Origin of the sequence: Gordonia sp. 852002-51296_SCH5728562-b (assembly GCF_001665475.1) — a bacterium.
Lineage (GTDB): Bacteria > Actinomycetota > Actinomycetes > Mycobacteriales > Mycobacteriaceae > Gordonia > Gordonia sputi.
Map to the genome: position 1 here is coordinate 57,672 of NZ_LZMI01000061.1, position 47,670 is coordinate 105,341.

The following is a 47,670-nucleotide window of genomic DNA, read 5'->3' on the forward strand; positions in this document are numbered from 1 at the left end:
CTCGATCCGCTTGTCCTGCATGGATTCGACGATCTGTGCGCGCAGTTCCTCCCACACGGTGGGGTCGTCGGCGAATCGGGGGGCGACCACGGTGTCGTGGAGTCGCTGCAGGAACTCCGCGAGTGTCTGCGCCATCGCCAATTGGAGGTCGGCGTGCATGTCCGCGGTGAACTTCTGTTCGCTGCGGCGCAGCACCTGCATGCCGTGCTTGTTGACGTACAGCGTCCACTTGTCGCGTACGTCGTCGAGGCGTCGTTCGAGACCGTCGACCGCCTGCTGTCGCAGCAACGTGAGGTCACGGGCGAGGTACTGCTCCCACTCCCGCGCCTGCTCCTCCAGATCGGTGAGTCTGTCGCGCTCAGCGGTGAGGTCGGGTAGCGCCTTGGCGCCGGCCTGCACGGCGTCGAGTTCGCGAGAAATCTTGGCGCGCAACACTTTCAAACCTTCGAGGCAGGTGCGCACGGCGTCGACCTCCGGCAGGTCGGCTGCGGTGTCGAGTCGTCGGGTGAGTTCGGAGCGCAACGTCGCGATGCCACTCTCGTACTCCAGCCGCTCCCGCTCTGTGGGGTCGACGAGCTCGGTCGACAGCGACGCGAGAAGGCTCGACACCCCGAAAACCGGGAACGGACGGCCGATCTCGCGGGTCAGGAGGCGCTCATTCTCGCTGACGATCTCTCGCCAGCGTCGAAGATTCTTGTCGGTTTTCGTCACCACCACGACGACCGAGTCGACCGTCGACGACGCCTCGCGGACGAACTCCATCTCCGGGGCCGTCAGCGGCGACGACGCGTCGCACACCAGCACCAGCACACACGCCTGCTGGGCCGACTGCGTAGCCAGTTTGGCCAACCCGACGTCGAGTCCACCGACTCATGGCCGACGCGTCGCCGGTAGCGGACTTCCGCTCCGTCGCGCTCCGCGCCTGTGTAGGCATTCCCTCGTCCCCGTAACCCGATCCGTGTACGCGCCGCACACATTCGCCACGGCGCCGCATTGTCGGTACACCACTGCCGATCAAAACCAATCTGCGGCCCGACAGGGCGTGAGTCTAACGTCCCGTCGGCGACGCTGTGCCATCTAGACGACGTGAATGACGCGGACATGCTTCATATGAACGTCGTGTAATAGCCTGCTGAGCGAACTGAATGAACGGTCGCGGCCACGCTGGCCCGAGTGCGCACCACCTGAGAGGGCGAGTAACACGATGAGAGGTAATCGGCGAGGACCCAAGACGCTGCTGGCGAGCGGATTCGCTACGGTTGTTCTGCTGAGCGGATGTTCCGTCGACGGCAACGCCGTCAGCGACTCCGACCCCGCAGCGAACGCGGTCATCGACGTCAAGTCTCTCGACACCGGCAAGTACCCGACCGAACCTCGGAAACCATTCGGTGAGGCCACCGGAGACCAGGTCGTCACCTACGACGCGCAGCGTATGGCGCAGTACATCGTCGCGCCGTTCGAGATCGACGCCGACCTCACCGACATGGGTTTGCCTACCCAGGTTCTCTACAGCACCACCAATCTGCGAGTGGTTGTCGGAGACGACGTCGCAAATGTGAAAGCCAACGACGCGATCCTCTACGGTTACGTCGTTTCGGCCTCTACCCCCGACGAGACCATCCGGGCCGGAACGAAACGTGAACTGAACAACTTCGTCACCCGCTATCTGACCGCCGCCGATGCCACTGCTGCGGCGAATCAGATGGCCGACGCCTACCTCAAGCGCCCGAAGGCCACCACGGTTCGTCCGGACGGAATGTCGGGGAGTCGCGTCATCTCCCTTCCCGGAAACACCGACGGCACCGACGCGTTGGTCTCCATCACCGCGCACAACACCTACGTGCTCTACACCTACTACCAGACGACAGACGCGCAGAAGGACAAGCTGGAGCCGGCCATCAAGAAGGCCGTCGACCTTCAAAGCGCGCTGATCGACCAGTTCCCGGCCACCCCGACCAAGGCTGAACGGGAGGCGCGCAATCAGCCGAAGAAGGTGCTGATGATGGACCAGAACCACATTCTGATCTATGCGTTGCCCTACACCGACCAGGAGATCAAGGACGCAAAGGTCAAGACGCCCAATCCGGGTAACGTCCGGGCCGTGTACGGACCGCGATCGATGTCGTTCTTCTCCTCGGATCCAGCGACCGACTTCCGCCTGCTGAACGAGGTCGGATCGACTGCCAACGCGATGGATAGGGGCACCGTCTACCGGGCGAAGACCCCCGAAGGCGCGAAGAAGATCATGGACACCTTCGAGAATTCCAATCGCGCGCGCGGAATGAAGACTGTGCCCGCACCACCCAACCTGCCTGCAGCACGGTGCATGAGTGAGGTCACCCAGAACATCACTGGCTACTGGTGTGAGGTCAGCTACGGCCGGTACGTGGCCGAACTCGTCGGCACCGATCCCAAGGACGTGTACCAACAGACGGCTGCACAGTACGTGATCCTGACGAAGGCCGACCAGAAGGCGAACTGACCGGTCAGCGGATCGTCACCTGGCGGGTGCGCAGGCCATCTCGTGAGCTGCGCTCGTCGATGGTCAGATCACTTGTGTCAGTGAGTGCTTCGGAGAGCCAGGCGTCGAACTGATCGAGACCGGGGTACCACTCTTCGTGGTGCATCTCGTTGTCGAGGTCGAAGACGGGCACCAACAGGCCGTGTGTACGGAACGAGCCGGCGAACCGCGAGCCCTCACCGAGCGTGAGGTGCCCGGCCGCGTGTAGGCGTGCCAGCGCGTTCATCAGTACGTCCTCGGCTTCTGGTCGCACCCACCGCAGATGTGCGCGATCGCCCGCGTCGACCCACCACGGAGCGCCGACGCCGCTCTTGGGGTGCAGCCTTGCCGTCGGCAGCACTGTGTCGCTGGCGCGTTCGACCATCGGGGCGATCTCTGCGGGCACCTCCGCGCCATCGGGGAACCACCAGGAGAAGTCGTCGTAGACGATGATGTCCAGCGGCGCATCGGCTTTCAGGACGTCGGCGAGTGTGCCGTCGAACTCGGGAGCCGGACCCTCGTACTCGTCGCCGAGCTGCGCGTGTGCGGCCCACGAAATAGACTGGGCGAGAGCTGAGTTCACGTCAGCCGGATCGGGATCGGTCTGTGTTGCCGCGACTCCCTGTGGCGCGGTGCGGAATTCGCGAACCACCGCGGGGATGGCACCGGGCAGGATTGTTGCCAGCAGTACTTCGTTGCGCTCGCCCGGTTGGGGGGCGGGACGGGGCGCGTCGTCGGGCATCACCGACGTGGGTTCGGGCCATGTCGGCCCTGGCTCGATGAGGTCGAGTACCGCTGTCGCGGAACTGACGAACGACCGCAGTGCCACCAGATCGCATTCGGCCGCGAGGCCCGCGAACGGACGGGGTGAGGGCTCGAGTGTCGCTGCGGCGCGGGCCTTTCGCGCGGCAACGCGCTCTGCTCGGTTACTCCCGGGACGCGGACCGGATCCTCGTTTGCTCTTCTTGGCCATGAGTCCACCCTCTCACGTCGGGGGTCAGTCGACGGTCACCAGCCAGTCACGGACCTTGGCCGGCCGGTTGGTGGCGACCCAACGCACACCGAGGTCTGCGCAGAGTTGCACGTCGGCCTGCTCGTCGACCGTCCAGCAGTACGTGACGCGGCCCGCGGCTGCGGCCTTGTCGACGATGTCGGGGTGCATGCGCAGCGTCTCGACCGACGGACCGATTCCGGTCGCACCGACCGCGGTCGCCGCAGAACCGCCCAGGACCCGGGCCGTATCGCCAAGCAGGATCGTCGGCAGCATGGGCGCGTGACGTCGAATCCGCCACACGCCCGCCGACGAGAACGAGATGACGACGGCGCGACTGTGATCGGCCGACGGCGGTGTCGCAACACTGAATTCGTGCAGCATCTCGAGGAGCTTCTGCTCAACGAGGCTCCCGAAACGGACAGGGTGCTTGGTCTCGATGAACAACCGCACGGGACGTCGCCAATCGAGGGTCAACGTGAGCAACTCGCGCAGCGTGAGTACCGACGCGGGCGCGTCGGCGTCGTGCCAGCTGCCGAAGTCGAGCTCACGAAGCTCCGCGAGCGTCATCTCGCTGACCACTCCGGAGCCGTTCGACGTGCGGTCGACGGTCCGGTCGTGGATGCAGACGAGTTGATGGTCGGCGGTGAGCCGGACGTCGCATTCGAGACCGTCGGCGCCCTGGTCGAGCGCCAGCTCATATGCGGCGAGGGTGTGCTCGGGCGCCTGCGACGACGCGCCCCGATGTGCGACGACGGCGGGTTTACCCGACCGCGACACCTTCTCGACGGTGCTCACGCGACCGCCACCCACCGCTTCTTGACGACGGGCTCAACGGCGACGAGGACGTTCGGCAGGTGCCGCGACGCCCAGAACGCGAACGCCGCCGAGACCGCTGCACTGATGGTGATCAACGCGAGGGCGTCGGCGCCGGTCTGGATCGAGCCGGAAGCCAGCGAGACCGTCCAGGTGATCGCCGCCCAGATCGCCAGGGCGTTGACGATCGCCCACGCGACCCAGAGGCGGTCGAGCGCCGCGCGTGTGATGCCGGCGACTCCCCGTTCGCGCCAATTGTCGGCCGCCGCGTTCGCGGCCTCGTGCAGCAGCAGCGGAGCCCCGACCACGTTGACGACCGGGATACCGGCCAAGACGATGATCTGCCAGAGCGGGCGCGGATCGCGGCGTCCGCGGTGTCGGTAGGCGTGTTCGCGCACCGCGATCAGCCACCGCACAGCGGCGACGAGGGCGCCGATGACGGAGATCAGCGCGACGAGTCCGCCGAGGATGACCAGCGCGGCGCTCGCGACGATCAACCACGACGGCAGCGGGGTGCCCCGGTTGATCACCAGCAGGATGTAGCGGAGGAGGTGGACGACGGCCGACGCCGCGAGGGCTCCGGCGCACATCACGAGCGCACTTCGCAGTGTCTCGGACGCGCGCTCGGCAGGAGCGTCGAGCCGATGCTCGTCGATGGGATCGTCGCGTAGTCCCCAGCGCGGCAGGTAGGTGTAGCGAGGGATCAGCCGCGGGCCGCGATATACCTGCTGTCGACGCTGCGGAAACGATTCGGGTGGTCGCCGTGCCACCCAGCGCACGTTGCGGCTGCGGTACATACGAGGCGCCTGCGTCTGTTGTGGACGCGGCAGCGGGGCGGGGCGCGGTGCCACGCGGCGGATGACAGGTGGCCCGGTGGGAGGCCCGGCGGCAGGAGTGGGAGGCCTCTGTGGGCGCGGGACCCGCGCGGCCGCCTGCGTGGACTCGACCACGACGAGGTTGCCGCCGCAGCGCGGGCAGTGTTCACGCCCGTCCCGGTGCGGTGCCTGAATCCGGCACCGCGGACACATGTCGTACATCGTGGCGCCGCTACTTCGCGTCCTGAGGGGGAGCCGTGCCGCCGTCTCCGGAGTCACCCGGTCCCGTCTGCACCGGCTTGCTGTTCTCGATCCACGCGAGCATCCCGCCGCGCACGCACGAGCCGTCGATTCCCGCCTGCTCGAGGTACTGCAGGACACGCATCGAGCGTCCACTGGAATGGCAGATGACGAGGAGTTCAGAGTCCAGGTCGATCTCGTCCAATCGGCCGGGGATCTCGCCAAGCGGAATGTGCAGTGCACCCCGGACATGGCCCGCGTTCCATTCGTCGTCCTCGCGCACGTCGAGGAGGACACGGCCGGGCTGATCGGTGAAATCGTCCGGCAACTCGGTCACCGGTACCTGTGGAATGTCGCCCATGCTCACGTTCCCATGTTGGCACATCACGCGGACGCGGAACTGCCACCTCGCGTGAACTCGATGACCCCGCGTCGTGAGGACTCGATGCTCTTCTCGACATGGTCGATCAGGTAATGGACGCGCGATTTGACAGTGCCGGGCCTCGCGGACGTCATCCACACCTGATTATGTATGTCTACATAACGCTATCCACATGGGGGTTTGACAAGCGTCGCTTGAGGCAACTCGCGTGAGTATCAACCTGTGAATGAGGCTGTGAAAATGTGGACAACTTGAGCGCGAGCGCCCACAACGTGTGATCCCGGTCACTGATACGCAGGTCAGCCAGCATATTCTGTTCACGACAGTGAAGTTGTCGCCGTTGTCGCGAAGGACTCAGTCGAAATCACAAGGACTGTGGATAACGTGGGGACAACTGTGGACGAGTTGCTCAGCGAAAGTCGATCCGCTGGGTTTTCTCCACAGCGGACAGAACTCCCGAGACGACGGCATCGGTGAGCGCCGCAGCGCCCGACGGCCCGTTGAGCAATCGAGCGAGGATCGGCTTCGGAGCGGAAATCACCGTGATCTCGACGTCGGGGTAGCGTTCGGCAACCACCGACCGCATCACTCCGATGCCGTCGACGAGTCCGACATCGCGGGCCTTCGCGCCGATCCAGATGTCGCCGTTGAACAACTCCTCGTCGGTGCCGGCGAGTTTCTTTCCACGGCGCTGCTTGACCCACGCGATGAACGCCTGGTGCAGTTCGGACTGCATTCCCTTGAGCCATTCGACGTCGTCGGCGTTCTCGGGTGAGAAGGCGTCGAGGCGGGCTTTGTTGTCGCCCGCGGTGTAGAGCCGACGCTGCACCCCGAGCCGGTCGAGTACCTCGTTGAAGCCGAAGCCCGATGAGACGACACCGATCGAACCGACGAGCGAGGTGTGCGCAGCGAAGATCTCGTCGGCCGCGCACGCGATCCAGTAGCCACCCGACGCCGCGATGTCCTCGCAGAACGCCAGAACCGGTACGCCCTTCTCCGACGAGAGCTGCCTGATGCGCTCGGCGATGTACTCCGACTGCGCGGGTGACCCGCCCGGTGAATTGATGACGACCACGACCGCCTTGACGTGCTCTGTCTCGAAGGCGCGCTTCAGCATCGGCTCGACCGAGTCGATGGTCATCCCGCGACCCGCCCCGACGTGCCCGATGACGCCATCGAGGCGCACCACCGCAACCTTGTCTGCGCGGGATTTCTGGAACTTCTTGACGATCTCGCCGAGGGGCCCGTTCATTGGATCGAGTCTAGTGCGCTAGTCCGACACGTCCCGACGCGACGCTGGTCTCGACCGTAGACTCGGGAGCCGTGGACATCCGGTGGCTCACGGCGTTTCTGGATTTTCCAGCCGACCAGTTCGGCGACGAGGTCACGTTCTGGCGTGCGATCGCAGGCAGTACGGTGTCACCGCCACGCGGTGATCACCGCGAATTCGCAACCCTCGAACCGTTCAGCGGCCACCCGCACCTCCGTGTGCAACGGGTCGGGTCGGGTCCGGGCGGCGTACACCTCGACCTCCACGTCGACGATCCGAGGCTGTCGGCGCTCGAGGCCGTCGAACTCGGCGCACACATCCGCGACGATCTGGGCGAATTCCTCGTCCTCGAATCGCCCGCCGGATTCGTCTTCTGCCTCGTCGATTGGACGGGCGAGTCGTCGAGGTCGCGACCGATCCGATGGCCCGACGACACGATCAGCATCATCGACCAGGTGAGCATCGACGTGCCCGCGAGCCTGTTCGACCGCGAACTCACGTTCTGGGCACAGCTCACCGGCAGGCCGACGCAGGCCACCTCGCGGCCCGAACTCGTTCGCCTACAACGTGATCCGCGCCTGGCCGTCGGAATCCTGCTGCAGCGAATCGACTCCGCCGGTCCGACATCGGCCACCGGGCACGTCGATCTGGCAGCGAACTCGGTGCAGCAGGAGGTGGCTCGCCACGAGGACTGGGGTGCGCGCGTCGTCGAACGTCTCGACAACTGGACCGTGATGGCCGATCCCGTCGGGCGGCCGTACTGCATCACGTCACGCAATCCGCGTACCGGCGACTGAACTGCGCGGCGGGACTGATAGCGAGCCAGGTGGGTCAGGGGCCCGGGTGGGTCAGCGGCTCGGGTGGGTCAGCGGCTCGGGTGGGTCAGCGGCTCGCCCGGAACTCCCGGAGGCGCTCGATCTCGGAGTCGAGTTCTGCGCGCTGCACCCGGGTCGGTTCGGAAAACAACTCGACGTCGACGTCGGGTCCGTCGCCAGGGCGCCACATCCCGGCGAGCCAGCCGTCGACGAGCACGAACCCCGGCGAGCGACCGTTGGGTGTGACAGTGCGTCGGTACGCGGCGTCGTCGGCGATCCGGTAGCGGTCGGCCTGCGCGACGAGGATGTGGTCGAAGGGTGCGATCAGCCGCACCGGCGCAGGCTCGTCGGGGTCGGCGAGTGGGAGGCCGTCGAGGTCGAAGAGGACCTCACCCGACGGCCCCTCCAACTCCACAAGTTCCCAATCGGCGGCCATCTCGTCGAGCAGTGGGCGTAGGCGCGTGAGCCCCGACCACGTCGCGATCGCCTTGGGCGAGGCCGGACCGAAGCCGCGAAGGTACAGGCGTATCAACTCTTTTCGAGCGTCGTCGCCGACGAGGGCCGGCTCACCGGGGCCGATCCAGTCGTCGAGGAGTTGGTAGGTGGGTGCGCCGCTGCCCTTCCACAGTCCGCGCGGGGGCACCTGGACGAGCGGCAGTCCACACCGCGCGTGGGCGGCGAGCGCAGCTGAGTCTTCGTCCGGATGCCGTTGCGCCAGTGCGCTTTTCAACTCGGCGCCGCTGAGTGCTCGCCCGCGAAGTAGTTCTGCTGCGTCGGCGTGGACCGCCTCGGGCGTCGACGAGACGAGCGCATGGCTTCGGTTCGCCCGCACCCCGGCGTCGATCGTCTCCTGCGCCAGAGCACGAATCCACCGCGCGTCGAGGCCGTCGAGTAGGAAGACGGTGCTGCGCAGGAGCGCGATCCTGACCACTTCGCGGTCGGTGAGCAGAGCGTCGAGCTCATCGGGACGAAAATCGTCGATCCGCGACGCGAGCGCATAGAAGGCGCTCGACGGATCCTGCGACTGGATCCCGACGATGCGGTCGATGACCTCGATGGCATCCTCGTCGACTCGGGTCAACAGATGCTGACGCGAGAGCAGTGTCCGATTGGCCCGCCTCGGCGTGATTTGAGTCATAGCGTGAAGTGTGTCTATTATTCTGGCTAATCGCACATCGCTGTGATGCCAGTCACTATTCTTGGTCCTGGTAGCACGCAGCCGGCAACACGCAGTCAACAACGAGTACCGACAACTCGGGACGAGGTTTTCATGGCCGTCAACGCTTCGGGACAACCACGAGTGGCGCCGACGCGTCGCGGCGTTCCGAACGCGGTCTACAACGTCCGGCAGTCGTGCGTCACCATTGGACTCAGCGTCGTCGCGTTGCTGGTACTTCTCTTCGCACTGATTCTCTACTGACCCAAACTCATTGGGGTGCAACACTTCTCGCTTCCGTCCGGCCTGCACGCGCCTGTCGCTACTTCAACTCGACTTGAGGTTTGTTGGTTCGTGTTTGTTGCATTCCCCCACTGTCTGGGGAAGGCTGGAACTACCCGCGCGAGCGTCCACAACACTCAGTAATGGCCCCGCGCGAGACCAAGAGCAGTAGCCGAAGCAGTGCCCGACGGTATGAGTGCTCGCAGGTTGAGCACAGACTCGACGGTTTGAGCAGAGAGAGGAAACCCGTGGCTGAATACACCTTGCCGGATCTTCCATACGACTACGCGGCACTCGAGCCGCACATCTCCGGCAGGATCATGGAGCTCCACCACGACAAGCACCACGCGACCTATGTGAAGGGCGCCAACGACACCCTCGCCAAGCTGGCGGAGGCTCGTGAGGACGGCAGCATCGCCGGAAAGGTCTACGGACTCTCGGCGACCCTCGCCTTCCACCTCGGTGGTCACACCAACCACTCCATCTTCTGGAAGAACCTGTCGCCCAACGGTGGCGACAAGCCGGAAGGCGACCTTGCCGCCGCGATCGACCAGCAGTTCGGCAGCTTCGACAAGTTCCAGGCGCACTTCACCGCCGCTGCCACCACGCTGCAGGGTTCGGGCTGGGCGATCCTGGGTTACGACACCATCGCAGGCAACCTGGTGATCCTGCAGCTCACCGATCAGAGCGGCAACATCCCCGCCGCGATCATCCCGATCGTGCTGCTCGACATGTGGGAGCACGCCTTCTACCTCGACTACCAGAACGTCAAGCCTGACTACGTCAAGGCTTGGTGGAACGTCGTGAACTGGGCCGACGCCGCTGAGCGTTTCGCCACCGCGACGAAGCAGGGCCCCGGCCTGGTCGTCCCGGCCTGATTTAGCGGGTACACACGCGCGAACCACACGCGGCGGCCACCTTCGGGCGGCCGCCGCGTCGCGTTGCGGGTGGGCCGCCGGACGCGCTGGTCGAGCGCGCCCTTCCGTTGGTCGAGCTTCCCTCGCTGGTCGAGCGCGCCCTTCCGCTGGTCGAGCTCGTCGAGACCACCCCGCTGGGCGAGCGCGCCCTTCCGCTGGTCGAGCTTCCCTCGCTGGTCGAGCTTCCCTCGCTGGTCGAGCTTCCCTCGCTGGTCGAGCTTGTCGAGACCACCACACCGGTCGAGCGCGCCCTCCCGCTGGTCGAGCTCGTCGAGACCACCACAGTCGAGCCGCCCCCACGAGAGTGGTTTCGACTCGGGTGCTCGCTGCGCTCGCGCCCGCTCAACCAGCGAAAACTGAGGGCCGCTCGAGCGCGCACTCCTGCTGGTCGAGCTTGTCGAGACCACCCGCCTGTCGAGCGCACTCTTCCGCTGGTCGAGCTTCCCTCGCTGGTCGAGCTCGTCGAGACCACCGCAGTCGAGCCTCCCCCACGAGAGTGGTTTCGACTCGGGTGCTCGCTGCGCTCGCGCCCGCTCAACCAGCGAAAACTGAGGGCCGGTCGAGCGCCCCCCCCCCGCTGGTCGAGCTTGTCGAGACCACCGCCGTCGAACTGGCCCCGCGACAGTGGTTTCGACTCGGGTGCTCGCTGCGCTCGCGCCCGCTCAACCAGCGGGGGGCTCGACCAGCGGAAACCCGCCTACAGCACGGCTGAGAGCGTGATCGCGGCGGCGCAGACCAGGGCCAGCAGCACGAGAGCGATCACGTCCCGACGGTGCGGGCCGGCGGTCGTCGCGGTGAGTCGGCCGGTGCCGCCGCGGGCGGTGATCGCCTCCGACATCTCCGAACTTCGACGCAGCGCCGACGACATCGCCGCTGTGACCATGTCCATGATCCCCATCTCGGCGGACGGGTGATCCGACCGCCCCGACGTCGGCCGCAGGCGGTGGACGGCGACGAGTAATCGGATCTCCTCGATCAGCAGCGGCAGGCCGCGAAGGCACAGGGCGATGCACACGGCCCACTCGTCGACCGGCATCCTCAGCTTCCGCAACGGCCACATCAGTCGCGAGAGTGCAGGCGCGACCTCGGCCATCGGGGTTGTCCAGATGACCAGGATGGAACTCGCGACCAGCACCAGACCCAGCGCGGTGGCACGAAGGAACAGGATGATCGCCTCGAGGCCGAACGACGCGTTGACCGCAGCGCCGATGGCGATCAGTCCCCAGAACCACCAGGGCGGACGGGGAAGCGCTCCGACCGGAATTCCGGCGATGATGGCGGTGACGAGCATGACCCCCGCGACGAGCCCCAACGACGGCCAGGTCGGCAGCACCACGGTCATCAGACCCAGCACGAACACACCGATCAGCTTGGTGCCCGCCCACAATCGGTGAATCGGAGAGTCGCCGGGCACCTGCCGCAGCGGGACGGTCCGCATGCTCATGGCATCCCCCGTTGTGTCGTGTCTGGCCCTGTCGAGCTGTATCCGGGCGCCGCGTCGGGCACCAGCGTTCCGTCGGCCAGGCGCACGCGTCGGGTACACAGTTGGCCCAGCGAGGCGAAATCGTGGGAGATGATCACGATGGTCATACCCTCGGCGCGCAGTTTCGCCAGCAGTGCCACCACGTCGTCGCGCGCCACCGGATCGAGGCCTGCGAGCGGTTCGTCGAGGATCATCACCTGCGGTGCCCGCGCGATCAATCCGGCCAGCACGACGCGTCGCATCTGCCCACCGCTGAGTGCGTCGACCCGACGAATCGCCATCGTCCGCGGGAGTCCGACCGATTCGAGCGTGTGCGCGACCTCGGTCGTGCCGATCTTGAGACCGCCGACCGCCATGATGTCGTCGCCGACGTTCTGCTTCTGCAACTGCAGGCGCGCATGTTGGAAGGCCAACCCGACCTCGCCGACGTGTTTGCTCACCGGCTCACCCTGCCCCGGCCGTTCCGGGAGGTAGAGCAGGCAACTACCCTCGGTCGGCTCGATGAGTCCGGCCATGATCCACGCGAGAGTTGTTTTGCCGGAACCGTTTCCGCCGACGATCAACAACCCCTCGCCCCGATGCACCGTCAGGTTCACATCGTGGAGTGCATCCACCTCCCACGGCGATCCGCGCAAATACGTGTATCCGACGCCGTTCAGCGAGAGCACCGGTTCGCTCGTCGGCTCCGGTCCCGAGCCCACCTCACCGCTCGACACCTCATGCCACGACGCGTCGAGTTCGAACTTCGTGGCGGCCCCCGCCTCGGCCTCGTGCAGCTCCGACAACCAGTCCGGGCGGTACGGCACGATACGACCGGCGACGAGGTGCACGACCCGATCCGCCGCGACGGCCTCCAGCGCCCTGTGCGTGATCATCACGACGGCGATGCCGCGAGTGCGCGGAAGGTCGCGGAGTACCTCGAGGAGTTCGGCGCGACCGGCAGGGTCGACCATCGACGTCACCTCGTCGGCGATGAGCAGCGCGGGATCTCGAGCGAGAGCAGCCGCGATCGACAGCCGCTGCTGCTGACCACCGGAGAGGTCGGACGTCTCGCGGTTGCCAAGGCCTGCCAGGCCCACCTCGGCCAGCAAGCCGTCGACGTCGACCTCGGTTCCTTCCGGGAGCCCCCAGACGACATCGTCGGCGACGCGCGCGCCGAGCATCTGTGTCTCGGGTCGCTGCAGCACCATGGCTGTGCCGCCGTGCCTGCCCAGTCCCGCGGCGCCGGGTCGGTGCACCGCTCCGCTCGTCGGACGCCTGCCCGCCAGGATCTTCGACAGTGTCGACTTTCCCGAGCCGTTTGCTCCGACGACGGCGATGAACTCGCCCGGTTCGATCCGGAGGTCGATGTCGGAGAGGATCTCGGGTCCGCCCGGCTGGTAGGAGAATCCCACGTGATCGAGCTCGAGGGGCAGCGGCGCCACCGGCCGATCGTCGTCACCGGCGTCGTCGAGCGTGTCTTCGCTGGGGATGTCGGCGAGCCGATCGATCACCGCACCCAGAATCCACCAGGCCACCACCATCGTGATGAAGGTTCCCGCGGCGCCCATCACCCAGATCCACACCCACCAGTACTGCTCGATGCTGTCGCGTAGCCCGTTGATGCCGTCGGCCAACGACTGCGCCGACGGCACCTTCTCAATCCAGTTGGCGAGTCCACCGATGGTGTTCGTCGTCGCTTTGATCACCAGCTCGCGCAGCGGCACCAGGATGAGCAGCACCACAACCGACACCCCACCGATCAGAGGAGCCGCGATCGCCGACACCCCCAATAGCGTCGGCCATCCACGACCACGACGTTTGATCTCGCCGACGACACCTCCGACGACCGCAGCGGCCAGCAGTGACGTGGCGGCCCTGGTCCCGGCCATCGCGAAGCTCACGGCCGCGGTCGAAACGGTCGCCGCAACCATCGCACGGGGCCGCGTACGCGCCCCGATCAGCGCGAGCGGAACAGGCGCGAGCACACGAACAGCACTGGCCAGCGGGATGACCGATCCGATGACGACCGCGGCGACAGCGAGTCCACCGAAGATCGCGATCCAGGCGATCTCGAGCGGACGCAATGCGCCGCGAGTCTTCACGCCGGGCATTTCGGACGGTGAGTGCACGTATCCATAGTGCCTGGTGACCCCGACCACGCCAGGGCCGCACCTGTCGTTACACCGTGTAAACGAAGCGTCACAACACGGCGCTTCGACTGGACGACGACCCGCAACGGGTGGATTCTCATCTCACGAACAGGGAGGTCAGAACATGCAGTCCTCTGTCCCGATCGGGCTCACACCGGTTCAACAACACGGGCATCTCAACGGAATCCTCATCTCCGGACGCTGGCCGGAATCGACACTCGAGTGGACCCAGACCCTCGTCGCCTCGGTGCGGATCGCGTGCCGCCCCGGCTTCCTACCGACTACGACGATCTTCTGCGTCGTCGAAGAACATCCCAATGACCTCGACGAACCCGCCGTCGGCATGATGGTGGCGATCGGGAACGTCGTCGACGACAGCTTCGTCGAAGCCGGCCGCTTCGACAGCAATCCACCCGCATTGGTGATGCTTCATCCACCGTCGCGCACCCGTCCGTCGCTTCCCGAATGCGCCGACGTCGCGTCCGGGTGTGTGTTGCTTCCCGGATTGCCGGAACTCGGTCTCGAGCACCGCGCCGGGTGGGCAGAAGCAGAAGCCGACGGCACGGTGGTCAACCTGCGCAACAAGGTCGGAATCGACCCCAACGCCGACCCCGACACCGCCGTCCTGGCCATGCTCCTCGTCGCCTGAGAGTGTCCGAAGCCTCGTTTCACGGGTGCCCGAACTTCGATTTTTGTGCCCCCTACCTGCACGAATATGGGTTTGCGATCTGTTGCAATCGCGTGTGAGGTCTGGCTAACCTCGACATCGTGATTGCTGCCCTCCTGTTGAGCTTCGGCGTGATCTTTGTCGCCGAGCTCGGCGACAAGTCGCAGCTGATGGCCATGACCTACGCGTTGCGTTACAAGTGGTGGATCGTTCTGCTCGCGATCACCGTGGCCACGACCGCGGTCCACGCTGTTTCCGTCTTCTTCGGCCATTTCCTCGGTTTGTCGATCCCGTCGAATGTCATGTCCATCGTCGCGGGCATCGCGATGTTGATCTTCGGCCTATGGACGCTTCGCGGCGACAGCCTCGACGACGCCGAGCAGGGCAAGGCCGACCGCGTCGGCAAGTCGGTGTTCTTCGCGGTGATGTCGTCGTTCTTCCTCGCCGAGCTCGGCGACAAGACGATGCTCGCCACCATCACGCTCTCAGCGCACAGCAACTGGCTCGGCGTGTGGATCGGTTCGACGATCGGCATGGTCGCCGCCGACGCCCTGGCCATCGCCATCGGCGCTCTCCTCGGCAAGCACCTACCCGAGCGGACCATCGCGATCGGCGCGTCCGTGCTCTTCTTCGCGTTCGCAGCGTGGTTGCTGTTCGAGGGTCTGCGCGACTCGTCGTCGGTCACGGTCATCGCGACACTGTCGGCGGTGGTGGTCCTCGCCGGTGTCGGGTCGTACTACATCCATCGGGTCCACCGCGCGGCAGCACTGGCCGCAACGGCACCCGCCGCCGAGCCCGCTCATAGCGGACATGCGTCTGACCAGCAGTGATCCCGCAGAGCCGGTAGTTTACCGAGCGATCGGTCGGTTTTGGTAGGGATTCCTACTTTCTGTGCTGAGTCCACCATTTATGGTGAGGCAGACCAGCTACCGAACGAAAGGCTCTCCCGATGGACATCTCCGGCTCTTCTGTACTCGTCACCGGCGCCGCATCCGGACTCGGAGCCGCGACCGCCGCGCGGTTCGCCGCCGCGGGTGTGCAGGTCTTCGACCTTGATCTACAGCCGTCGATCGACAAGGCCGAGCCGACCGATGGCATCACCCTCATCCCCACCGACGTCACCGACGAAGCACAGGTGCAGGCGGCCATTGACACCATCGCCGAGGCCGGCGCGCCACTACGTGTTGCGGTCAACTGCGCGGGAGTCGGTTGGGCGTCGCGCATCCTGACCAAGGAGGGTCCGCACGATCTGGATCTCTTCCGCAAGATCATCGATATCAACCTCGTCGGCACGTTCAATGTCATGCGGCTCGCTGCCAATCAGATGAAGGACGAATCGACCGTTGACGACGACGGAACGCGCGGCGTCATCGTGAACACCGCGTCGGTGGCAGCATTCGAAGGCCAGATCGGTCAGATCGCCTATGCGGCGTCGAAGGGTGGCGTTCACGCAATGACGATCTCGGCCGCGCGCGACCTCGCACGCGTCGGGATTCGCGTCTGCACGATCGCTCCGGGAACGATCAGCACGCCGATGCTCGCGGGCATCACCCCCGAGTTCCAGAAGACGCTGGCCGAGGCCATTCCGTTCCCGCACCGCCTCGGCGAACCAGCGGAGTACGCACAGCTCGCGGAGTTCATCGTCGAGCACAACTACCTCAACGGCGAGACCATCAGGATGGACGGCGCACTGCGCATGGCGCCCCGCTGAGCTAGATGGCCGCCCTGCGCGGGGTCAGTCGCGAGCCTGGACCCCGCGCATGGTCGTCGGCACCTCGTGGCCGGGATCGACGTACGCGTCAACGTCCTCGGCCGCATCGGGATCCTCGCGCGCAGAATCCTCGACCACGAACCGTGACAGTCGGATGAGGGGTGCGGCCTCGGCGTCGAGTCCCGTGCCGTCTGCGGGGACCATCGGGCGCACCGGCCCCGACGCTCCGCCTTCGTCGCGGTAGGCCTCGACGGCGTCGCGCAGCATCGCGACCTTCACCTCGTCGTCGACGTCGTCGAACTCCTCGGGGACCAGCGGGCTCAACTGTGTCAGTGAGTCCCTGATCTCGACGACCTCACGGTGCAGGCGTTGTGTCGGCGATCTGCCCGCCTCCGGGAGCACCACCTCGGGGATTGCGCTCGTCAGGAGGCTCCACAACGGTTCGAGGGCGGCGGCGGCACGCCGATGGCGACGTCGTGCGGCCAGCTCGGTCCACCGCGAGTGCAGCATCGGAAAGCTGATGCCCACGAGAAATGCGACGATGCCGACGATGTCGAGGGTTCGCACCGCGATCAGCGAATTGACCGCGCCGATGAGGCCGCTCGCACTTCCGAGCACCGCGAGGACCTGCAGGACCGACGCAAAAGCGAGCAAGCCGAAGCCCGCGAGGAGCAGGCCGAGCGAGAACCGCAGGTACCCCTCCGACACGCGATAGAACTTGAACACACTGCGCACGCACGCACCGAATCCGTACGCGAGATACGCGCTGGCGATGATGTAGAAGAGCGCAAATCCCCAGTTCTTGAAGCTCCACTCGCTGACCGACGACGTCCGCAGCGAGTCCGGGGTGAACACCAGCGCAACCTGCAGACCGATCAATGCGACGACCAGCGGGAAGGCCTCGTGACCGGCACGCCGCTCGCGAGTGGCACGAGCGGTGGGAAAGAAGAACACGATGACCAACGCCGCCACGCCGAGTGCGAGCAACGCGTAGTACAGCCAGCGCGAACTGCCCACATAGACGTGCTCGTCGAGGTAGTGCGCGCTCGTTCTGGTGCTGACCACGAAGGCCAACGTCAGCGCGGAGATCGCCACCGTCATCGCGATGGCCTGAAGGCCCCCGCTACCGCGCCTGATCTTGTCCAGACGCCAACACAGCGCAAGCACGAAGGCGACGAGCGCGCCCAGATTGATGATGTCGGTCATCTGAAGTCACCTCACAGCCAGCCTTTATGACCCCCGAGGAGCCGCTGTAGGCCCCGCACTTCTTTGTTGTCGGCCGTTGTCCCGACGCTGTTGCCCGCCGACTGTGCCCACGTCAGAATCATAGAAGCCAGCGTCTCGGCTTCCCACTCGCGGTCGTCGGAGTAGCACGTTCGACGCAGCGCGGCGTCGGATTCGTCTCCGGAAGCCGCCGGTGGGCCTGTCAGCGATGCCTCGCCGAGCATCTGGTGACCTGCGATGAGATGACCGAACTCGTGCACGATGATCTGATCTCTGTGCAACTGCGACGTGTTCTCCTGATAGAAGAAGTAGTCGGCATCTTTGGCCGCCAACCAGACACCATTGGGCATCCCCGCGGGCAGCGCGTACGGCAGTGGCCGGATCGGACGTCCACGCCGCTCGCCGTACCGCTCGCAGAGCTGGACGACGTCGAGCGGTAGGTCGAGGTCGAGGCCGTCGAGTGACCGACGAACAAGCGCCCACAGCGACCGCTGGCTGCGGCGCGAACCCTCATCGACCGACTTGTTCGACGTCACGGTGTCGCGGGGCCTGCAGTATCAGTCGTCGTTGGACAAACCGACGACGCGCAGGCGCGCCTCGATGGCGTCGACCTCGTCTTCAGTGAGACCGGCAGCTACGACGTCGGGCGGGTCCTTGGGCAGCCCCTGCTGCTCGCGCAGCACCTTGATCAGCTCGTTGACCACGGTCACCGAATCGCTCGACAGTCCGGCCAACCGGAATGCTGCAAGCTGGACGTCGGTGTCGGCCTGCAGCCGCATCAGATCAATCTCGTCGCGCGTACGCTGCGCTGCGCGATCTTCCAGGAAGTAGTGGACATCTACCCCGAAAGCCGCAGCGATTCCCTCGACCGTCCTGAACGACGGCGACTTGGCCTTACCCGAGCGAAGCTGACTGAGGTAGGACTCACCCAGCCTGAATCCGCGCTCCGTACTGCGAGCCGCGATCGCTTTGGCGCTGTACGCGCGTCCGTTTGGTCCTGGGACCGTACGAAACAGCTCTTCGAGCCGTCGAGCAAACAAACCCGGATCGACGGACGTGGAGCGTTCGTCGGACCCACCCCTACCGGCGTCACCCATGGGGTTATCCGTCCCTTGTGAAGTCATTCAACTCTCCGAAAGCCGACATTTGAACTTGCAAACATTAAAGCCCGACACGCATCCCCAATGCAACGATGGGCATGCTAGACGCACAGCGTTCCCCCACGTGCGAGCTGGCAACCAGCCATAACGCCAACACCTTACGGCCTTGTGGCATTATTCATAGTTTGATCACGAACACCTCCCCGCGGGTGAACATTTCATCTCGATCTGATTACAGGATCAAGGGTAATGCGGACCAGGGTACCGTTTACTCGGCCGTTCACGACAGAAAACGGACAGGAGCGCAGTATGGCGCATCGCGTCAGCAGCAACCGCCGCCCGAAGCGGTCGCGCATCCCTGCAGTGATTCTCGCACTGTCTGCCGTCCTTCTCTTGTCCATCGGCAGCGGCATCGGTTGGGCCGACGAACCCGACGACTCGGGGTCCGGAAACGGCGGTTCCGACCACTCCAGCTCGCACCACGGCGGTGACTACGGCGGCGGGGGGCACGGCGGCGGTGATCACAGCGGCGGGGGGCACGGTTCGGGCCACCATCACACCCACACCCCGACTTCACCGACGCCACCGACCCCGGTCGACCCTTCGGGCGGTGAGACCTCGACCGGCGAGAATCCGTCGACGACCGAGCGCGGGCCCACAACGCCGTCAACCCCCGGCTCCACGACTGACACCGGCACCACGACTGACACCGGCACCACGACGACCCCGGGCACCACAACCGAGCCCGGTACCACACCCTCGACAACCACCACGACCCACGCCGGCGCAGGTCAGGGGGGCAATCCACCGCCCAACCCACCCGCGGGCCCTGGACAGTCGAATCCGGGACCGTCGAATCTCGGTCCCAACCACAGCGCGCCCGGGCCGGCCGCGCAACCGCCCGCGGCCGCGTTCGCGGTCCCACTGGTCGCGCCGCCTGCCGCAGCACCACCGGCAGCGCCCGCGCAGCCCCAGAGTCCCTCGACCGGCGGCGGATCGTCGTCGAACAGTTCGCAGGCGGGCAGCAGCTCGGGCACACAGCAGGGCGGTGCGCCGTCGAACAATGGCAGCGGCTCCGCCGCGGCCGCCGCGCAGGCACCACCGGCCGCTGCGCCCGCGAAGTCGGGTGGCGTCAGCCTGAGCAGCTTCACGGGGTTCGTCGCCGACATCGCGCCGGGTGCACTGCTACTTCTCGGCGCCGTCGCGCTACTCGGAAGCGGTTCGTTCCTCGACGCTCTCCGCTCGACTCGCGCCTGAGCGTCGGAAAGCGAGAAGGTCGTCGGCAAACGGGAGCTCACCGACGGCCGAGCCGTCTCCTTCACCGACCGCCGAGCCGTCCATCCACTCGCGTAGGACCTTGGTGGCGAGCACGTCGTCTTCGTTGTATTCGAGCAGTCGGTCACGCTGACTCAGGTCGACGTCGACGCCACCGATCCCGACCGCCCGCCGGTACCAGTCCATCGAGGCCTCTCCCCCGGCTTCCGCATCGCGCCACCCGAAACCAGCAACGGGCGCAACACGTTTGAGCCCCTTGCCGTTCGGTGCGACAAAGTTGCGTCCCACCGCCTCGAAGATGTCGACCCACTCGTCCGACGCGATGAACTGCTCGACCTCGGCCCGCGTCGGCATGCCGGGCTCATCGCCGAACCGATCGGCAGACGCGCGTAACCACCTGTTCTCGGCCTGCTGCGAGTAGCAGTACGCGGCGAAGGTCTTGCCCGCTGCGTGGGCGTCGGCGCGCTCGGCCATCAGCCACGTCCAGAACTCGGCAAACGCCCGTCCCTCGTCGGCCGTCGGCAGCGGCGTCCAGGTGGCGAAGCCGCGATAGACGACGTCTCGAGCGGGATCGGTGTTGTCCGTGAGCAGGGTGCCCCACAGATACGCGCCGTCCTCTCCGAAGCTCTCCATGTCGACGTCCACCTCGACGTCGGCTCGGGCCACGGTCGGCTCCTCGACTCGACGGACGAGTGGAATGTCGGCGAGCCACGCAATCGCGCAGATGACCGCGTCGTCGAAGCTCTGGTTGGCGGGCCAGTCTGCGGGCGGGTCGCCGTCGTAGCGGGCGAGTTGATCGATCGTCGTGATCCCTACCGCGCGCAATGCGTCGCCCTGGTTGCCGTTGGCGACGAGGCTGACATCTCGACGTTCCTCCAGCTCAGGGCCGCAGCGCCCCCACCACGGACACCCGCGACACTCACCGATCCGACGCGGCGTCGTCGCGATATCTCCCGCCGCGACGTGCTGCCTGCGATCGAAGACCTCGCGATATTCGGGAAGCGACGTCCCGACCCTGTGCACGACGATGCAGTCGGCGTCGAGTCCGATGACCCCTGCGCGCAACTCGTCTTCTTCGACGTCGGGCGAGAGCCCCTCGTCGAGGAGCATCTGCGTCAGGTGTGCCAGTCGTAGCTGGTCGCGGCGGTTGCTTCGGGGCGAGCGGAACGGGTCGGGCGCCGGAATCCACCCCCACAGCGGACTGGTGACGAGGGTCGGTACCTCGCCGGTGTGCAGACGCGGGTTCTTCGCCGGATACGTCACGCGATGGTTCACCACAATGATCGGGATGTAGCCCGACGCCGCGTCGTCGGGCTCGCCGACGCGCAGCAGGAGCTCTGAATGCCCTCGTCTGCCGTGTACACGGTCGGTCGGCAGCGTGGCATTCCAGATCCACCGCGCACCCGACGAGCATGCCTCTCGGGTGGCGGCAACGCGCTGCGCGTGCGGGCCGTCGTCGACGACGACAAACGTGTTCGACGGTTCGCCGCTGTGGAGTCCTAGCAGGAAGTCGCGGATGCGTTCACGTCGCAGCTGCGCAGACTCTTTGCGACGGGCCGCCTCAGGGGTGTCTGCCCGGTCGCGGACGAGGTCGGGATGGCTGAAATCCAGGGCGACCCGATGCTCGCATCCCGCCAGGTCGCGTGGATGCAACACGGCCGCGGCCACACCCCACCTCGATTCTCACCGGCTCATCAGACATCTGGGCTGTCGATCGCACCGCCGGTGTGAAGGATGTGATCGGTCTGTATCGAGCCTATGCAATGCTTGTAGCAAACTGGCGCAGGGAAAGGTGCCCGCATGGGATTGTTCTCGTCCGACGGTAAGACTCGTGCTCAACGACGCGCAGAAGCCAAGGCCCTCAAAGCCAAGGCGAAGCTCGACGCGAAGCTGGCTGCGAAGGACAGGCGCAGGGCGTCCAAGGAGTTACACAAGTCGCGCACGAAGATCGTCGAGAAAGAACTCAAGGCGCAGCGCAAGACCTTGAAGGCCGAGGCAAAGGCGGCTCAGAAGGTCGCGAAGGCCGAGGCGAAAACCGTTGCCGCGAAAGCTAAAGCCACTGCCGACGCCAAGCCGTTCAGCCCCGCAAGCGTCAAGCGATTCCTCACCGTCGCACGCCTGGTCGCGCCCATCGCAGTGCCCGTGATCTACCGCGTCGCAGTCGCAGGTCGCGGCAAGATCACCGAACTCCAGGCCAAGCGCATCGGCGTGTCGCCGGCGCAGTTGGTCAAGTACTCGGGCAGCGGCGCACCCCTGCTGGCTCGTATCGACTCGCTCCGCACGTCGCTGCAGAAGGTGTCGGCGCAGGACACGTCGTCGGATACCAAGCAGTTCGTCGAAGCCATGACCGCTCGCCTCGACAATCTCGCCATCGCCGTCGAGGCCGCCGAATCGATGCCGCCGCAGCAGCGCAAGACCGCACACAGGGCGGTCGAGAACGAGTTGAGCGCGATCGACGCCGACATCATGGCCCGACTCGGCGTCCGCACGTAGCGACACCGCACTTTGACCCTACGATGAGGACCATCCAGACCGACCCCAGGGGCGTCCCGACATGACAGACCCGACTTCCGGCGAGACACCGTCCGACGACGCGTCGCGCAAGCCCGCCGCCGAGACGAACGACGCCGCCAAGAAGGCTGTGCCCCCACACACGTCTGCCGCTGCGAAGTCGCCTGCTGAAAAGTCTCCCGCTGAGGCGTCTTCAACGCAGGAGTCCCCGACCGAGAAGTCCCCCGCGGCGAAGAAGTCCCCGCCCGCCAAGAAGGCACCTGCCGCGAAGAAGAGCGCGCCTGCCAAGAAGACTGCCGCGGCGAAGAAGACCACCGCAGCGAAGAAGACCACCGCAGCAAAGAAGAGCGCTCCGACGAAGAGTGCCACGACGCCGTCGGCGGCAAAGAACGCCGCGAAGAAGGCTCCTCCGACCAAGGCCGCGGAGAAGAAGGCTCCCCCGAAGAGCACTCCCCCGACCACTCCTCCCGCTGCAGACGAACCGACATTGTTCGAGGCAGAGGCGCCATCGGCCCCGGTTTCAGAGCCGACGGGCCTTCAGGAGGCTGCGACGACAACCACGTCTGCGCCAACCACACCCCCGCCAACCGCTGCACCGGCACCTGCGCCGACGACCCCAGCACCCGCGGCACCGACAGCCACCGACCCCGTCGCCGAATCCGACGCCGCGAGAGCAGGTTTCGCGCGCATCAGATCGGGACGGACCGAGGTTCCCGCGGCCAATCCGGCGATGCCCATCGCGTTCGGCGCGATCACCGGTGCCCTTGCGGCACTCGCCGTCGCGTTGCTGATCGTGCTGCGTTGGCGACGGCACCACCAGTAGCTCTTCAGCCCGCCGGTAGCCTCTCGGCCCGGCAGCCATTCCTCAGTCCGGCAGCTTCTCAGTCAGTCAGCTTCTCAGTCCGACAACGACTCCGCCCGCGCGGTGATCGCATCGGCGATCGCCTCGGGCGCGCGCTGCGGCATCCAATGGTCGACGCCCTGCAAGACCACGAATTCGTATGGGGCGTCGATGAATTCAGAGCACGCGCGCGCACCCGCCTTACTCAAGAAGTGGTCCTTGTCGCCGTAGAGGTAGGTGGTGGGCACCCGCACCTTGTCGTTCGCGAGCGAACCGATCGACGAGAACCGCATGGCGCGATACCAGTTGATCCCTCCGGTGAGCGCACCGTAGTCGACGATCTCGCGTGAGAGTCGTTCGGAGAAGCCGGGATACATCTCGAGTCGCCCACCGCCGTGCTTCGCGCCATACGCAATGACCCGCTCGGGCACCTTCGGCAGTTGGAAGAACCCCATGTACCACGATTTCAGCGCCTGTCCGCGGGGCATCGAGCGCAAGAAGGCACCGGTGTGCGGAACGGCCAACGTCGTCAACGTGGCAACCCGATCGGGGTGACGGGCCGCAACCGAATACGACACTGCCGCGCCCCAGTCGTGTCCGACGAGGTGGAAGCGCGGCGCGTCGAGCGCGTCCGCCAAGGCAATGACGTCGTCGACGAGTTCGCTGATTCGATAGTCGCGCACCGACTGTGGTCGCGCGGCGGGCGAATAGCCACGCTGATCGGGTGCAACGGTACGCAGTCCGCGCTCATTGAGTAGCGGTGTCACGTCCTCCCAACACGATGCGCGTTCCGGAAAGCCGTGCAGCAGGATCACCGGAATGTCCGACGCCGCACCGGGTATCGGACCGGAATCGACGACGTCGAAGGTCCATCCGTCTCGGCTGAACTCGGTGATCTTCTCGATCATGGCTCTCCAGATGCTCGGTCGGATACTGTGCGGTCGGATACGGCCTGGTGCGCGTGCGTACCGTCTGACGACGTCGGCGACCCACCCCCGCGCTCGGCGCGAAAGGTGGGCCGCCGATGGTGCTCTGACCCTACGTCAACTAGTGGTGCGTCACGTCAGCTTGTAGACCGTGGTGCCTCCGACCGTGGTGGCAGTGAAGTTCTGGGCCACCCAGGTGGAGATCGCAGAGTTGCCTCCGGGACCACCCTGACCGCCGCCGATGTAGTACGCGATCTTGCCTTCCTTCACGTACTGCTTGAACTCGTCGAGCGTCGGTGCGGGATCGCCACTCCATCCGCCGATCGCCATGACCGACTTACCCGTCGCAATCTCGATGTTCGCCGCCGACTGCGAGCCGTTGGTCGCCGCCGCCCAGGTGCTGTTGGTGCTCTGCAGCAGCTTCACCAGTTCGGCATTGGTCGACGACTCGCCGCCCGGACCGCCCATACCCATGCCGCCACCGAACGAGCGCGTGCTCTGGGTTCCGCTGCGCGACTGAGTTCCGCCGTTCGACTGGGTTCCGCCGTTCGACTGGGTTCCGCCGTTCGACTGGGTTCCGTTGGGAGGCTGACCCATTCCCGGCTGTCCCGAACTCGACTGCGCGGTGCCGTTCTGTGCGGCGCCGTTCTGTGCGGCGCCGTTCTGTGCGCTGCCGCCTCGCGAGCCGCTCGGACCGCCCCCGCCCGGTCCGCCCATGCCGCCCTGGACGCCGTTCGTCTGCACGGCCGTCGGGATCGACCCGTGGTGTGCCGTCGCGGCAGTGGCGATCGAGAATGCCGCTGCCCCTGCGAATCCCGCGATCGCTCCCGCGATGACGGAGGCCACGAACAGCTTCTTCAGTCCGAGCGCACCTCCCACGAGCACACCGATCACGGCGAGCACGGCCACGACGCCGATGATCCACCGGCACCAGACCGGACCCCACTCGTTGCGGTTGAGCAGGACGATCGACCACCCTGCGGCGAGACCGATCATGGCGCTCAACGCAATTCGTCCGTCCCAGTTGGCGCGACGTCGCCACGCGAACACCCCACCGAGCGCAACCATCGCGGCAACAGCAGGCGCCAGAGCCACCGTGTAGTAGGGGTGGATGATGCCGCTCATGTAGCTGAAGATCATCGCGGTGACCAGGAGCCAGCCACCCCAGGCGACAACCGCGCCCGCCTCAGTGCGATGAATACCGTTGCGATAGTTGAAGATCGGGAAGCTGCGGATCATCAGGTACACGCAGAAGGCGATGGCGAAGAGCGCGACAGGGAGCAACCATGAGATCTCGTTGCCCATCTCCGAGCTGAAGAGTCGACTCAGGCCCGTCGATCCGCCGAAGGAACCTCCTGCGCCGCCGCCACCGCCGCCAGGGCCTCCGCCCGAACCGCCGCTGATGCGTCCGACGCCGTTATAGCCCCAGACGAGGTCCATGAACGTGTTGTTCGTCGAGCCGCCGATGTAGGGACGTGAGCTGGCGGACGTCAGAATCGTCGCCACCACGAACCATCCGGCCGACACAACGAGAGCCACAGCCGCGACGATGAGTTGCCCAATTCGCTTGAGCCAACCGTTGTTTGCGAACAGCAGGTAGGCGAGCCCGAATGCAGGCAGCACCAACAGGCCCTGCAGCATCTTCGTCAGGAAGGCGAAGCCGAGCGCGACACCCACCAGCGCCAGCCACCGGCCGGAGTTCGTCGCGATCGCCCGTGCCAGGCAGTACCCCGCGGCAACCATCAAGAGCACCAGCAGTGCGTCGGGGTTGTTGAAGCGGAACATCAACGCGGCCGCAGGGGTGAAGGCGAGCACCGCGCCAGCGATCAGTCCCGCGGCGGTCCCCTGCCTCGGATCGGTGATCACTCGACGCATCGTCGCGTACATCAGCGCCACCGCCGCGACGCCCATCAGCGCCTGCGGCACCAACACGGCCCAACTGTTCATGCCGAAGATGCGCACCGAGAGTCCGGTCACCCACAGCGACGCCGGGGGCTTGTCGACGGTGATGAAATTCGACGGGTCGAGTGCTCCGAAGAACCACGCCTTCCAGCTCTGCGAGCCCGCCCACGCGGCCGCCGCGTAGAAGGTGTTGCCGTATCCGCTGGCGGAGAGATTCCACAGGTAGAGCACCGCGGTCGCCACGAGGAGTCCTGCAAGCGCGAACGGACTCCACCACACCGGACGCCCGGCCAATCGGCGACGCCTGGGCGTCGGTGGTGAATCGTCGGCGGGCGGCGATACGTCGCGCCGCTCCAGAACTGCGGTCATCATTCCTCCAGAATCTCGGTGTGAGGCAGAAGTCTCGGTTGGGTTCGTCTACCAGAATCCGAGACCCCGCTACCGCGACCCTGGACCCTCGCTGGGAGAAGTCTGTGAACGCGGGCGTCCGTCAGTCGACGAGTGCGAGCACCCTCGCCGGACCACCCGTTCCGCCCGCGAACCGAGGCGCTCCCACGACGACGCGCGCACCCGCGGGCGGAACGTCCGTCAGGTTGGCCAACGCCTCCACCGCGTACCGCCCGGCACCGAGAATCGCTGTGTGCGCGCCGACGCCGCCCTTGATGTCGACGCTCAAGGTGTCGGTCCCCAGCGCCGACACCCCCCGTTCGGTCACCAACATCTGCGCCGCGGCGGGATCAAACCCTGGCGCGTCGGCTCCGCCTGTCGCGGGTTGCCACCCGGAATGCAGCGCCACCAAGGCACGCGCCGGAATGCGACCGTGAACGCGTTCGTACCCTTCGACGTCGCGTTCTGTCAGGACCGCCCGCCGATTTCCGCGCGCAGCGGCCGCGATACTGATCACCACCAGCGGCACCACGAGGTCGCGCGCCGGTATCGCGTCGACCGTTCGCCCGCCTGCGATCTTGTGCGCCGGGGCGTCGACGTGGGTCCCCGAGTGCTCGGCGAACGACATCCACCTGGTGGCGAAGCCCGAGTTGCCGGGCCCGACTCGGGACGTCTGCACGCTGACCACCGGCGGGTTACCGGGCCACATCGGGAAGCCCGGTCCCAGTCGATGGGTGAGGTCGACGACTCGCGTCGCACCGGGCTGAGCCGAGGCGCGCGCAGGTCGCGACGCAATACCGACCCCGACCGCCGCGGCGCCGGCCGCAGCGGTCATCTGCAACGCGGTCCGACGACTGAACCGCCTGGCTTCCTCGTGCGCATGCCGCACCACGTCGTCGTCACACATAGCTGCCGTCACACATAGCTGCCGTCACTCATCGCTGTCGTCACACATCACCGGGTCACACATGAATCAGGCTCCTGGTCGGATTCGTAGGATCTGATCGGTTCCGGTGTCCGTTCCGACGAGAAGCGAGCCGTCCCTGTCGACCGCCAGGGCACGCAGTCGCCCATACCGATCCGACAAAGCCTCGTCGACGTGGACGACCCGCGTTCCGCTGTCGTCGAGCTTCACCACAACCAACTTCTCGGCCTTCTGCGCCGCGATGACGACTGCCCCGTTCCAGTCGCCCCAGCCGCTGCTCGGCAAGAACTGCAGTGCGGGCGTTGCGATCGTCGGGTTACCCGACTTCCAGATCGGACCGACCGCACCCGGTACCCGCGTGGGGTCGGTCATCGGCACCGATTCGTCGTAGATCACTGGTGCGCGGTCGGGCCGGTAACCGTAGTTGGCGCCGGGCCGGATGAGGTTGAGCTCGTCGTCGACGCTGGTGCCCTGCTCGATCGAGTAGACCCGTCCGCTGCCCGGTTGCACCGCGATGCCCTGCACGTTGCGGTGGCCGAGCGTCGCGATCGGGCTCGCGGGGTCGGGGTTGCCGGCAGCGGGCCTGCCTGTTGCGGCTTTGACGTGTAAGACCTTGCCGCCCAACGACTGTCGACTCTGCGGGTACCCAGCCGTCGCGTTGTCGCCGGTGCCGATCCACAGAGTCCCGTCCGACGCCGCGGCCAACCCGCATCCCGCGTGTCTGCCGCCCGCGTTCAACGGGATACCTGCCAGCACCGTTCGCTCCCGCTGCATGCTCGACCAGTCCTGCGACACCCGCCACGAGGCGACCGTGACCTGCTGCCCGGTGTTCGGCCACGGCAGCGGCACGCTTCCGACACCTTGCGGAATCTTGGCGCCCTGCGCGACCGACGATTCGGTGCCTGCCTTCTCGGCCTGACATGAATAGATTCGACGATTCTGCGCGAATCCCGGATCAACCGCGAGACCCATGAGTCCGGCTTCGCGGTGCACCCAGAGCGCGCTCAAATCGGCCCGGACAGCCTTCGGCGCCTGTCCCGGCCTGATGGCCACGAAACGGCCGGCACGCTCGGTCACGAGAGCCGTGCCGTCTGGTGCGGTGACGATATCCCAGGGGTGGCTCAGCCCGGTCGCGATCGAACTGACCGCAAGGCCGGGCGTGGCCTTCGCTGACGGGGCACCTGCCACGGTTCCCGCGATACCGGCTGCGACGACACACGAGATCACACCGGTTTTGAGTACGCTGCGCTGCGGCGACATGGGCCAACCGTAACGGCTCACACGCGTCCGGGGATCGAGAACCCGACGAATCGCCCTTGGCGGGAGATCCCGACCTCTACCGTCCCGGCAGGAACTTCAGCGACCGCACCGCGAGCGGGGTGACCGCGCGGTAGACACTCTTCGGAACTCCGGGTGCCTTGTCGATGCCGATGAAGCGCTGCTCGGCGATCGTCTGCGGCTCGGTGTACTTGAGCAGCCCCTCTTCGCCGTGGCGTCGGCCGACACCTGAGATGCCCATGCCGCCCATCGGCGCTGCGGTCGACGCCCACGCTGCCGCGTAGCCCTCGTTGATGTTGACGGTGCCGGCGCGCAACTGCTCCGCGATCGCCTGCGCCTCGTCGCTGCTGCCAGCGAAGACGCTCGCGTTGAGACCGTAGTCGGTGTCGTTGGCCAGCTTGATCGCTTCGTCTGTGGAGTCGACCGGATACACCGACACGACCGGGCCGAATGTCTCGTTGCGGAAGCAGGTCATCTCGTCGGTCACGCCCGACAACACGGTCGGCTCGAAGAAGAAGGGGCCGAGGTCGGCGCGACGCTTGCCGCCGGCGACCACCGTTGCCCCCTTCGACACGGCGTCGTCGACGTGCGCTTCGGCCGTCTCGACCTGTGCGGCCGAAGCCAGCGACCCCATGTCGACGTTGAAGTCGTAGTTGGCCCCGAGCTTCATGTTGCGGACAAACGTGCCGAACTTCTCGGTGAACTCCTCGGCGATAGCCTTGTCGACGTACAGCCGCTCGATCGAGATGCACAACTGGCCGGAGTTCGAATAGCACGCTCGCGCAGCACCTTCGACGGCGTGGTCGATCTTGGCGTTGGCGGTCACGATCATCGGGTTCTTGCCGCCGAGTTCCGCGGAGAAACCGATGAGTCGACGCCCCGCCTGCTCGGCGAGCGAGGCTCCGGTCTCCGACGATCCGGTGAACATCACGTAGTCGCAGGTGGCCATGATGGCCTGTCCCACAACACTTCCCGGACCCGGGACCACCGCGAAGAGCGCGGGCGGCAGACCGGCCTCGTACAACAGCTCAGCCAGCGCGAGCGAACAGTAGGGGGTTTGGCTGTCGGGCTTGATCACCACGCCGTTGCCCGCGAGCAGGGCGGCGACCGCATCCGAAACCGCAAGTGTGAGTGGGTAATTCCACGGGCTGATCACTCCGACGACGCCCTTGGGCTGATACCGCACCCGCACCTTGGTGGCACCGGGCAGCATGCCCTGCACCTTGCGCTCGGCGAGCATCTTGGGGCCGTGCGTCGCGTAGTACCGCGCAGTCAGCGCGACGTCGACAACCTCTTCCTGCGCGTACGAACGAGCCTTGCCCGTCTCGGCCTGCGCGATATCCATCAACGACGCCGCGTTGGCGAACACCAACTCGGAGAACTTCTTGAGCACCTTCGCGCGCTCTGCGGGCGACTGCTTGGCCCACCCCTGCTGAGCGGCACGCGCCCGCGACACCGCGGTCTCGAGATCCTCGGCGGTGGCAACCGGGATGGTCGCCATCTCGACGCCGCTGAACGCTTCGAGGATGGATCGGGTCGGGCGTGCGGCAGCGTTGTCGATCGCTACCAATGCGCCGAGTCGTTCGAAGTAGTCGGGGGTTGGCTTGGGCATCGGAGCCTCCTGCTGCGTGGGAAGTGGTCGAGAGTCGAGAAGTCGGAAGGTCAGGGTGCGACGAGGACGATGCCGTCGTCGTCGGAGTACACGGTGTCGCCCGGCGTGAAGGTGACTCCACCCAGCGTCAGCGGTACGTCGCGCTCACCTGCTCCGGTCTTGGTGGATTTGCGGGGATTGGTGCCGAGCGCCTTCACGCCGATCTCCATTCCACCGATGGTCTTGGCGTCGCGAATCGCGCCGTTCGCGATGATCCCGACCCAGCCGTTCGACCGGCCCAGCTCCGCGATGATGTCGCCGACCAACGCCGTGTGCACCGAGGCATCACCGTCGATCACCAGCACACCGCCGGGGTTCGACTCCCCGAGGATCGACTTGAGCAGGGCGTTGTCCTGAAAGCAGCGGACCGTCGTCACGGTTCCGACGAACTCACGGACCCCGCCGTACTGGGTGAACTGGAGATCGCAACTACGGACGTCTGCACCGATCTCGTCGACGAGGTCGGCCGTGGGAGTGAAAGTCAGCTCTGCCATGACGTACAGCATAGGTGTGACGCGCGGTCATGGGTACCTCAGGTTACCGGGCGGTAAGAAGCGCGCTCTCGATCAGCGCAACTGATCGATCGCGTCCGCGATCTCGTCGGGAACCTCCAACACGACGAAATGGCGCGAGACGATCGGCACCAGCCGACCACCGAGCATGCGCGCGTAGCGGGCCTGCTTCCACAGCCAGAAGCTCTGCCACGCCTTCGGCCCGGAAAGCGCGGCGACCACGATCACCGGAACCCGGGGCATCGGATGGCTCTTGCGCATGCGACGCAGCGACGCGTTGATCGCCGGGAAGGCCGCGTTCTCCACCATCGTGGCGAGCAGCATCGGCCAGTTACCGAAGACCCTCGCTGCCCAGTAGTGCTCGTGATCGTAGAACCCCTCCGGGGGCCTGGGTAGCACCACAGTCCGTACTCGCGAGAATCCGCGCCGCGGAAGGCGAAACCGCTCCGTGACTCCTCTCGCCGTGTCGATCATCTTGTGCGCGTTGTCGATTCGCACACCGAGCGGTACCACCCGCCACGGCAGGAGTACATACGAGCCGTCGAGCATCGCAACCGCCGCAGTGCGCGACGGATGGACTCGCGCGAAAGCCTCGACATACAGCGAGGCAACCGAATGTCCGACGATCGTCACAGGCTCCGCGATCCGCAGCGCATCGAGGACGCCCGTCATCCACGAGACCTCGAGCGCCAGGGTCAGCACACGACCTCGCGGAAGTTGTTCGGACAGGCCATATCCAGGGCGATCGAATCGAATCACCCGCCAACCACGCTCGACGAGTCGTGCGGCGAGATGGTCGAGATCGAACCAGTTACTCCCCATCGCAGCCATCAGCAGCAGTGGGCGCCCGACACCCTCGTCGACGACGTGGATGTGCTGGCCATCGACGTCGACGATCTGCCCGGGTGGCGGCCGATCGACCTCGCGACGACCGTCGGCCACCACTCAGCTCTCCTGCGGTTTGGCCAGCGGAAATGCCAGCGATTCGCGAATCGACTGACCCGTGATCAACATGACCACACGGTCGACGCCGACGCCGAGACCGCCGGTCGGCGGCATCGCGTATTCGAGTGCCTGCAGGAAGTCCTCATCGAGTTCCATCGCCTCCGGATCGCCGTCGGCAGCCAGAACCGATTGCGCGGTAAGCCTTTTACGCTGCTCCACCGGATCGGTCAGCTCCGTGTACGCGGTACCGAGTTCGACGCCCCACGCCACCAGATCCCACCGCTCGGCCACTCCCGGCTCGCTCCGATGAGCGCGCGTGAGCGGCGAGACCGACGTCGGGAAATCGGTGTAGAACGTCGGGAAAGTGGTGCGGTCCTCACCGAGATGCTCGTAGAGTTCCTGCACTATCGCGCCCGCGTCCCAGTCCGGACGGAACGCGATGTCGAGGCGCCTGCAGACCTCGCGGAGATGTTCCACCGACGTCTCCGGCGTGATCTCCTCATCAGCGCCCTCCGACACCACCCCGTAGACGGTCTTCACCGGCCACTGCCCGGAGATGTCGATGCGCTGCTCGTTACCCTCGTCGTCGTAGCGCACGATCACCGGCTCACCGTAGGCGGCGGTGGCCGCGAACTGGATCATCTCCCGCGTGAGATCGAGCATCTTCAGGTAATCACTGTGCGCCTCATAGGCTTCCAGGCTCGTGAACTCCGGATTGTGACTGAAGTCGACGCCTTCGTTGCGGAAGTTCCTGCCGATCTCGAACACCTTCTCCACGCCGCCGACGCACAACCGCTTGAGGTACAGCTCCGGTGCGATGCGCAGGTAGAGGTCGAGGTTGTAGGCGTTGATGTGGGTCGTGAACGGGGTCGCGTTCGCGCCACCGTGGATCTGCTGCAGTATCGGGGTTTCGACTTCGAGATAGCCACGGGCAGAGAGGAAGTCACGCAGCGACTTGACGACGACGCTCCGCGTGGCAAGCAACTGTCGCGAACGTGGATTGATCGCGAGGTCGACGTAGCGTTGCCGCACACGGGCTTCCGGGTCTGTCAGGCCCGCCCACTTGTCGGGTAGCGGACGCAGCGACTTTCCGATCATCGCCCAGCGATCCACAAGCACCGATACCTCACCCTTGCGGCTCGTACCCATGTCACCGTGAACCTCGACCAGATCACCGAGGTCGACGTCGGACGCGAAATCCCTTGAGCCGGAATCGAGTCGCGACACTTCGACTAGGATCTGCACCTGCCCGGACCAGTCATGGACGTCGGCAAAGACCACCTTGCCGAAGTCGCGCAGTCGCGTGATGCGCCCGGCGATCGACACCGGCGTACCTGCAGGCGCCGCGATGGCCTCCGCGATCGAGTGCGACGGCGGATCGGCGGGTGGATATGGGTCGACGCCGTCGTCGATCATCCTGTCCAGCTTGGCAAGTCGCACCCGGACCTGCTCCGGACGGTGGGCTGCGACGGCGTTCTGGGCCTCCGCCTCGGCGTCGAGTTCAGCGATCAACGCGTCGACATCGATGCCGGCGGGAATCGACGGCTGTCCCGCGGTGTACTGCTGCTTGCGGCCGAACCTTGGCAGCCTGACGAAGCCCTCGGTGACGACAGCCGCCAGCCCCGCTCGCGCGAGGATTCGGGTGTCCTCGAAGCAGAGGAAGCGAGGCTGCCAGTCGGGAAGGTATTTGGCGTTGGACCGGTAGAGCGACTCCATCTGAAAGAACTTGGAGCCGAACATCAGCACGGCGTAGCTCGCACGCATGACAGGGCCCGCGCCGATCTCCTGCCCCTTCTCGAACACGGCGCGGAAGGTGGCGAAGTTCAGCGAGATGTCGGTGATCCCGAAGTTCTCCGAGTCGCGGCACAGGTCGCTGACCATTGTCTCCACGACGCCGTTGATGCCGCTGCGATCGCGGCGCATCAGATCGAGCGAGACCCCGCGCTTACCCCACGGAACGAATGACAGCATCCCGACGACCTTCTCGTCGGGCTGTCCCTCGTTCAGGACCGCCTCCACAAGCAGGCAGTCACCGTCTGCGGGATCGCCGATTCGCGAGAGCGCCATCGCGAAGCCGCGCTCCTCCTCGGTGTCGCGCCAGGCGTCGGCCCGCGCGATCACGTCGGCCATCTCGGTCGGCGGAATGTCGCGGTGCCTGCGGATGCGGGTGGTGACGCCTGCGCGGCGCGTTCGTGTCACCGCCTGGCGCACGCCCTTCATGGTCGGCCCGCTGATCGTGTACTGGCGCGTGTGCAGGATCGCCTCGTCGCCGATGTTCAGCGAGGTGAACCCCGCGGCATCGAATGCTGCCGCGCCTCGCTCACTCGAACCCATCGCCGCGGGATGCCACCCGTAGCGCTCGCAGAGCACCAGGAATTCGGCGATCGCGTCCGGCCACGACTCTGGGTCGCCGATCGGATCGCCACCCACAAGACCCACACCCAGTTCGACACGGTAGGTGATCGCCGCGCGACCGTCGCGCGAGAAGACAACCGCTTTGTCGCGTCGCGTCGAGAAGTAGGCCAACGAGTCGTCGTCGTTGAATCGCGTGATCAGCGCCCGGATCAGTCGTTCGTCGGTCGCCGTCATCAGCGACTTGAGCCGCTGCGATCGGAAGAGCACCGACGCCGCGACGATCAGCGCGAGCGCACCGAACAGACCCAGTGCGCCATTGACCGGCGGATACGCGTGATGGCCGTCGAAAGTCCGCTGGTCGATCGCGGCGAACGCAACGACCCGGTTGAACGCGTAGGGCAGACGCTCGGAGCGTTCCAGACTGCCCGGGAACAGCCACACCAGCGCGAACCCGATGCCGGTTGCCACGACAAGTCCGACCACCAGCACCACGAGCGCGCGCAGTAGGGCGCCACGTCGAACCCTCGTGTAGAACTGCCGATACGTGACGAGCAGGAAGATCAGCGCGATGAGGTCGATACCGAGACCGATCACGATGTTCATGCGCTCGGCGTCGTCGACGTCGAAGTCGTCGGCGACCGGCTGCCACAACAGCACCGCGTTGCCCGCCATGAACAGCAGCAGGTAGATGACGCAGATCCACCACGCGATGCGCTTGCGCGCCGTCAGTGCGATGGCGACGAGGGCCAACACGAACGACCACGCGAAGCTCGTGTCCGGCATCGACATGATGAAGTCGTCCACGTAGTCGCGCGGAACGTGAATCCAGTGACGGAAGAACGGGAAGATGCTCGACAGCAACGCGATGGTCGCCATGATCCCGACGACGAGTCCCGCGATCCGCGGCGCCTGGCTGCCGAATCCGCGGGGGTGGCGGATCCGCTCGAGCAGATCAGCCGAACGACGATCCGCCTCCGCCCGGTGCGATCGCTGCACCGCGACGTCGGGATCTGTGGGAGCACTTGAACGTGCGTGAGATGGGGACTCGACCGCCATGGATCAAAGGTAGTTCACCCGGGATTCGACGGTGCGTACGCTTCGCCGGTCAGGCAGTATCTCAGGCATGGACGACGACGCATTCGACGTACCTGTACGGGGTGACGCGATCAGGCTCGGTCAGTTCTTGAAATTGGCGAACCTCATCGAGTCCGGAGCCGAGGCGAAGGAGGTCATCTCCGACGGTCTCGTCACGGTGAACGGCGATGTGGAAACACGCAGAGGTCGACAGTTGATAGTCGGCGACGTGATCTCTCTGGGCGACGCATCGGCGCGGGTCACCGAGGGGTGACCGGCGACCTGCTCACGCAGTCAGTCGCTTGAGCTCCGCCGCGGTGACGAGGCGTTCGGCCTCTGCGGGGAATCGCGGCGCCTCACGATGGCGGCCGAGTCGGCCGCCTGTGATGGCACTCAGCATTGAGTGTCGACGGGGTGTCTGGAACGTTGCTGCCAGCTTCATGACGATACGTTTCCTGCGTCAGAACGGATTCGATCTTTACTATCTTGTATTGCCGACTGCGTCGGCGCAACCTCACCCTTCGTATCGATCGTCACACAGGATTCGTTACCAGTCAGAGACCGACGCGCGGTTCAGCCCAATCCGGCGAGAAACTGATGTGCCCATTCCACGGCCGTCACACCTGGCTTGACCTCGAAACGTCCGTAGTCGCCGTGTGAACCCGACTGCAAGAACCGGTTGAACTCGATGATCTGCTGCCGCGCTCGAGCGTTGCTCAGCTCGTTGACGACGTTGCCCGGCCCGCCCCTGGTCAGCATCTCGTTGACGATTGCCCCCGCCTCGGCCTGATACTGGCCGACCTGGCTGGGCGTCGGATCACTGGTTTCAGCGAGGTAGCCGATCACGCGCGTCACGTAGTACTCACGCGGCACGTTGCAGTAGAGATCCTTGGGCGCGCAAATGGTGAAGGCGCGCGGCAGCACGTAGCCCATGCCGTCAAGGCGTGGCCCGCCGCTACCCTGCCCGGCTAGGGGCGGCCCGACCAGGTTGTCTTTCGACGACCGCCGAGGGTCTGCGATCAGCACGACTCCCGCGACCTGCTGCGGACGGATCTTCTCGCGGCCGGTACCGATCTCCGACGCGACGTCGCCCGCGGCGTCGGCACCCTGGCTGTAACCGGTGAGCGCGATCTTGGTGCCCGGGCAACGCTTGAGCATCTCCAGGGCAAGACCCTTGGTATTGGCTACGGCCTGTGCCTTCGACTTTCCGTAGATGGCGCTCTCCCACGGGAACGCCGTGGCGTCGTAGCCGACATAGGAGACCTTGGTGTCAGGCCCGAGATTCGATGTGACGGAACCGAGCAGACCTGGTCCGTCCGACCATGTGCCGGGTATTGCCAAGACGTACACCTTGGGGCACGGTCCCGGCGCGGCCGATGCCGACCCCGCCGATGCAACCCCGACGCCACACGCCGCCAACACCACCGCAACTGCGATCCCAAGAAGCCTGCGCACTGACCTGTACCTCCACGAACACGTATCCGCGACACGATCGCCGCGATCCAACCCACAGAGTGTAGGCAGGGATGCACCCATCCGGCAGCGTCGTCTCACCGAACTCTCATAGAACGTTTGTCTACAGAGCCGAGTGATCCGACACATGAGGAGGCCCACGATGGTCGACGTCTCGCGCACCTTCACTGTCCGACAGCCGCGTGAGGTGATCGTCGCCTACCTGCGCGACTTCTCCCACGCCGAGGAATGGGACCCGGGGACAGTGGAATGCACGCAGGAGGACAACGCCCCGATCGCACTTGGCACGCGTTGGCACAACAAGTCGAAGCTCTTCGGAATCTCGACCGAGCTGACCTACGAACTGACGCGCGACGACCCCGACCACGTCGTGTTCTCCGGCTCCAACAAGACCGCCACGACGTCGGACGACCTCTCGTTCACCGACCTCGGCGACGGAACGACGAGCGTCACCTACCGTGCGCTCGTCGACTTCCACCGCTTCAAGCTGATCGGCGAACCCCTCTTCAGCTCCATCTTCGGCCGCCTCGCCGACTCGGTGCCCACCCAGATGACGAGCGTGCTCGAGAAGCTCTGAGCGCCCCGACCGCCGGTCAAGCGCTTTTCGCTGGTCGAGCCGTCCCGCTGGTCGAGATCACCACCCAGCGGGGCAGGTCAGCGCTGCGCGACCTGCGTCGGCACGATCGGTGCGGGCAGATCCGACGCGCCCGCGAGGTACCGGTCCGCGGCGGCCGCAGCCGAGCGACCCTCCGCGATGGCCCACACGATCAGCGACTGTCCGCGCCCGGCATCGCCCGCGACGTACACGCCCTCCTGCCCGACCGCGGCAAAGTCGTTGTCGCGCTTGATGTTGCCGCGCTGGTCGTATTCGACGCCCAGCTTGTCGAGCAGGTCGACGCGCTCAGGACCGACGAAGCCCATGGCCAACAGCACCAGATCGCACTCGAGCTCGAAGTCTGAGCCCTCGACCTTCTCGAATCGACCGTCACGCATGGCAACTTCGTGCGCCTTGAGCGCGGTGACCTTGCCGTTCTCGCCGATGAACTGCTCGGTGTTGACCGAGAAAACCCGCTCGCCGCCCTCTTCATGGGCAGACGACACGCGATACATCAGCGGGTACGTCGGCCACGGGGTCGACTCGGCTCGCTCGGTCGGCGGCTTGGGCATGATCTCGAACTGGTGTACAACCTCAGCGCCTTGACGCAGCGACGTGCCGAGGCAGTCGGCGCCGGTGTCGCCGCCGCCGATGATGACGACCTTCTTGCCCTTGGCACTGATCTGCCCGTCGACGGTGTCGCCGAGCTGAATTCGATTGGCCTGCGGCAAGAACTCCATCGCCTGGTGGATACCGTCGAGCTCGCGGCCCGGAATCGGCAGATCGCGACCGATCGTCGAACCCATCGCGAGCACAACGGCGTCGAAGTCCTGACGAAGCTGCGCGACGGTGATGTCGACGCCGACGTTGACACCGGTACGGAAGACGGTGCCCTCGGCCCTCATCTGTTCGAGACGACGGTCGATGTGCCGCTTCTCCATCTTGAACTCGGGGATGCCGTAACGCAGCAGTCCGCCGATGCGGTCGGCACGCTCATACACGTAGACCGTGTGGCCCGCACGGGTGAGCTGTTGCGCCGCTGCGAGTCCCGCGGGCCCCGAACCGACGACGGCAACCGACTTGCCAGTCCGCTCGCTCGGCAGCACGGGCTGCACCCAGCCGCTGTCGAAGGCGTTGTCGATCAGCTCCACCTCGACCTGCTTGATGGTCACCGCGGGCTGATTGATACCGAGCACGCACGACGCCTCGCACGGCGCCGGGCACAGACGCCCCGTGAACTCCGGGAAGTTGTTGGTCGCGTGCAGGCGCTCGATGCCTTCTTTCCACTGATCCCGGTAGACCAGGTCGTTCCACTCCGGGATCAGGTTGCCCAGCGGACAACCGTTGTGGCAGAACGGGATACCGCAGTCCATGCAGCGGCTGGCCTGGGTCTGTAGCTCCGACTTGTCGAACTCGTTGTAGACCTCTTTCCAGTCCATCAACCGCAGGTCGACCGGCCGCCGCTCGGGCAGTTCACGCTCGGTGTGCTTGAGGAATCCTCTGGGGTCAGCCACGTGCGGCCTCCATGATCGCTTCGTTCACGTCTCGTCCGGACTTCTCTGCGGCGTCGATCGCAGCCAGCACGCGCTTGAAATCGCGCGGCATGACCTTGGCGAACGCCCGCTGGGTGTTCTCCCAATCGGCGAGGATCGCCGCGGCGACCGGCGACGCCGTCTCGCCACGATGTTCACCGATGATGCCGGACAAGAACTCGATGTCTTCGTCGTCGAGTGGTTCGAGGTCGACGAGTTCGGGGTTCAGGTTGGTACCCAGCTTGTTCTCCGGGTCGTACACGTAGGCGATGCCGCCCGACATACCGGCCGCGAAGTTGCGTCCGGTGTCGCCGAGCACCACCACACGTCCACCGGTCATGTACTCGCAGCCGTGATCGCCGACGCCCTCGACCACCGCGGTGGCACCGGAGTTACGTACGCAGAAACGCTCTCCCACGACGCCGCGCAGGAAGATCTTACCCTTGGTGGCACCGAAGCCGATCACGTTTCCGGCGATGATGTTGTCTTCTGCGACAAAGCCTTCCGGCGTATTCGCCGGCGGGCGCACCACGATACGTCCACCCGAGAGGCCCTTACCGACGAAGTCGTTGGCGTCGCCCTCGAGTCGAAGCGTGATGCCCTTCGGCACGAACGCACCGAAGCTATTGCCTGCAGAACCCTCGAAGTCGATGATGATCGTGCCCTCGGGAAGCCCTTGCGCGCCATGCGTCTTGGTGACCTCATGGCCGAGCATCGTTCCGACGGTGCGGTTCACGTTGGTGATCTTCGACGTGAACGACACCCGGGTGCCGTGATCGATCGCCTCACGACTCTGCGCGATGAGCTGCTGGTCGAGCGCCTTCTCTAAACCGTGGTCCTGCACGCCGGAGCAGTACAGATCCTGGTTCATGAACGGCGATTCGGGCGTCGACAGAATCGGCGACAGATCGAGCTTGCCCGCCTTCGACGACTTCCAGTGTGCGAGCGCCTTGGTCGTGTCGAGAGCCTCGACGTGGCCGACGGCCTCCTGCAGCGTGCGGAACCCGAGGCGAGCGAGCAGCTCGCGTACCTCTTCTGCGATGAACATGAAGAAGTTCTCGACGAACTCCGGCTTGCCGGTGAAACGCTCACGCAGCAGCGGATTCTGGGTGGCGACGCCGACCGGGCAGGTGTCGAGATGGCAGACGCGCATCATGACACAACCCGAGACGACGAGAGGCGCCGTCGCGAAGCCGAACTCCTCGGCTCCGAGCAGTGCACCGATCACCACGTCGCGGCCGGTCTTGAGCTGACCGTCGACCTGCACCGAGATGCGGTCGCGAAGTCCGTTGAGCAGCAAGGTCTGCTGCGTCTCGGCGAGACCGATCTCCCAGGGGGCACCGGCATGCTTCAACGACGTCAGCGGCGACGCACCGGTACCGCCATCGTGGCCGGAGATCAGCACGACGTCGGCGTGTGCCTTCGACACACCCGCGGCGACCGTTCCGACGCCGAGCTCACTGACGAGCTTCACGTGAACGCGCGCTTGCGGATTGGCGTTCTTCAGATCGTGGATCAGCTGGGCGAGATCCTCGATCGAGTAGATGTCGTGGTGCGGCGGCGGCGAGATTAGGCCGACGCCCGGCGTCGAACCACGAACCTCGGCGACCCACGGGTACACCTTGTGCGGCGGAAGCTGGCCACCCTCACCGGGTTTCGCGCCCTGCGCCATCTTGATCTGGATGTCGGTGCAGTTGCTCAGGTAGTGCGAGGTGACACCGAAGCGTCCCGACGCGACCTGCTTGATCGCACTGCGACGCCAGTCGCCGTTCTCGTCGTGATGGAAACGACGCGGATCCTCGCCGCCCTCACCGGAATTCGACCGTCCGCCGAGTCGGTTCATGGCGATCGCCAAGGTCTCATGTGCCTCGGCCGAGATCGAACCGAAACTCATCGCCCCCGTCGAGAAGCGCTTGACGATCTCGCTCGCGGGTTCGACCTTGTCGATCGGGATCGGGTCGCGATCGCCGAAGTTGAAGTCGAACAGTCCACGCAGAGTTGCCATTCGGGCCGACTGATCGTCGACCATCTTGGTGTACTCCTTGAACACCTTGTACTGACCGCTGCGCGTTGCGTGCTGAAGCTTGAACACGGTGTCCGGGTTGAATAGGTGGTACTCACCCTCGCGCCGCCACTGGTACTCGCCGCCGACCGGGAGCTCACGGTGTGCGCGCTCGGACGGACGGTCGTTGAACGCCAAGGCATGTCGCGTTGCGACGTCGGCGGCGATCTCGTCGAGCCCGACGCCTCCGAGCTGGCTGTTCATCCCGCTGAAGAACTCGTCGACGGTGTCCTGGTCGAGACCGATCACCTGGAAGAGCTGAGCGCCGGTGTACGAGGCGACCGTGGAGATGCCCATCTTGCTCATCACCTTGAGCACGCCCTTGCCTGCGGCCTTGACGTAGTTGTTGCGGGCGGTCTCGAAATCGATATCGCCGAGCACTCCGCGCTCGACCATGTCCTCGATCGATTCGAATGCCATGTACGGATTGACCGCTGCCGCACCGAATCCCACCAACGTGGCGACGTGGTGGACCTCGCGGCAATCACCCGATTCGACGATCAGGCCGACGCGCGTGCGCTTGCGCTCGCGGACCAGATGATGGTGAACCGCGGCCGTCAGCAGCAACGACGGGATCGGCGCGAGCGTCTCGTCGGACTCGCGGTCGCTGAGCACGACGAGGCTCACACCGTCGTCGATGGCAGCACTGACCTTGGCGCGGATCTCGTCGAGCGCCTTGCGCAACCCGGCACCACCCTCGGCCACCGGGTAGAGCCCGTGGATCTGGATGCTGCGGAAGTCGGGCAGCGCGTCGTCCTCGTTGATCCGGACCAACTTGGCAAGGGTGTCGTTGTCGATCACCGGTGAGGGAAGCGCGATCTGGCGGCATGACTCGGGACCCGGGTGCAGCAGATCGGCTTCGGACCCGATGGTTCCGCCGATGCTGGTGACGATCTCCTCGCGGATCGCGTCGAGCGGCGGGTTGGTCACCTGCGCGAAGAGCTGTTGGAAGTAGTCGAACAGCATCCGCGGGCGTGCCGACAACACCGCGATCGGGGTGTCGGTACCCATCGAGCCGATGGCCTCGGCTCCGGTCTTCGCCATCGGCGCGACCAGCAGGTTGAGCTCCTCGGTGGTGTAACCGAACACCAACTGCCGCAACGTGACCCGGTGGTGGGACATGTGCTCATGCGGCAAGGCTTTGACGTGGTCGATGTGGACGAGGCCCTTCTCGAGCCACTCCGCGTACGGATGCTCGGCGGCGAGTTCGTCTTTGATCTCCTCGTCGTCGACGATGCGGCCGGCCTCGGTGTCGACGAGGAACATGCGGCCCGGCTGCAGTCGCAGCTTCTGCACGACGTCGGCCTGGTCGATGTCGAGCACGCCGACCTCGGAGGCCATCACGACGAGGCCGTCCTTGGTGACCCAGATTCGGCTGGGGCGCAGGCCATTTCGGTCGAGCACAGCGCCGACGACGGTGCCGTCGGTGAAGCACACCGATGCCGGTCCGTCCCACGGCTCCATGAGTGACGCGTGGTACTCGTAGAACGCGCGGTGCTCCGGCTTCATCGCCTCCTGACGTTCCCACGCCTCGGGGATCATCATCAGGACCGCGTGGGGCAGGCTGCGCCCACCGAGGTGCAGCATCTCGAGCACCTCGTCGAAGCGTGCCGTGTCCGACGCTCCGGGCGTACACACGGGGAAGATCTTCTGCGCTGCGCCGTCGCCGAACAGCGACGTGTCGATCAGTGCCTCACGGGCACGCATCCAGTTCTCGTTGCCGGTGACGGTGTTGATCTCACCGTTGTGGGCGACTCGTCGGAACGGATGCGCGAGCGGCCACGACGGGAAGGTGTTGGTCGAGAAGCGCGAGTGCACGAGGCCCAGCGCGCTCTCCACCCGCGAATCCTGCAGGTCGAGGTAGAACTCCCGCAGCTGCGGGGTGGTGAGCATGCCCTTGTAGACGAAGGTCGTGCCCGACAGGCTCGGGAAGTAGACGGTCTCGCGGCCCGGGCCGTCGGCGCCTGCACCCTTGTTGCCGAGCTCGTGCTGAACACGCTTGCGCACGACGAATGCCTTGCGCTCGAGCTCCATGCCCGACGCGCCGGCGAGGAACACCTGACGGAAGGTCGGCATCGCGTCGCGCGCGAGCGCACCGAGGCCGTTCTCGTTGGTGGGTACCTCGCGCCAGCCGAGCACGGTCAGACCTTCGGACTCGATGATCTTCTCGACGCCCTCGGCGGCGGTCGCGGCGTCGTTCGAGCCCTGCGGCAGGAAGGCGATACCGGTCGCGTAGCTGCCCTCGGCGGGCAGTTCGAAGTCGACAACCTCACGCAGGAAGCGGTCGGGGACCTGGATCATGATTCCGGCACCGTCGCCGGTGTTCGGCTCTGCGCCCGCGGCACCACGATGCTCGAGGTTGATCAGCGCGGTGATCGCCTTGTCCACGATGTCGCGGCTGCGACGACCATGCATGTCGACAACAAACGCAACACCGCACGCGTCGTGTTCGTTGGCCGGGTCATAGAGCCCAATGGGGCCTGGAGCGTGCTTCATGTATTCGCCTCACTAGGTGCGCGACGTTGCGCAGAGCTGTCACCCGTTTCGTCGTTGACAGCAGTCCTACCGAGCCAACAGAATCCACCCTCATCGTGGGCTGACCTGGGCTGATCCTGTGATCACTCGGTGGCTGCCTCGTGCCAGCGCCGTTGCTGGCGGGGGTGTGCCGACCCTGAGATCGCGCTGACACCCCACTGCTTCATGAGCATTGTCGAATATTTTCTCACGGGGGGTACCCAGTATTGAAATCCGGCTACCACATCGCCGCTGATTGCGCAGGTTACGCACAACGAACAAGGCGTCGAACCCCTATCCTGAGTCGGTGGAATCGCTGGTGACTGCTGTGGTGATCGACGACCATCCGTTCTTCCGGGATGGCATCTCCCGCGGACTCACCCAGAGTGGCCGCGTACGCGTGGTGGGTGAGGCAGGTGACGGCCCGTCGGGCCTCGAACTCATTGCGGTGAGCTGCCGGATGTGGCCGTCGTCGACTATCAGATGCCGGGGCTGACCGGAGTCGACGTCGCGCACGCGGTCACCAGGGACGGACTGCGGACGCGGGTCCTTGTTCTCTCCGCTGTCACCGACGCGCCCATCGTCTTCGCTGCGCTGGAGAAGGGTGCGGCGGGGTATCTGAGCAAGGAGTCGAGCCGCGACGAGATCGTCGGAGCCGTCACGCGGGTTGCCAAGGGCGAGACGGTGGTCCCCGCGGAGTTGGCTGCCGGGCTCGTCGGTGAGATCAGGTCGCACGCGCGCAACGACGGCCCGGCGCTCAGTGAGCGTGAACGCCAGGTGCTCGAAGGCTTCGCCCGCGGCCTGTCGATCCCGCAGGTCGCGGGCGAGCTCTTCATCGGGGCGTCGACGGTCAAAACGCATGCACAACACCTGTACGAGAAGCTCGGCGTGTCCGACCGCGCTGCTGCCGTCGCCGAGGCGATGCGTCGCGGACTTCTCGAATGACTCGACCCTCACTGTTCAGACGCCTGAGCTATGGACGCTCGGGCAACCCGGATGGCCAGGCGCCGCAGCTCGGCCTGACGGAGCTGATCGACGAGCCGCGCATCTCCGAGATCCTGATCGATCACGCACTGCTCGGTGTCCGAGTGCAGGTCGTGCTGCGCATGTTGCTCTCCGTCTTCGTGCTGGCGACCGTGCTCCTCGATCCACCCGCCGACGGTGCCGCGTTCTGCATCGTGGTCGCGGTGCTCTACGCCGTCTGGTGTCTCGCAGGTGTGCTGGCGGCCTCCCGAATACGGGTAGGAATGATCCGATTCGCCTGGCTCGCTTTGTTTGTCGACCTCGCGGTCCTCGTCGTCCTGATCGTCGTGGCGAGTCGTTCCGATCAGGTCAGTTGGACCTCGGACGTACTCGTCAACGGATTCGTCGCCATCCCGATGATCGCCGCGACGCAACTGCGCCCCAGAGTCTGTGCGCTCGTGGTGATCCCGACCGTCGTCGTCTACTTCCTCGCGAGCGCTCTGGCCCGTGTCCCCAACGGCGAACCGTGGTCGCTCATCGCGATGCGCACGCTTGTCGTCGCGATCCTCGCATTGGGCAGCGTAATGCTCTCGACCGTTCAGCGTTCACGGGTGTCGACGATCGGATCTCTTGCGGCACAACGTGCTCGACTTCTCGACGAGACCGTCCGCATCGAGGAACGCGAGCGTCGCGACCTCGCCGAGCACCTCCACGACGGCGCGTTGCAGTACGTTCTCGGCGCGCGGCAGGAACTCGATGCGGCGCGCGACGGCACCGATCCCGACGCTCTCGCACGGGTCGACACAGCGCTGCGCGAGGCGTCGAGGCTACTGCGCTCGACGTTGGGTGAACTCCATCCCGCCGTGCTCGAACAGGGAGGACTCGCCGCGGCGGTCACCGATCTCGCGGCCTCGGTCGAACAGCGTGCCCCGCTGACGATCTCGGTGGACACCGTCGGCTGGCCGAGCGATCTGCGCACCACGTCCGATCCCATGCTGTTCGCAACCGCACGCGAGCTGCTGACCAACGTGGTCAAACATGCCGACGCCCATACCGTCGAACTGTCAGTCGAATTCGACGACGGCACAGCCCGTGTGATTGTTGTCGACGACGGGCGCGGCGTCGACGAGTCGACGCTCGATCGTCGCGTCGCCGAGGGACACATCGGACTCGTCTCGCGTCGGGTGCGCCTCGAGCAGCAGGGCGGCTCGTTGACCGTCACCCGACGTCCCGGCGGTGGGACCGCCGCGATCGCCGAGGTTCCGGTGGTCGACGTCGGAGCGCGTGCTCAGTCGAACGTCGACCCTCTCTCGGAGCCGTAACCCTGCCGGTCCGGACGCTGCGCGAGCCGACGGTCGAGGCCTATCGGCCAATCGAGCGCGACCTGCTCGTCCAGTGCCGCAAGACGTTCGACGATCGGCGGCTGTTGATCCGCGCCGCACTGTGACGCAACGGTTTCGTAGAGCGCGCGCAATCGCCGATGCACCTGAGCCTGGCCGTGACTGTGCCTGCGGATCTCATCGGTACCGATCGCGACATAGTCCGCCCACGTACGTCGATAGCCGCGCACAGCGCGTGAGCGTCGAACCGCGTCGGCGTGGACCCGCGGCGCGAGCATCAGCAGCATGTCCTCGATGTGGTCGAGCGCCAACACCACCGTGCTCGGATCATTGCCAGCAGTCGAGATCGCCTTGAGGGCGATATCCGAAATGGCCTGCAGCGCGGCAACAGGACTCACCGACGGCTGATGCATGTCGCCGAAGAGCAAGCACCGCAATACTTTGTGCTCTGGCACCGGCCCGCCCCGCGGCGTGCCGACCACCGCGATCACGCCGACGTTGTGCGGCACGTTGTCGCCGACCATCACCAGCAGATCGAATCTCACACCCCATGCCGCCGCGTAACGTTCCAGCATCGGCACGTTCACCGCGAGCAGCACCCGCCCTCGAGAACCTATCTCTCGCAACATGATCACATGGCGTGGCTCTTCGCCGAGTGTGGTGTCGGGAGCGGGCGCCACGCTCGGCAACTGGGTCTGGAGCGACTCCTCCGGGTACAGCCGACGGATCGACGCACGACCGTCCGCAGCGATCCACCGCATCAACTGCGCAACGTTGAGAACCGCGCCGACCTTACTGACCAACGCGACGAACAGGATCGCCGACACCACCGTCAGGAAGGCCGCAATCGCCGTCGAGGCGCCCGGGGTTCCGTCGTCGGGACCGGTCAAAGCGAGATCCATCGCCACCATCACGCTGAACACGAATGTGGCAAGGAAGAAGCCGACAGACCAGCGCATCACCGGCTCGCGCTGCAGCATGGGGATGACGCGGACCGAGATCTGCGACGCCCCGAACTGCATCGCGAGTGTCACCGCGGTGAAGACCAGACCTGTCAAAGTGGCTGTGGCCCCGGCGATCACGCCAAGCACGGTCGCCAGGGTTCCCGAGTCGACGTCGAGGCCGATGTTCTCGTCGATCGTGATGCACAACAGGGCCGCGATGATGGCGAGCAGCACGAGGATCACCGGCAGCCGCCAGGTGGGGACCACACGCAGCCGACGTCGCACCCGCCGCCAACGCACGGCCGTCGCGGCCCTACTCGGAAGTGCGACGCCACCCGGAACCGCCGCAACTGCCTCAGGCATCGGGTCCGGCGGCAGGTCTGGGACGCCGAATCGGCCCGCGAGCGTTTCCTGCACGACAATCTTCCACCGAATGAGCGGTTCCCGAAGCCGTTGTTCGCGTCGTACCGCTTTGTCGTACTTGCCTTCTCGGCTGCGGTAGAACCACCGCGCCCACGGCGACGCAGGTCGCGCAATACGAATCGCGCCGACCACCAACAGGACCGGAAAGAACATACCGACCAGTCCGGTCCACAGCTTGCCCTTGGCGAGGGTGATCGCCGCCAACACGACGTTCACCACGATGCCGAGAACGACGACGATCCGTGCCGGCACGGTCGGATCATCGCGGAACTCATCGGCCGCTGAGGTCAGGTCGAGCGGGCGAAAACCCATGAGGAACAACACGCCGATCGCGATGGCGACGAACACGGCGTCGACCGATGCCCGACCCTCCTTCTCCCAGTACACGTCTCGCAGATGCAGGATGAGTGCGAATTCGTCGAGCACGAGCGCACAACCGATTCCGAACAGAGCCGCGAGCACACAGTCGGTGATCGGAGTGTCGAAACGAGAGATCGCGATCAGCCCGAACCCCGACAACACCATGACGATCACGCCGAAGAACTCGTGGTGGAGGTGGAGTCCGCCCGGCGCAACATTGCCCGGCCACCAGCGCACCTCCGCGCGAATCAAACGAACGCTGATGCGGATGAAGATGAACGTCGCTATGAACGCGATCAAGAACAAGAACATGGGGACCAGTCCGGTCCACAGCTTGCCCTTGGCGAGGGTGATCGCCGCCAACACGACGTTCACCACGAT

Annotated in this window: 39 protein-coding genes and 1 pseudogene (1 of these 40 cut by a window edge); 14 read left to right on the forward strand and 26 right to left on the reverse strand. The window is 65.7% G+C overall.

Annotated elements, in window-relative coordinates:
- Window positions 1-849, reverse strand: the 5' portion of a protein-coding gene (locus tag A5766_RS10890) for a hypothetical protein (RefSeq protein ID WP_231894618.1). 474 nt of this gene lie to the left of the window's left edge; 849 of the gene's 1,323 nt are visible here — the first part of the coding sequence; its start codon is at window positions 847-849; the stop codon falls past the left edge of the window.
- Between the two features lie 355 nt (window positions 850-1,204).
- Here A5766_RS10890 and A5766_RS10895 point away from each other — a divergent pair, with 355 nt between their 5' ends.
- The gene (locus tag A5766_RS10895) at window positions 1,205-2,482 is read left to right on the forward strand and encodes a DUF7373 family lipoprotein (protein ID WP_064904714.1); all 1,278 of its coding nucleotides are present in this window, start codon (window positions 1,205-1,207) and stop codon (window positions 2,480-2,482) included.
- Between the two features lie 4 nt (window positions 2,483-2,486).
- On the opposite strand, the gene A5766_RS10900 is transcribed toward A5766_RS10895, so the two are convergent.
- The 5 genes from A5766_RS10900 to A5766_RS10920 form a co-directional block, all read right to left on the reverse strand.
- Entirely contained in the window at window positions 2,487-3,473 is a 987-nt protein-coding gene (locus tag A5766_RS10900) for a DUF5926 family protein (protein WP_064904717.1), read from the reverse strand.
- A 24-nt stretch (window positions 3,474-3,497) separates the two neighbouring features.
- The gene (locus A5766_RS10905; protein ID WP_064904751.1) at window positions 3,498-4,289 is read right to left on the reverse strand and encodes a glycerophosphodiester phosphodiesterase; all 792 of its coding nucleotides are present in this window, start codon (window positions 4,287-4,289) and stop codon (window positions 3,498-3,500) included.
- Window positions 4,286-5,158: a DUF4328 domain-containing protein gene (locus tag A5766_RS10910; protein ID WP_313318497.1), complete on the reverse strand. Its 873-nt coding sequence runs from the start codon at window positions 5,156-5,158 to the stop codon at window positions 4,286-4,288. Before A5766_RS10910 ends, A5766_RS10905 begins: the two co-directional genes overlap by 4 nt.
- 196 nt (window positions 5,159-5,354) lie before the next feature.
- Complete coding sequence (locus tag A5766_RS10915; RefSeq protein WP_064904754.1) at window positions 5,355-5,723, reverse strand: rhodanese-like domain-containing protein; 369 nt, start codon at window positions 5,721-5,723, stop codon at window positions 5,355-5,357.
- A gap of 430 nt (window positions 5,724-6,153) precedes the next feature.
- The gene (locus A5766_RS10920) at window positions 6,154-6,996 is read right to left on the reverse strand and encodes a S49 family peptidase (RefSeq protein WP_064904721.1); all 843 of its coding nucleotides are present in this window, start codon (window positions 6,994-6,996) and stop codon (window positions 6,154-6,156) included.
- A gap of 71 nt (window positions 6,997-7,067) precedes the next feature.
- On the opposite strand from A5766_RS10920, the gene A5766_RS10925 reads away from it, so the two are divergent.
- Window positions 7,068-7,811 (forward strand): VOC family protein, encoded by a 744-nt coding sequence (locus A5766_RS10925; protein WP_005206146.1) that lies wholly within the window; start codon window positions 7,068-7,070, stop codon window positions 7,809-7,811.
- 85 nt (window positions 7,812-7,896) lie between these two features.
- Here A5766_RS10925 and A5766_RS10930 read toward each other — a convergent pair whose 3' ends face one another.
- A complete protein-coding gene (locus A5766_RS10930; RefSeq protein WP_064865373.1) occupies window positions 7,897-8,967 on the reverse strand; it encodes a winged helix DNA-binding domain-containing protein in 1,071 nt (356 codons plus the stop codon).
- A gap of 132 nt (window positions 8,968-9,099) precedes the next feature.
- Between A5766_RS10930 and A5766_RS24685 the strand changes: the two genes are divergently transcribed.
- Both A5766_RS24685 and A5766_RS10935 read left to right on the forward strand, forming a co-directional pair.
- A complete protein-coding gene (locus tag A5766_RS24685) occupies window positions 9,100-9,249 on the forward strand; it encodes a hypothetical protein (RefSeq protein ID WP_168431376.1) in 150 nt (49 codons plus the stop codon).
- 266 nt (window positions 9,250-9,515) lie between these two features.
- Window positions 9,516-10,145 (forward strand): superoxide dismutase, encoded by a 630-nt coding sequence (locus A5766_RS10935; protein ID WP_005206140.1) that lies wholly within the window; start codon window positions 9,516-9,518, stop codon window positions 10,143-10,145.
- 736 nt (window positions 10,146-10,881) lie between these two features.
- Here the strand turns inward: A5766_RS10935 and A5766_RS10945 are convergent.
- On the reverse strand, window positions 10,882-11,628 hold the full coding sequence (locus A5766_RS10945; protein ID WP_039855677.1) for an energy-coupling factor transporter transmembrane component T family protein: 747 nt from the start codon (window positions 11,626-11,628) through the stop codon (window positions 10,882-10,884).
- Window positions 11,625-13,760, reverse strand: a complete 2,136-nt coding sequence (locus tag A5766_RS10950) for an ABC transporter ATP-binding protein (RefSeq protein WP_064904756.1) — start codon at window positions 13,758-13,760, stop codon at window positions 11,625-11,627. Before A5766_RS10950 ends, A5766_RS10945 begins: the two co-directional genes overlap by 4 nt.
- Window positions 13,761-13,923: 163 nt before the next feature.
- Between A5766_RS10950 and A5766_RS10955 the strand changes: the two genes are divergently transcribed.
- The 3 genes from A5766_RS10955 (at window position 13,924) to A5766_RS10965 (ending at window position 16,177) form a co-directional block, all read left to right on the forward strand.
- Window positions 13,924-14,448 (forward strand): hypothetical protein, encoded by a 525-nt coding sequence (locus A5766_RS10955; RefSeq protein WP_064904725.1) that lies wholly within the window; start codon window positions 13,924-13,926, stop codon window positions 14,446-14,448.
- A gap of 119 nt (window positions 14,449-14,567) precedes the next feature.
- A complete protein-coding gene (locus tag A5766_RS10960) occupies window positions 14,568-15,296 on the forward strand; it encodes a TMEM165/GDT1 family protein (RefSeq protein WP_005206126.1) in 729 nt (242 codons plus the stop codon).
- 119 nt (window positions 15,297-15,415) lie between these two features.
- Complete coding sequence (locus tag A5766_RS10965) at window positions 15,416-16,177, forward strand: SDR family NAD(P)-dependent oxidoreductase (RefSeq protein ID WP_064904727.1); 762 nt, start codon at window positions 15,416-15,418, stop codon at window positions 16,175-16,177.
- Window positions 16,178-16,201: 24 nt separating this feature from the next.
- On the opposite strand, the gene A5766_RS10970 is transcribed toward A5766_RS10965, so the two are convergent.
- Genes A5766_RS10970 through A5766_RS10980 form a run of 3 tightly spaced genes read right to left on the reverse strand, consistent with a single transcriptional unit; the run spans window position 16,202 to window position 18,498 of the window.
- Complete coding sequence (locus A5766_RS10970; RefSeq protein ID WP_064904729.1) at window positions 16,202-17,383, reverse strand: MAB_1171c family putative transporter; 1,182 nt, start codon at window positions 17,381-17,383, stop codon at window positions 16,202-16,204.
- Between the two features lie 11 nt (window positions 17,384-17,394).
- Window positions 17,395-17,937, reverse strand: a complete 543-nt coding sequence (locus A5766_RS10975) for a hypothetical protein (protein ID WP_005206123.1) — start codon at window positions 17,935-17,937, stop codon at window positions 17,395-17,397.
- A gap of 21 nt (window positions 17,938-17,958) precedes the next feature.
- Window positions 17,959-18,498, reverse strand: a complete 540-nt coding sequence (locus tag A5766_RS10980; protein ID WP_372495430.1) for an XRE family transcriptional regulator — start codon at window positions 18,496-18,498, stop codon at window positions 17,959-17,961.
- Window positions 18,499-18,810: 312 nt separating this feature from the next.
- Between A5766_RS10980 and A5766_RS25305 the strand changes: the two genes are divergently transcribed.
- Window positions 18,811-19,758 (forward strand): hypothetical protein, encoded by a 948-nt coding sequence (locus tag A5766_RS25305; RefSeq protein ID WP_005206121.1) that lies wholly within the window; start codon window positions 18,811-18,813, stop codon window positions 19,756-19,758.
- On the opposite strand, the gene A5766_RS10990 is transcribed toward A5766_RS25305, so the two are convergent.
- A complete protein-coding gene (locus tag A5766_RS10990) occupies window positions 19,708-21,444 on the reverse strand; it encodes a TM0106 family RecB-like putative nuclease (RefSeq protein ID WP_064904731.1) in 1,737 nt (578 codons plus the stop codon). The genes A5766_RS25305 and A5766_RS10990 overlap by 51 nt on opposite strands.
- A gap of 132 nt (window positions 21,445-21,576) precedes the next feature.
- Between A5766_RS10990 and A5766_RS10995 the strand changes: the two genes are divergently transcribed.
- Window positions 21,577-22,269 carry a DUF6474 family protein gene (locus A5766_RS10995; RefSeq protein ID WP_064904732.1) on the forward strand — a complete coding sequence of 231 codons (693 nt, stop codon included), beginning with the start codon at window positions 21,577-21,579 and terminating at the stop codon, window positions 22,267-22,269.
- Window positions 22,270-22,330: 61 nt separating this feature from the next.
- Entirely contained in the window at window positions 22,331-23,110 is a 780-nt protein-coding gene (locus A5766_RS11000; RefSeq protein WP_064904734.1) for a hypothetical protein, read from the forward strand.
- Window positions 23,111-23,184: 74 nt separating this feature from the next.
- On the opposite strand, the gene A5766_RS11005 is transcribed toward A5766_RS11000, so the two are convergent.
- The 8 genes from A5766_RS11005 to lysX form a co-directional block, all read right to left on the reverse strand.
- Window positions 23,185-24,036 carry an alpha/beta fold hydrolase gene (locus A5766_RS11005; RefSeq protein ID WP_005206117.1) on the reverse strand — a complete coding sequence of 284 codons (852 nt, stop codon included), beginning with the start codon at window positions 24,034-24,036 and terminating at the stop codon, window positions 23,185-23,187.
- A gap of 150 nt (window positions 24,037-24,186) precedes the next feature.
- Window positions 24,187-26,325 (reverse strand): ArnT family glycosyltransferase, encoded by a 2,139-nt coding sequence (locus A5766_RS11010; protein ID WP_039855703.1) that lies wholly within the window; start codon window positions 26,323-26,325, stop codon window positions 24,187-24,189.
- Between the two features lie 121 nt (window positions 26,326-26,446).
- Complete coding sequence (locus tag A5766_RS11015; protein ID WP_064904736.1) at window positions 26,447-27,250, reverse strand: cyclase family protein; 804 nt, start codon at window positions 27,248-27,250, stop codon at window positions 26,447-26,449.
- 66 nt (window positions 27,251-27,316) lie between these two features.
- On the reverse strand, window positions 27,317-28,528 hold the full coding sequence (locus A5766_RS11020; RefSeq protein ID WP_005206114.1) for a PQQ-dependent sugar dehydrogenase: 1,212 nt from the start codon (window positions 28,526-28,528) through the stop codon (window positions 27,317-27,319).
- A 76-nt stretch (window positions 28,529-28,604) separates the two neighbouring features.
- Window positions 28,605-30,212 (reverse strand): succinic semialdehyde dehydrogenase, encoded by a 1,608-nt coding sequence (locus A5766_RS11025; protein WP_269449447.1) that lies wholly within the window; start codon window positions 30,210-30,212, stop codon window positions 28,605-28,607.
- Window positions 30,209-30,703 (reverse strand): ribonuclease E activity regulator RraA, encoded by a 495-nt coding sequence (gene rraA / locus A5766_RS11030; protein WP_005206102.1) that lies wholly within the window; start codon window positions 30,701-30,703, stop codon window positions 30,209-30,211. The genes A5766_RS11025 and rraA overlap by 4 nt, the downstream gene beginning before the upstream one ends.
- Window positions 30,704-30,763: 60 nt before the next feature.
- Window positions 30,764-31,654: an alpha/beta fold hydrolase gene (locus tag A5766_RS11035; protein WP_064904738.1), complete on the reverse strand. Its 891-nt coding sequence runs from the start codon at window positions 31,652-31,654 to the stop codon at window positions 30,764-30,766.
- Window positions 31,655-35,065, reverse strand: a complete 3,411-nt coding sequence (lysX, locus tag A5766_RS11040) for a bifunctional lysylphosphatidylglycerol synthetase/lysine--tRNA ligase LysX (RefSeq protein WP_156527442.1) — start codon at window positions 35,063-35,065, stop codon at window positions 31,655-31,657.
- A gap of 67 nt (window positions 35,066-35,132) precedes the next feature.
- On the opposite strand from lysX, the gene A5766_RS11045 reads away from it, so the two are divergent.
- Window positions 35,133-35,357: an RNA-binding S4 domain-containing protein gene (locus A5766_RS11045; RefSeq protein ID WP_064862130.1), complete on the forward strand. Its 225-nt coding sequence runs from the start codon at window positions 35,133-35,135 to the stop codon at window positions 35,355-35,357.
- A gap of 12 nt (window positions 35,358-35,369) precedes the next feature.
- Here the strand turns inward: A5766_RS11045 and A5766_RS24690 are convergent, their stop codons facing one another.
- Together A5766_RS24690 and A5766_RS11050 are read right to left on the reverse strand one after the other, a co-directional pair.
- Window positions 35,370-35,525: a hypothetical protein gene (locus tag A5766_RS24690; RefSeq protein ID WP_197501426.1), complete on the reverse strand. Its 156-nt coding sequence runs from the start codon at window positions 35,523-35,525 to the stop codon at window positions 35,370-35,372.
- A 131-nt stretch (window positions 35,526-35,656) separates the two neighbouring features.
- Window positions 35,657-36,520: a cutinase family protein gene (locus tag A5766_RS11050; protein ID WP_231894619.1), complete on the reverse strand. Its 864-nt coding sequence runs from the start codon at window positions 36,518-36,520 to the stop codon at window positions 35,657-35,659.
- A 178-nt stretch (window positions 36,521-36,698) separates the two neighbouring features.
- Here A5766_RS11050 and A5766_RS11055 point away from each other — a divergent pair, with 178 nt between their 5' ends.
- Entirely contained in the window at window positions 36,699-37,133 is a 435-nt protein-coding gene (locus A5766_RS11055) for an SRPBCC family protein (RefSeq protein ID WP_064904740.1), read from the forward strand.
- Window positions 37,134-37,210: 77 nt separating this feature from the next.
- Here A5766_RS11055 and A5766_RS11060 read toward each other — a convergent pair whose 3' ends face one another.
- Entirely contained in the window at window positions 37,211-38,665 is a 1,455-nt protein-coding gene (locus A5766_RS11060) for a glutamate synthase subunit beta (protein WP_064904743.1), read from the reverse strand.
- Window positions 38,658-43,241 carry a glutamate synthase large subunit gene (gene gltB, locus A5766_RS11065; RefSeq protein ID WP_064904745.1) on the reverse strand — a complete coding sequence of 1,528 codons (4,584 nt, stop codon included), beginning with the start codon at window positions 43,239-43,241 and terminating at the stop codon, window positions 38,658-38,660. Before gltB ends, A5766_RS11060 begins: the two co-directional genes overlap by 8 nt.
- 325 nt (window positions 43,242-43,566) lie before the next feature.
- Here gltB and A5766_RS11070 point away from each other — a divergent pair.
- Window positions 43,567-44,204: pseudogene (locus A5766_RS11070) on the forward strand (response regulator).
- Window positions 44,201-45,544, forward strand: coding sequence for a sensor histidine kinase (locus tag A5766_RS11075; protein ID WP_005206088.1), 1,344 nt, complete (start codon window positions 44,201-44,203; stop codon window positions 45,542-45,544). The pseudogene A5766_RS11070 and the gene A5766_RS11075 overlap by 4 nt, the downstream one beginning before the upstream one ends.
- Here A5766_RS11075 and A5766_RS11080 read toward each other — a convergent pair.
- Window positions 45,511-47,601 (reverse strand): DUF2254 family protein, encoded by a 2,091-nt coding sequence (locus tag A5766_RS11080; RefSeq protein ID WP_005206087.1) that lies wholly within the window; start codon window positions 47,599-47,601, stop codon window positions 45,511-45,513. The genes A5766_RS11075 and A5766_RS11080 overlap by 34 nt on opposite strands.
- Between the last annotated feature and the right edge of the window lie 69 nt (window positions 47,602-47,670).

Excerpts from the sequence above, each read along its gene's own strand:
- gltB (WP_064904745.1), bottom strand. The coding sequence starts at position 43,241 with ATGAAGCACGCTCCAGGCCCCATTGGGCTCTATGACCCGGCCAACGAA.
- A5766_RS10895 (WP_064904714.1), top strand. The coding sequence starts at position 1,205 with ATGAGAGGTAATCGGCGAGGACCCAAGACGCTGCTGGCGAGCGGATTC.
- A5766_RS10945 (WP_039855677.1), bottom strand. The coding sequence starts at position 11,628 with ATGAGCATGCGGACCGTCCCGCTGCGGCAGGTGCCCGGCGACTCTCCG.
- A5766_RS24685 (WP_168431376.1), top strand. The coding sequence starts at position 9,100 with ATGGCCGTCAACGCTTCGGGACAACCACGAGTGGCGCCGACGCGTCGC.
- A5766_RS10900 (WP_064904717.1), bottom strand. The coding sequence starts at position 3,473 with ATGGCCAAGAAGAGCAAACGAGGATCCGGTCCGCGTCCCGGGAGTAAC.
- A5766_RS10970 (WP_064904729.1), bottom strand. The coding sequence starts at position 17,383 with ATGACCGACATCATCAATCTGGGCGCGCTCGTCGCCTTCGTGCTTGCG.
- A5766_RS11045 (WP_064862130.1), top strand. The coding sequence starts at position 35,133 with ATGGACGACGACGCATTCGACGTACCTGTACGGGGTGACGCGATCAGG.
- A5766_RS11010 (WP_039855703.1), bottom strand. The coding sequence starts at position 26,325 with ATGACCGCAGTTCTGGAGCGGCGCGACGTATCGCCGCCCGCCGACGAT.
- A5766_RS11015 (WP_064904736.1), bottom strand. The coding sequence starts at position 27,250 with ATGTGTGACGACGACGTGGTGCGGCATGCGCACGAGGAAGCCAGGCGG.
- A5766_RS10980 (WP_372495430.1), bottom strand. The coding sequence starts at position 18,498 with ATGGGTGACGCCGGTAGGGGTGGGTCCGACGAACGCTCCACGTCCGTC.
- A5766_RS24690 (WP_197501426.1), bottom strand. The coding sequence starts at position 35,525 with ATGAAGCTGGCAGCAACGTTCCAGACACCCCGTCGACACTCAATGCTG.
- A5766_RS11020 (WP_005206114.1), bottom strand. The coding sequence starts at position 28,528 with ATGTCGCCGCAGCGCAGCGTACTCAAAACCGGTGTGATCTCGTGTGTC.
- lysX (WP_156527442.1), bottom strand. The coding sequence starts at position 35,065 with ATGGCGGTCGAGTCCCCATCTCACGCACGTTCAAGTGCTCCCACAGAT.
- A5766_RS11075 (WP_005206088.1), top strand. The coding sequence starts at position 44,201 with ATGACTCGACCCTCACTGTTCAGACGCCTGAGCTATGGACGCTCGGGC.
- A5766_RS11080 (WP_005206087.1), bottom strand. The coding sequence starts at position 47,601 with ATGTTCTTGTTCTTGATCGCGTTCATAGCGACGTTCATCTTCATCCGC.
- A5766_RS11005 (WP_005206117.1), bottom strand. The coding sequence starts at position 24,036 with ATGATCGAGAAGATCACCGAGTTCAGCCGAGACGGATGGACCTTCGAC.
- A5766_RS10965 (WP_064904727.1), top strand. The coding sequence starts at position 15,416 with ATGGACATCTCCGGCTCTTCTGTACTCGTCACCGGCGCCGCATCCGGA.
- A5766_RS11000 (WP_064904734.1), top strand. The coding sequence starts at position 22,331 with ATGACAGACCCGACTTCCGGCGAGACACCGTCCGACGACGCGTCGCGC.
- rraA (WP_005206102.1), bottom strand. The coding sequence starts at position 30,703 with ATGCTGTACGTCATGGCAGAGCTGACTTTCACTCCCACGGCCGACCTC.
- A5766_RS10930 (WP_064865373.1), bottom strand. The coding sequence starts at position 8,967 with ATGACTCAAATCACGCCGAGGCGGGCCAATCGGACACTGCTCTCGCGT.
- A5766_RS10955 (WP_064904725.1), top strand. The coding sequence starts at position 13,924 with ATGCAGTCCTCTGTCCCGATCGGGCTCACACCGGTTCAACAACACGGG.
- A5766_RS11055 (WP_064904740.1), top strand. The coding sequence starts at position 36,699 with ATGGTCGACGTCTCGCGCACCTTCACTGTCCGACAGCCGCGTGAGGTG.
- A5766_RS10920 (WP_064904721.1), bottom strand. The coding sequence starts at position 6,996 with ATGAACGGGCCCCTCGGCGAGATCGTCAAGAAGTTCCAGAAATCCCGC.
- A5766_RS25305 (WP_005206121.1), top strand. The coding sequence starts at position 18,811 with ATGGCGCATCGCGTCAGCAGCAACCGCCGCCCGAAGCGGTCGCGCATC.
- A5766_RS10915 (WP_064904754.1), bottom strand. The coding sequence starts at position 5,723 with ATGGGCGACATTCCACAGGTACCGGTGACCGAGTTGCCGGACGATTTC.
- A5766_RS10950 (WP_064904756.1), bottom strand. The coding sequence starts at position 13,760 with ATGCCCGGCGTGAAGACTCGCGGCGCATTGCGTCCGCTCGAGATCGCC.
- A5766_RS10995 (WP_064904732.1), top strand. The coding sequence starts at position 21,577 with ATGGGATTGTTCTCGTCCGACGGTAAGACTCGTGCTCAACGACGCGCA.